The 40,800-nt window shown below is 71.7% G+C and carries 32 protein-coding genes and 2 pseudogenes (1 of these 34 running past the window's edge); 18 read left to right on the top strand and 16 right to left on the bottom strand.

The window, feature by feature from the left end; all coding sequences use genetic code 11:
- A pseudogene (locus ACFYRY_RS28625) lies at window positions 1-478 on the bottom strand (RNA-guided endonuclease TnpB family protein); the annotation flags it as partial.
- Window positions 479-658: 180 nt separating this feature from the next.
- Here ACFYRY_RS28625 and ACFYRY_RS28620 point away from each other — a divergent pair.
- Window positions 659-973 (top strand): annotated as a pseudogene (locus ACFYRY_RS28620) (allantoin permease); the annotation flags it as partial.
- Between the two features lie 48 nt (window positions 974-1,021).
- Here ACFYRY_RS28620 and ACFYRY_RS28615 read toward each other — a convergent pair.
- Window positions 1,022-1,612: an HAD-IIIA family hydrolase gene (locus ACFYRY_RS28615; protein WP_389151623.1), complete on the bottom strand. Its 591-nt coding sequence runs from the start codon at window positions 1,610-1,612 to the stop codon at window positions 1,022-1,024.
- Window positions 1,613-1,811: 199 nt separating this feature from the next.
- On the opposite strand from ACFYRY_RS28615, the gene ACFYRY_RS28610 reads away from it, so the two are divergent.
- On the top strand, window positions 1,812-2,252 hold the full coding sequence (locus tag ACFYRY_RS28610; RefSeq protein WP_389151620.1) for an SRPBCC family protein: 441 nt from the start codon (window positions 1,812-1,814) through the stop codon (window positions 2,250-2,252).
- Window positions 2,253-2,294: 42 nt separating this feature from the next.
- On the opposite strand, the gene ACFYRY_RS28605 is transcribed toward ACFYRY_RS28610, so the two are convergent.
- Genes ACFYRY_RS28605 through ACFYRY_RS28590 form a run of 4 tightly spaced genes read right to left on the bottom strand, consistent with a single transcriptional unit; the run spans window position 2,295 to window position 7,370 of the window.
- Window positions 2,295-3,446, bottom strand: coding sequence for an XdhC family protein (locus tag ACFYRY_RS28605; protein WP_389151618.1), 1,152 nt, complete (start codon window positions 3,444-3,446; stop codon window positions 2,295-2,297).
- 39 nt (window positions 3,447-3,485) lie between these two features.
- Complete coding sequence (locus ACFYRY_RS28600) at window positions 3,486-5,882, bottom strand: xanthine dehydrogenase family protein molybdopterin-binding subunit (protein ID WP_389151615.1); 2,397 nt, start codon at window positions 5,880-5,882, stop codon at window positions 3,486-3,488.
- 1 nt (window position 5,883) lies between these two features.
- Window positions 5,884-6,483, bottom strand: a complete 600-nt coding sequence (locus ACFYRY_RS28595) for a (2Fe-2S)-binding protein (protein ID WP_389151612.1) — start codon at window positions 6,481-6,483, stop codon at window positions 5,884-5,886.
- Entirely contained in the window at window positions 6,483-7,370 is an 888-nt protein-coding gene (locus ACFYRY_RS28590) for an FAD binding domain-containing protein (protein WP_389151609.1), read from the bottom strand. Before ACFYRY_RS28590 ends, ACFYRY_RS28595 begins: the two co-directional genes overlap by 1 nt.
- 387 nt (window positions 7,371-7,757) lie before the next feature.
- Between ACFYRY_RS28590 and ACFYRY_RS28585 the strand changes: the two genes are divergently transcribed.
- A complete protein-coding gene (locus ACFYRY_RS28585) occupies window positions 7,758-9,479 on the top strand; it encodes a PucR family transcriptional regulator (protein ID WP_389151606.1) in 1,722 nt (573 codons plus the stop codon).
- 307 nt (window positions 9,480-9,786) lie between these two features.
- A complete protein-coding gene (locus ACFYRY_RS28580; protein ID WP_389151604.1) occupies window positions 9,787-10,569 on the top strand; it encodes a hypothetical protein in 783 nt (260 codons plus the stop codon).
- Window positions 10,570-11,005: 436 nt separating this feature from the next.
- Here the strand turns inward: ACFYRY_RS28580 and ACFYRY_RS28575 are convergent, their stop codons facing one another.
- Window positions 11,006-11,806, bottom strand: coding sequence for a GntR family transcriptional regulator (locus tag ACFYRY_RS28575; protein ID WP_389151601.1), 801 nt, complete (start codon window positions 11,804-11,806; stop codon window positions 11,006-11,008).
- Between the two features lie 168 nt (window positions 11,807-11,974).
- Between ACFYRY_RS28575 and ACFYRY_RS28570 the strand changes: the two genes are divergently transcribed.
- Entirely contained in the window at window positions 11,975-12,820 is an 846-nt protein-coding gene (locus ACFYRY_RS28570) for a (2Fe-2S)-binding protein (protein WP_389151598.1), read from the top strand.
- A 303-nt stretch (window positions 12,821-13,123) separates the two neighbouring features.
- Window positions 13,124-14,170 carry a DUF2637 domain-containing protein gene (locus ACFYRY_RS28565; RefSeq protein ID WP_389151595.1) on the top strand — a complete coding sequence of 349 codons (1,047 nt, stop codon included), beginning with the start codon at window positions 13,124-13,126 and terminating at the stop codon, window positions 14,168-14,170.
- 137 nt (window positions 14,171-14,307) lie between these two features.
- Here the strand turns inward: ACFYRY_RS28565 and ACFYRY_RS28560 are convergent, their stop codons facing one another.
- The 3 genes from ACFYRY_RS28560 to ACFYRY_RS28550 form a co-directional block, all read right to left on the bottom strand.
- Window positions 14,308-14,730 carry an ATP-binding protein gene (locus tag ACFYRY_RS28560; RefSeq protein WP_389151592.1) on the bottom strand — a complete coding sequence of 141 codons (423 nt, stop codon included), beginning with the start codon at window positions 14,728-14,730 and terminating at the stop codon, window positions 14,308-14,310.
- 704 nt (window positions 14,731-15,434) lie between these two features.
- A complete protein-coding gene (locus ACFYRY_RS28555; protein ID WP_389151590.1) occupies window positions 15,435-15,914 on the bottom strand; it encodes a hypothetical protein in 480 nt (159 codons plus the stop codon).
- A gap of 182 nt (window positions 15,915-16,096) precedes the next feature.
- On the bottom strand, window positions 16,097-16,714 hold the full coding sequence (locus ACFYRY_RS28550) for a hypothetical protein (RefSeq protein WP_389151587.1): 618 nt from the start codon (window positions 16,712-16,714) through the stop codon (window positions 16,097-16,099).
- A gap of 221 nt (window positions 16,715-16,935) precedes the next feature.
- Here ACFYRY_RS28550 and ACFYRY_RS28545 point away from each other — a divergent pair, with 221 nt between their 5' ends.
- Window positions 16,936-18,348: a helix-turn-helix domain-containing protein gene (locus ACFYRY_RS28545; protein WP_389151585.1), complete on the top strand. Its 1,413-nt coding sequence runs from the start codon at window positions 16,936-16,938 to the stop codon at window positions 18,346-18,348.
- A 9-nt stretch (window positions 18,349-18,357) separates the two neighbouring features.
- Here ACFYRY_RS28545 and ACFYRY_RS28540 read toward each other — a convergent pair whose 3' ends face one another.
- On the bottom strand, window positions 18,358-20,436 hold the full coding sequence (locus ACFYRY_RS28540; protein WP_389151583.1) for a protein phosphatase 2C domain-containing protein: 2,079 nt from the start codon (window positions 20,434-20,436) through the stop codon (window positions 18,358-18,360).
- Between the two features lie 132 nt (window positions 20,437-20,568).
- Here ACFYRY_RS28540 and ACFYRY_RS28535 point away from each other — a divergent pair, with 132 nt between their 5' ends.
- Window positions 20,569-21,051 (top strand): DUF456 domain-containing protein, encoded by a 483-nt coding sequence (locus ACFYRY_RS28535; RefSeq protein ID WP_389151580.1) that lies wholly within the window; start codon window positions 20,569-20,571, stop codon window positions 21,049-21,051.
- A gap of 12 nt (window positions 21,052-21,063) precedes the next feature.
- On the opposite strand, the gene ACFYRY_RS28530 is transcribed toward ACFYRY_RS28535, so the two are convergent.
- The 3 genes from ACFYRY_RS28530 to rsgA form a co-directional block, all read right to left on the bottom strand.
- Complete coding sequence (locus ACFYRY_RS28530; protein WP_389151577.1) at window positions 21,064-21,552, bottom strand: methylated-DNA--[protein]-cysteine S-methyltransferase; 489 nt, start codon at window positions 21,550-21,552, stop codon at window positions 21,064-21,066.
- A complete protein-coding gene (locus tag ACFYRY_RS28525) occupies window positions 21,549-22,955 on the bottom strand; it encodes a DNA-3-methyladenine glycosylase 2 family protein (RefSeq protein WP_389151668.1) in 1,407 nt (468 codons plus the stop codon). Before ACFYRY_RS28525 ends, ACFYRY_RS28530 begins: the two co-directional genes overlap by 4 nt.
- A gap of 147 nt (window positions 22,956-23,102) precedes the next feature.
- On the bottom strand, window positions 23,103-24,212 hold the full coding sequence (rsgA, locus tag ACFYRY_RS28520; protein WP_389151575.1) for a ribosome small subunit-dependent GTPase A: 1,110 nt from the start codon (window positions 24,210-24,212) through the stop codon (window positions 23,103-23,105).
- A 495-nt stretch (window positions 24,213-24,707) separates the two neighbouring features.
- Here rsgA and ACFYRY_RS28515 point away from each other — a divergent pair, with 495 nt between their 5' ends.
- Window positions 24,708-26,045: a radical SAM protein gene (locus ACFYRY_RS28515; protein ID WP_389151572.1), complete on the top strand. Its 1,338-nt coding sequence runs from the start codon at window positions 24,708-24,710 to the stop codon at window positions 26,043-26,045.
- Window positions 26,042-27,058 (top strand): aminotransferase class I/II-fold pyridoxal phosphate-dependent enzyme, encoded by a 1,017-nt coding sequence (locus ACFYRY_RS28510; RefSeq protein ID WP_389151569.1) that lies wholly within the window; start codon window positions 26,042-26,044, stop codon window positions 27,056-27,058. The genes ACFYRY_RS28515 and ACFYRY_RS28510 overlap by 4 nt, the downstream gene beginning before the upstream one ends.
- A gap of 108 nt (window positions 27,059-27,166) precedes the next feature.
- Here the strand turns inward: ACFYRY_RS28510 and ACFYRY_RS28505 are convergent, their stop codons facing one another.
- Window positions 27,167-28,648, bottom strand: a complete 1,482-nt coding sequence (locus ACFYRY_RS28505) for a cellulose binding domain-containing protein (RefSeq protein WP_389151566.1) — start codon at window positions 28,646-28,648, stop codon at window positions 27,167-27,169.
- Between the two features lie 233 nt (window positions 28,649-28,881).
- Window positions 28,882-30,201 (bottom strand): radical SAM protein, encoded by a 1,320-nt coding sequence (locus tag ACFYRY_RS28500; RefSeq protein WP_389151563.1) that lies wholly within the window; start codon window positions 30,199-30,201, stop codon window positions 28,882-28,884.
- Window positions 30,202-30,425: 224 nt separating this feature from the next.
- On the opposite strand from ACFYRY_RS28500, the gene ACFYRY_RS28495 reads away from it, so the two are divergent.
- The 8 genes from ACFYRY_RS28495 to ACFYRY_RS28460 form a co-directional block, all read left to right on the top strand.
- Window positions 30,426-31,670 carry an FAD-binding protein gene (locus tag ACFYRY_RS28495; protein ID WP_389151560.1) on the top strand — a complete coding sequence of 415 codons (1,245 nt, stop codon included), beginning with the start codon at window positions 30,426-30,428 and terminating at the stop codon, window positions 31,668-31,670.
- Between the two features lie 101 nt (window positions 31,671-31,771).
- Window positions 31,772-33,031 (top strand): ROK family transcriptional regulator, encoded by a 1,260-nt coding sequence (locus ACFYRY_RS28490; protein ID WP_389151557.1) that lies wholly within the window; start codon window positions 31,772-31,774, stop codon window positions 33,029-33,031.
- A 193-nt stretch (window positions 33,032-33,224) separates the two neighbouring features.
- Window positions 33,225-34,490, top strand: coding sequence for an ABC transporter substrate-binding protein (locus ACFYRY_RS28485; protein ID WP_389151554.1), 1,266 nt, complete (start codon window positions 33,225-33,227; stop codon window positions 34,488-34,490).
- Window positions 34,491-34,511: 21 nt separating this feature from the next.
- The gene (locus ACFYRY_RS28480) at window positions 34,512-35,477 is read left to right on the top strand and encodes a carbohydrate ABC transporter permease (RefSeq protein WP_389151551.1); all 966 of its coding nucleotides are present in this window, start codon (window positions 34,512-34,514) and stop codon (window positions 35,475-35,477) included.
- On the top strand, window positions 35,474-36,370 hold the full coding sequence (locus ACFYRY_RS28475; RefSeq protein WP_389151547.1) for a carbohydrate ABC transporter permease: 897 nt from the start codon (window positions 35,474-35,476) through the stop codon (window positions 36,368-36,370). The genes ACFYRY_RS28480 and ACFYRY_RS28475 overlap by 4 nt, the downstream gene beginning before the upstream one ends.
- 12 nt (window positions 36,371-36,382) lie before the next feature.
- A complete protein-coding gene (locus ACFYRY_RS28470; RefSeq protein ID WP_389151544.1) occupies window positions 36,383-39,253 on the top strand; it encodes a glycoside hydrolase family 2 TIM barrel-domain containing protein in 2,871 nt (956 codons plus the stop codon).
- A 162-nt stretch (window positions 39,254-39,415) separates the two neighbouring features.
- Complete coding sequence (locus ACFYRY_RS28465) at window positions 39,416-40,411, top strand: ATP-binding cassette domain-containing protein (RefSeq protein ID WP_389151541.1); 996 nt, start codon at window positions 39,416-39,418, stop codon at window positions 40,409-40,411.
- A protein-coding gene (locus tag ACFYRY_RS28460; RefSeq protein WP_389151538.1) for an ABC transporter permease crosses the window boundary here: on the top strand, window positions 40,411-40,800 show its beginning. It continues 414 nt past the right edge of the window; only the first 390 of its 804 coding nucleotides appear in the window; the start codon lies at window positions 40,411-40,413; the stop codon falls past the right edge of the window. The genes ACFYRY_RS28465 and ACFYRY_RS28460 overlap by 1 nt, the downstream gene beginning before the upstream one ends.

The following is a 40,800-nucleotide window of genomic DNA, read 5'->3' as shown; positions in this document are numbered from 1 at the left end:
CCCTGCGGTACAGGGCCAGGGTGGCCATCTGCTCCGGTGAGGCAGTGAACGCCACGTCCTTGACCCGCCCGGCAGTCGTCCAGATCGACACCCGCTGCTGGTCGATCTGCCAGGACAGCATGCGGTCGTCGTAGGGCTGCGCGCCCTCAGGGCGGAAGGCGACCGGCTTCTCCACCGCCCTGCGGTAGCGCTTCGAGCCCGGCCTGCCCAGGTTCCCAGCCTTCAGGTTGGCCTTCAGCGCGGCGTACGCGTCGCAGGTCTTCTTGATCACATGCTGGGCGGCCTGCGCCCCCAGCCCCCAGCGGGCCTTGATCTGCTGGTAGGTGTGCTCGCGCAGCGCGAAGTTGGTCTTCACACCCTTCTCGAAAGCCACGCCGCCGACCCAGGTCGCCGCTTCGTTGCAGGCGCGCAGGGTCGCCTCCAGCGCCGCCGCCTGCACGGGCGTCGGCAGCAGCCTGACCTGCACCACCAGCTTCACGATCCCGAAACCTACACGCGCGTACGACCGCCCACCGTACGTTCCCCACGCATCACACGACCGAGTGAACCCGCCACCGAGTAGACGCAGCACCAGCTCCGCCGGACACGACACCCGGCCGCTTCACGGCCAGCACGCGCGAGCGATACCGCGGCCTCCGCGCCGCGACCACAAGGACGCGCCCTCGGCGACACCCTGCAGCCCTACTCCCCCGTCGCCGCGGCCGTCCTCGCCTTCGTCCTCACCCCGTTGATGGGCGATCGTCACCCGGGGCAGGTACTACCTGCGCCGCACCGACGACGGCATCGACGAGCCGATGCTCGACCCGGAAGGCAACCCGAGCGGGACGACGTACGACTGCCATGTGTGCCACAGGCGTACGAGCGGCCCGACCTGACGGCCTGCCAGACCCACGACTCGGTGGTGTGCTCACTGTGCCTGAGCACCGACGACGTCGGCGACCACGTACTGCCCGCGCAGCCGTCGGCCGCCTGAGCCGCGCCGCACGCGGGGACCACCGGCGTGCGTCGGCGCCGGGAGCGGTCACCCGGGCCGCTCTGAGGTGTCGTACGCGGCTTCGATGGGCCGCTCGTCGGCCAGCACCCGGCCCTGCGGCGGACCGGTGAGGATCGCGCGTACGGCGGTCAGGACGTCCGGCGCCACATGGTCGGCGTGTGCCGTCTCCTCCGGACGGGTCCGTTCGGACGGGACGAGGATGCTGTCGGCGCCCACCCGCCGCGCGGCCTCGACGTGCGCGCCGCGGTCGCCGACGACGACACAGTCCGACGGGGCCGTGCACACCCGTCCGACCGCCCACAGGAGCAGTCCCGGTTCGGGCACGCGACAGTGACAGCCGTCGTCCGGGGCGTGCGGGCACACGCCCCACACGTCGAACGGGCCGAGGAGGTCGTCGACCCGCCGGTCGACCCGGCGGACGTCGGCGTCGGTGAGCAGACCGCGCGCCACACCGGGCTGCTCGGTGAGGAACCCGGTGCTGATGCCGTGCAGACGCAGCAGACCGACCGCCTCGCGGGCTCCGGCCACGGGACGGACCCGATCGGGGTCGGCGTTGTCCGGGACGTCCTCGATGAGAGTCCGGTCCCGTTCGAACAGCACAGCCCTGACGCGGCTCACGACGCCACCTCCTCGCTCGCGGTCACTGGCGTCGGTCCGGGTAACCCCTCAGCGGTCCCGTATGCGTCGGTCGGCGTCGGCCCATGACGAGCGGCGCGTTCGCCAGGAGCAGGCGCCCGCGTCCACGCCCCATGGGGCCACCTGTGTGATCCGTCCACGAACACGCCGCTGAGCAGGCCGGATTGCCTACGATCATCCCGTGGTCACCTTCCTGCTCGAACGCACGGCACCCCTTCCCCTCGACGAGGCATGGCGCCGCCTCACCGAGTGGCCCCGCCACGCCATGGTGGTCCCGCTGACCCGCGTCAGCGTGGTCACGCCGCCGCCGACGCGGGCGGGCACGGTCTTCGTGGCCCGTTCGGGGATCGGTCCGCTCGCTGTCGACGACCGGATGGAGGTGACGCTGTGGCGTCCGCCCACCGAGACCCTGCCGGGCCTGTGCCGCCTGGAGAAGCGCGGCCGGATCGTCCGCGGCTGGGCCGAGATCGAGGTGCTCCCCGGTCCGGGCGGCCGTACCCGGGTGCTGTGGCGCGAGGAGCTCCGGGTGCGTCCGCTGCCCGCGCTCCTGGATCCCGTACTGGGGGCGGCGGCCCGGTCGGTCTTCGGACGGGCGGTCAACCAGCTCCTCAGACACCCCTGACGGTCGCGGTCGGGCGGAGAGCCGGCTGAGGAGTCGTCCGGTTCAGGCCACCCGCCCGGGCCGCCCCGCCGTCCCTGACGTCAGGTCATGGTGGATCGGTGTGTGCGCGCCGGTCAGGGAGGCGCCGCTGCCGCCGCGCCGGTCGGCGACGATCTCCGCGGCGATCGACAGGGCCGTCTCCTCGGGCGTCCGGGCGCCGAGGTCCAGCCCGATCGGGGAGCGCAGCCGCGTCAGCTCCAGCTCGCTCACCCCAGCCTCGCGCAGGCGGGCGGCGCGGTCCAGGTGGGTGCGGCGGGAGCCCATCGCGCCGACGTACGCCACCGGGAGCCGCAGGGCGAGCTTCAGCAGCGGTACGTCGAACTTGACGTCGTGGGTCAGGACGCACAGGACCGTGCGGGCGTCGACCCGCGTGCGCTCCAGGTAGGTGTGGGGCCACTCGACGACGATCTCGTCGGCCTCGGGGAAGCGGGCCCGGGTGGCGAACACCGGGCGCGCGTCGCACACCGTCACGCGGTACCCCAGAAACCTGCCGACCTTGACCAGCGCCGACGCGAAGTCGATCGCGCCGAAGACGATCATCCGGGGCGGGGGGACGGACGACTCGACGAGCACTGTGAGCGGGGAGCCGCAGCGGGATCCCTGTGCGCCGGTCCGCAGGGTGCCGGTGCGGCCCGCGTCCAGGAAGGCGCCGGCCTCCGCGGCGATCGTGCGGTCCAGTTCGGGGTGGGCGCCGAAGCCGCCGTCGTGTCCGCCTCCGGGGTGGACCAGCATCGCGCGGCCCACCAGATCCGCGGGACCGGACACGATCCGGGCCAGCGCCGCCGCGCGTCGGCCCGCCGCGGCGGCGAGCGCGGCCGTGACCACCGGGCGGACGGGGTCGCCCGAACGCACCGGGGTGACGAGGATGTCGATGACACCGCCGCAGGTCAGGCCGACGGCGAAGGCGTCCGCGTCGCTGTAGCCGAACCGTTCCAGGACCGGCTCCCCGTCCGCCAGGGCCTGTTGGCACAGGTCGTAGACCGCGCCCTCCACACAGCCGCCGGAGACCGAGCCGATCGCCGTGCCGTCGGCGTCCACCGCGAGGGCGGCGCCGGGCGGGCGGGGCGCGCTGCCGGACACGGTCACCACGGTGGCCACGGCGAAGTCGCGTCCCTGCTCGACCCACCGGTTCAGTTCTTCGGCGATGTCCAGCATCTGTCTCGCTCTCCTTGGCTCCCCCTACGGCGGGGGACGTCAGGCGGTTCCCGTCAGGTGTTCGGGACGTACCGGCGTCCTGTTCAGCTCCAGACCGGTGGCGTCGCGGATCGCCGCGAGCACGGCCGGAGTCGACGACAGGGTGGGTGCCTCACCGACACCGCGGAGCCCGTACGGGGCGTGGTCGTCGGCGAGTTCGAGCACGTCGACCGGGATGGTCGGCGTGTCGAGGATGGTGGGGATCAGGTAGTCCGTGAAGGAGGGGTTCTTCACCTTCGCGGTCTTCGGGTCGATGATGATCTCCTCCATGACCGCCACGCCAAGGCCCTGGGTCGTGCCGCCCTGGATCTGGCCGACGACGGACAGCGGGTTGAGTGCCTTGCCGACGTCCTGGGCGCAGGCCAGCTCGATGACCTTGACCAGGCCGAGTTCGGTGTCGACCTCGACGACGGCGCGGTGGGCGGCGAAGGAGTACTGGACGTGTCCGAAGCCCTGGCCGGTGCGCAGGTCGAAGGGCTCGGTGGGGCGGTGCCGCCACTCGGCCTCGACCTCGACGGCCTCGTCCTCCAGCACGTCCACCAGGTCGGCGAGGACCTCACCGCCGTCGGTCACCACCTTGCCGCCCTCCAGCAGCAGTTCGGCGGTGGCCCAGGCGGGATGGTACGAGCCGAACCTGCGGCGCCCGATCTCCAGGACCTTCTCCCGGACGAGCTCGCAGGAGTTCCTGACGGCGCCTCCGGTGACGTACGTCTGGCGGGACGCGGACGTCGAACCGGCACTGCCCACCTGTGTGTCCGCCGGGTGGATGGTCACCTGGGCGACACCGAGCTCGGTGCGGGCGATCTGCGCGTGGACGGTGACGCCGCCCTGGCCGACCTCGGCCATCGCGGTGTGCACGGTGGCGACCGGCTCTCCGCCGATGACCTCCATCCGCACCTTGGCGGTCGAGTAGTCGTCGAAGCCCTCGGAGAAACCGACGTTCTTGATGCCGACCGCGTAGCCGACCCCGCGGACGACGCCTTCGCCGTGCGTGGTGTTGGACAGGCCGCCCGGCAGCTGCCGTACGTCGGCGCCCTCGCTGCTCTCCCACTGGCGCTCCGGCGGCATCGGCATCGCCTTGACGCGGCGCAGGAGTTCGGCGACGGGGGCCGGGGAGTCGACGGGCTGGCCCGTCGGCATGACGGTCCCCTGCTCCATCGCGTTGAGCTGCCGGAACTCCACCGGGTCCATGCCGAGTTCCTTGGCGACCTTGTCCATCTGTGCCTCGTAGGCGAAGCACGCCTGGACCGCGCCGAAGCCGCGCATGGCGCCGCAGGGCGGGTTGTTGGTGTAGAGCCCGAGGGCCTCGATGTCGACGTCGTCGACGGCGTACGGGCCGATGGACAGCGAGGCCGCGTTGCCGACGACCGCGGCGGAGGTGGAGGCGTAGGCGCCGCCGTCAAGGACGATACGGCACTTGACGTGCGTCAGCCTGCCGTCCCTGGTGGCCCCGTGCTCGTAAGTCAGCTTGGCCGGGTGGCGGTGGACGTGCCCGAAGAAGGACTCGAACCGGTTGTAGACGATCTTCACGGGCTTGCCGGTGCGCAGCGCCAGCAGGCAGGCGTGGATCTGCATGGACAGGTCCTCGCGGCCGCCGAACGCGCCGCCGACGCCGGACAGCGTCATCCGTACCTTGCGCTCGGGCAGACCGAGCACGGGGGCGATCTGGCGCAGGTCGGCGTGCAGCCACTGGGTGGCGATGTAGAGGTGGACGCCGCCGTCCTCGTCCGGCACCGCGAGACCGGACTCGGGGCCGAGGAAGGCCTGGTCCTGCATGCCGAAGGTGTACTCGCCCCGGACGACGACGTCGGCGCGTGCGGCGGCCGCGGCGGCGTCGCCGCGGATGATCGGCTGGCGGTGTACGACGTTCGGGTGCGGGACGTGCCCGAAGTGGCCGTCCTCGCGGTTCTCGTGGATCAGGATCGCCTCCGGCGCGGTCGCGGAGGCCTCGTCGGTGATGACCGGGAGTTCGCGGTACTCGACCTTGATCCTGGCGGCGGCGCGGCGCGCGGTCTCCGGGTGGTCGGCCGCGACGATGGCGACCGGCTCGCCGTGGTGGCGGACCTTGCCGTGCGCGAGGACCGGGGTGTCCCGGATCTCCAGGCCGTAGTGCCGCACCTCGGTCGGCAGGTCCTCGTACGTCATGACGGCGTACACGCCCGGCAGGGCGACGGCCTCGCTGGTGTCGATGGAGACGATCTCGGCGTGGGCGACCGTGGAGCGCAGGATCTGGCCCCAGAGCATGTCCTCGTGCCACATGTCGGACGAGTACGCGAACTCGCCGGTGACCTTGAGGGTGCCGTCCGGGCGGAGCGTGGACTCGCCGATGCCGCCCCGGGCCGGGGAACCCTGGGTGATCTTGGTGGGTGTGCCGAGGGGAACGCCGTCGCTGGACAAGTCAGACCGCCTCTTGCTGCCGGGCGGCCGCCAGGCGGACCGCGTCCATGATCTTCTCGTAGCCGGTGCAGCGGCACAGGTTGCCCGAGAGGGCCTCGCGGATGTCCGCGTCGCTCGGGTTGGGGTTGCGCTCCAGCATCTCGTCGGCGGCGACGAGGAGACCCGGGGTGCAGAAACCGCACTGGACGGCTCCGGCGTCGATGAACGCCTGCTGGATCGGGGCGAGTCCGGTGCCCTCGCCGGTGTGGGAGTCGTGGCCGTCGGCGGCCCACCCCCTGGCCTCGTCGAGCGAGGTGCCGCCGCCACCTGAGGCACAGTCACCCGAGGTGCGGCCGCCCTGCTCGGCGCGCTGCTTGGCGTGGTCCGCGAGCCCTTCGACGGTGACGACCTCCCGGCCCTCCGCCTGGCCCGCGGCGACCAGGCAGGAACACACCGGTACGCCGTCCAGCCTGACCGTGCACGACCCGCACTCGCCCTGCTCGCAGGCGTTCTTCGAACCCGGCAGCCCGAGCCGCTCGCGCAGCACGTACAGCAGGGACTCGCCCTCCCACACGTCGTCGGCTTCCTGCGGACGCCCGTTGACCGTGAAACTGACGCGCATTACGCGACTCCCTCCGTGGTGGCGGTACCGCGGTACGACTCCCAGGTCCAGGTCAGGGTGCGGCGGGCCATGACGCCGACCGCGTGGCGGCGGTAGCTCGCCGTGCCCCGGACGTCGTCGATCGGGTTGCAGGCGCCCGCGCACAGGTCCGCGAACTGCTTGGCGACCGACGGCGTGATGATCTTCCCGTTGTCCCAGAAGCCGCCCTCTTCGAGCGCCGCGTTCAGGAACTCCTCCGCGGTCTTCGCCCGGACGGGGGTCGGGGCGGCCGAGCCGATGCCGGTCCGGACCGTCCGCGACGACGGGTGCAGCGCGATCCCGAAGGCGCACACCGCGATGACCATGGCGTTGCGCGTGCCGACCTTGGAGAACTGCTGCGGGCCGTCCGCCTTCTTGATGTGGACGGCCCGGATCAGCTCGTCGGCGGCGAGCGCGTTGCGCTTCACCCCGGTGTAGAACGCGTCGATCGGGATCAGCCGCGATCCCCTTACGGACTCCACCTCGACCTCGGCGCCCGCCGCCAGCAGCGCGGGATGGGCGTCACCCGCCGGGGAGGCGGTGCCGAGGTTGCCGCCGACGCCCCCGCGGTTGCGGATCTGCGGGGAGGCGACCGTGTGCGAGGCGAGCGCCAGGCCCGGCAGCTCGGCGCGCAGCCGGTCCATGATCGTCGAGTACGGGACGGACGCGCCGAGCCGCACACTGTCCTCGCCGACCTCCCACTCGTAGAGGTCGCCGACCCGGTTCAGGTCGAGCAGGTACTCGGGCCGGCGGTGGTCGAAGTTGATCTCGACCATCACATCGGTGCCGCCCGCGATCGGCACAGCGGTGGGGTGCTCGGCCTTCGCGGCGAGCGCCTCCTCCCAGCTGGCGGGGCGAAGGAAGTCCATGACCGGCTCTCTTCTTCGTCTTGGGAGTCGTGCGGATCGAGCCGATCCGGGTGCGGCGGGCCCGGCTCGTTTCATGTCCTGTTCACGCGGGGTGATACCAGTACACAGCGCCGTCCGCCGACTGGGTCAGTCACCGAAACCATGAAGGAGTTGGCTGGCCAGGGCGGTCATCTTGTAGATTCGTATGAACGAATGGCATCAGTAACCTCCTCGTTTTCCTGCGGAAACGCGCGACACAACACCGCGTGACCTGGAACACAGCCGCGGAGACGGAGAGCGGCGCTCGCCACCCCGCGGGGCCGCCACCCGCGCCACGGGAGCGTCACCCGCATCATGGACACCTCAGATTCATCGTAGTTTTCGAGACAAAGAACGGCGGCGACGAGAATGCGGCTGCGCGCACTGCTGGACACCGACGCGCTGGGCCTGCGGCTGCTCGGCGGCGAGGACGAGCTGGATCGCACCGTGCGGGGTGTGATGACCACCGACCTGCGGGACCCCAGCCGCTACCTCTCGGGCGGGGAACTGGTGCTCACGGGCCTGGCCTGGCGCCGGGACGCGGCGGACTCCGAGCCGTTCGTACGGATCCTGGCGCAGGCCGGGGTGACCGCGGTGGCCGCCGGCGAGGCCGAGCTGGGGGACGTCCCGGACGACCTGGTCGTGGCGTGCGCCCGGCACCGGCTCCCGCTTTTCGCCGTACACGAGTCAGTGGCGTTCGCGACGATCACCGAGCACGTCGTACGGCAGGTCTCCGGCGAGCGTGCCGGGGACATCGCGGCGGTGGTCGACCGGCACCGCCGGTTGATGACCTCGGGCCCGGCGGGCGGCGGACCGGACGCGGTACTGGACCTGCTCGGCTCGGACCTGGATCTGCGGGCCTGGGTGCTGTCCCCGGCCGGGCGTCTGATCGCCGGGTCCAGGGCGGGCGGTCCCACGGCGGCCGGCGGTTCCAAGATCGGCGGTTCCGAGGCGGGCGGCCCCGGTCTGCCCGCCGACGTGTGCGCGCGGCTCGCGGCCGAGCACCTGGCGGCCTCCCGTACGGACCGGCGCGGCCCGCACCGCGTCACCCTCGGATCCGCCACCTACTCCCTCTTCCCGGTCCGCAGCAGCGGGCGCTCCCCGCGAGGTTCCCGGGACGTCCGCGAGACGGTGCTTTCGGAGTGGCTGCTGGCCGTGGAGGCGGACGCCGGGGACTGGCCGGAGGAACGCCTGGACCTGCTGCACGGCGTCACCCAGCTGATCGCGGTGGAACGGGACCGCCGGGACGCGGCCCGCACGGTCCGCCGCCGACTGGCCCAGGAGGTGCTGGAGTTGGTGCAGACGGGCGCGGCGCCCGCCGAGATCGCGGCCCGGCTGCGGGTGGCCGCCCCCGTGCTGCTGCCGGGCCTGGGCACCGCCCCGCACTGGCAGGTGGTCGTGGCGTGCGTCGAATGGCAGGGCGGCGACCTGGAAGGGGGGCCGGTGGCCCAGTCCCTGCTGGAGGAGATCCTGGTCGACCCGCGCGCCACCGGTCCGGAGCCCTCCGACCGTGTGGCCGTCGCCCACACGGGTGCGGAGGCGATCGCCCTGGTTCCCCTTCCGGCGGTCTCCTCGGAGCACGACGGCGCGGAGACCGGCATCCTCGCCGACGCCCTGCTGGAGTCCGTACGCGACCCGCTGTCGGCCGGCCTCGGCGACGACGGCCGCGTCACCCTCGGCGTCAGCGCGTCCGTCCACTCCGCGGAGGGCCTGCGCGGCGCCCTGGAGGAGGCCCGGCACGCCCGCCGGGTGGCGGCCGCCCGCTCGGGGCGGGTCTGCGCGGCCGGCCATCAGGAGCTCGCCTCCCACGTCCTGCTGCTGCCGTTCGTCCCCGACGACGTCCGGCGCGCCTTCACCGCCCGGCTCCTCGACCCGCTGCGCGACTACGACCGACGCCACCGCGCCGAGCTGATCCCCACCCTGGAGGCCTTCCTCGACTGCGACGGCTCCTGGACCCGCTGCGCGACCCGTCTGCACCTGCACGTCAACACGCTGCGCTACCGGGTCGGGCGGATCGAGCAGTTGACGAGCCGCGACCTCTCCCGCCTCGAGGACAAGCTCGACTTCTTCCTGGCACTGCGGATGAGCTGAAACCCGAGGCCCGCGGAGTCCCACGACTTTGTGAAATCCTTCACCCGCCCCCTTGGCCCGGCCCCTCAATCCGTGTTGAGATGCGGCCACCACTCAAAGCTCGATGGCGCGCTGGGCCTGCCCTTCGGATCAGGTCGATGTGGAGAGGCTGTGCTTGGCGACGCCGGTGAGCGGGGCTTGGTGCGTGCGGCCGCGAGGCGGGAGACGGAGTCGGGGCGGAGCTTCGGCGCCCGACGACGCTGCGGACGCGCGTGCCGTGCGCCGCGAAACGGGCTGATCCGAAGGACGGGACCTTGCGGAGGGCAACGTGGCGCATACCGCCATGTCTGGTTACGGAACGACCGCCGGTGACGATCCACTCCAGACCGCGGTATGGCGGCTGCGTTCACGCGCCTGCTGGGGCGACGCGGCGGCACTGCTCCAGCCGGTCACCGCACCGGCCGCGCTCCAACGGGCGTCGTTGCTGGTGGAGCGGTGCCTGTACACCGAGCTGGGCTGGGAGGAGGCCGAGGACGCGCTGCGTACGGCCGAGGCGCTGGCCCATGGGGACGACGAGCGGGGGGCGGCGGCCTGTGAACGCGGGCAACTCGCGTACGCCGCCACGCTGCACGGCGTGCGCGACCGGGCCGACGAGGCGCGGGCCGCGCTGGGGCGGGCGGCGGCGCTGATCCCTCCGGGGGCTCCGCGGCGGGCGCTGCTCGACTTCCGCCGGGGCCTGTTGGCGGAGAACCTCACGCGCTCCCCGCAGGCGGCGCGTGCCGCGTACCGCCGGGCCCATGCGGGCGCCACCGCCCACTCCGACGCGCTGCTGCTCTCCTTCACCTGGCGCCACCTCGCCGGACTCGCCCTGCGCGAGGGAGAGTTGGCCGAGGCACGGCACGGCTTCGGTGAATCCCTCAGGATCCGCGAGGAGTTGGGCTATCTGGTGGGCACGGCCCCCGCGTTGGCGTCCCTGGCGGACGCCGAGGCGGAGCCGGAGGCCTCCCGACTCCGCGAGGAGGCCCGCCGGTTGTACCGCCTACTCGGCGGCGTACCCACCTGGCTGTCCCAACAACTGACCCCACCTGCGGCGGGGGCGGCTACGGCTTAGGCCTCGGCAGGCCGGCCGGGCGAAGGGGCGGGGGCGGGGGTGGTTGGCCGCAGAGGCCCGGGGCCTGGGGCCCGGGGGACGGGGCCGGGAACGGGGCCGAGTCGCGGTGGGCCGACGGCACAGCGCGGGACGAGGCGCGGGGGGTTGGCGGTGCGGGGGGGCCGAAGCGCGGCGGCCTGGCGGCACGGCGGGGCTGAAGCACGGGGGCCATGACACGGCTGCCTGGCGACACAGCGGAGCAGAAGCGCGGTGGCCCGCCGACAGCACCGGGCCGAGTACAGCGGGCGCGCGGCGCAGCGCGGCTGTGGCGCCGGGCGGCTGGCGGCTGGCGGCTGGCGGCTGGCGGCTGGCGGCTGGCGGCTGGCGGCTGGCGACGCAGTGAGCCAGTGGCCGATGAGCCGATGAGTGGGCGGGGCGAGTCCGCCGGGGGCCGGGGTCATGTCGCGCCGATGAAGTGCTCCCCCACCAGTGTCCGCACCGCGTCCAGGTCGCCCGCGGCCAGCGCCTCCAGGAGTGTCACGTGTTCCGCCGCGTCCGCGACCAGTTCGGCCCGGCCTCGTGCGCCGGGTCCGCCGACCAGCGGCCACTGCGCGCGACGGTGCAGGTCCTCGGCGATCTGCAGCAGCTGCTCGTTGCCCGCGAGCGCCAGCAGGGCCCGGTGGAAGGCCCGGTCGGACTCGGCGTACGTCGCCCGGCAGCCGGAGGACGCCGCCCGGACCGTGGCCTCGGCGAGCGGCCGCAGGTGGCTCCAGCGCTCGGCCGGCACCGTGCGGGCCAGCCGCAGCATCACCGGCACCTCGATCAGGGCCCGCACCTCCGCCAGTTCCGCCAGCTCCCGCGCCCCGCGCACCACCACCCGGAACCCGCGGTTCGGCACGACCTCGACCGCGCCCTCGAGCGCGAGCTGCTGCATCGCCTCCCGCACGGGCGTGGCCGAGACCCCGAACCGTTCCCCGAGCGCGGGCGCCGAGTACACCTCGCCGGGCCGCAGGTCGCCCGCCACCAGAGCCGTGCGCAACGCGTCGAGGATCTGCCCGCGCACCGAGGACCGCTGGACGGCCGGCCGGGGCCGGGGAACCGGCGGCTCGTTGTGGGTGTGCTCACCGCGCGCGGCCCCGGGGGCGGCACCCCCGTCCCGGTCCACGTCCGCGGCCCTGAGCTGCGGCGGCACCCGCACCGCGCCGACAGGGCGTTCCGGAACCCCCGTCTCGGCGGAGCCCTGCGCGCCCTGCTCCACGGGTCCTCCTGGGGACGTGTCGGTACTTCGGGTCATTACGGCGGGTTGTTACTCGCCCGTCAAGCACCTTAGGCGCAGAAGCCACCAGTTCAAATCTCATCGACTTTAGGTAAGGTAAGGCTACCTTTAGGTGCTCTTGTCAGCCCGTCATGGATCGGTGGTCCCGGCATGCCTGTGACACCCTCGGCCCTCACGGACGCGTACTCCCGTCTGACCGAGGTCCTCCCGGCGCTGACCGTCACCGAGCTGGACCCCGCGGACCGGCTCCCCGACCGCCACGGCTGGATCCCCGCCGCCTCCCTCGCCGCGGGCGGCGCGGGCCTGGACGCCTTCCTGGCCTGGGACGACGCCCAGGTGCGGCGGGACCACGGCCGCCCCGCCCGCCCGGACGTGACCGCCGGCTTCGGCCTGCACCGCTACGCCTGGCCCGCCTGCCTGCTGATCACCGCCCCCTGGTTCCTGCACCGCCGGGTCCCCCGCTACCCGGTGACCCACGTCTCGTACGACCGCACCGCGGGACCCATGTCCTTCGCCGTACGCCCCGGACGGTTCGCCTGCCTCCCCGGTGACCCAGCGGCGCGCCACCCCGACGCCCGCGTGGTCCCGGACGAGGAGGCGCTGCGCGCCGAGGTCCGGGACGCGATCGCCGACCACATGGAACCCCTCCTGACCGCCTTCGGCCCCCGGATGCGCCGCCGCGGGCGGGCCCTGTGGGGCATGGTGACCGACGAGATCGTGGAGAGCCTGTGGTACGTCGCCGAACTGCTCGGCGAGCACGAGCAGCGGCGGGCCGAACGTGAGCTGGAGCTGCTGCTACCGGGAGCGACCAAGCCCTACGTCGGCTCGGCCGCCTTCCGTCGGCTGACCGGACCGGCCGGCCGGCCGCTGCCGACCCGGGACCGGGTGAGCTGCTGCATGTACTACACGCTGGACCCCGAGGACACCTGCGTCACGTGTCCACGCACCTGTGACGCCGACCGGATCACCAAGCTCACGGCGGCCGCCGCCAGTTGACGGGACCCTCGGGCGAGGGGCCGGACGGCGTCCCGTATGATCGCCCTCGATCGAGCCACCCGTACGGTTACAGCCAATTCACCATTTCCTCACGGGTCACGGGAACTTTCCGTGGAACCACTCGTACGAGTAGTCTTATTCGAACTCAACTCCCGCCCCTCAAGCGGCAGTTCGAGCAGAACGCTGCCCTGGGCGATCCCTTTCACTTCCTTGGCGGCCTCTTGCCCCGAAAGCCCCTGAGGGCCGATCGGATTGGGCCACTATGGCGGGCGTTACGCCCTATCCCAATGCAAGGGACCCCAGATGAGACTGACCGACATATCGCTGAACTGGCTGCTTCCGGGCGCCGTGCTGCTCCTGGGCATGCTGGCGGCGGTAGCGGTACTCGCGCGCGGCAAGCGCTCCTCGGGGGCGAAAGCGAGCGCGGACGACTCGTGGGAGCGCAGCGAGGAACGCCGCAGGCGCAAGGAAGCCATATACGGCACCGCCTCCTACGTTTTGCTGTTCTGCTGCGCGGCGGTGGCCGCCGCCCTCTCCTTCCACGGCCTGGTCGGCTTCGGCCAGCAGAACCTCAACCTGTCCGGCGGCTGGGAGTACCTGGTCCCGTTCGGCCTGGACGGCGCGGCGATGTTCTGTTCGGTCCTCGCGGTGCGCGAGGCCAGCCACGGTGACGCCGCCCTCGGCTCCCGGATACTCGTATGGACGTTCGCGGGCGCCGCGGCCTGGTTCAACTGGGTGCACGCTCCCCGGGGTCTCGGCCACGACGGGGCACCGCAGTTCTTCTCCGGCATGTCCCTGTCGGCGGCCGTCCTGTTCGACCGCGCGCTGAAGCAGACCCGCCGGGCGGCCCTGCGTGAGCAGGGTCTGGTGCCGCGTCCGCTGCCGCAGATCCGCGTCGTCCGCTGGCTGCGGGCCCCCCGCGAGACGTACAGCGCGTGGTCGCTGATGCTCCTGGAAGGCGTGCGCAGCCTCGACGAGGCCGTCGACGAGGTCCGCGAGGACAAGCGCCAGAAGGAGGCGGCCCGACTGCGCCGCCGCGACAAGGAGCGGGTCGACCGGGCGCAGCTCAAGGCGATCAGCCGGGGCCACCGCGGCTTCGTCGGCCGCGGCCGGCAACTGGAGGCGCAGGCCACCCTGGAGCGGGCCTCGGAGCGGGCCACCGCGGAGCCTGCCATATCGACGCCGGAGCAACTGCCCGTGCGCTCACGTCCGTCCCTGGAGCCGGTCCGCAGCGGATCTGACTCCACCACCTCCTCCGTCGACCTCACCGCGGAGGACGACACCATGGCGCTGCCGCGCCTCGACTCCCTGGAGCGCAAGCTCAAGGACCTGGAGCAGCAGTTCGGTTAGAGACGCCGGACGAGACACACGGCACGACACGGGACGGGGCGCGGCTCATGCGAGCCGCGCCCCGTCCCGTGTCGTGTGGTGCGCTGCCGTGTCAGGCGGTGTCGTGCGGTGCGCTGTGGCGGGGGTGCGATGCCGGTTCAGGCGATGCCCGCGTCCAGCTCGAACCACACCGCCTTTCCCACCCCGTGCGCCCGCACGCCCCACGCGTCGGCGAGGGACTGCACCAGGACGAGGCCCCGGCCGTGCGTGCCGTCGTCGGCTTTCGGCGCGCACAGCCGGGGCCTGAGGGCCGCGAAGTCCCGTACCTCCACCCTGAGACCACGGCGACCGACGGTCGCCTTCAGGATCGCGTCGTGGTCGGTGTGGACGAGTGCGTTGGTGACGAGCTCACTGGTCAGCAGCTCCGCGACCTCCGCGCGTCCGGGCCTGCCCCAGTGCCGTAACAACTCGCGCAGCGCCCTGCGCGCCTCGGGCACCTCCCCCAGGTCCGCCCGTCCGAGTACGCGGTTGAGCTGCGGTGCCTGCGCCCCGTCCTGGGCGCTGTCGGTTTCTTCCTCCACTGTCTCCGCCGAGAAGGCCCCTGTCGCGATGGGACCGCCTCCTCGTGCCTGCCTCTTCATGACCCCCGCCCGCGTGCCGATGTCGGTTCCCCTCCTGCTCGAACACGTTCACCGGGATCCTTGCCCATCGGCCCACGGGCCAGTCATGTCGAATCCTCAACGGCCGGGTGTTCGGCCACTGTTGTGTCGCTGCTCGCGAGGCGCCTGACATCTCGGACGGCACCGTCCGCGCCGCCGGAAAGTCACGCGGCGGGCCGCCGGTTCGAGGCCGTGATCGACCCGGGGCCCGCGTCCGATCCGGTCCCGGACTCCGGGCCGAGATCCTGCGGTACGAGGCCGCCGGAACGCCACTGACGCCTCCGCCTACGCAGCCGTCACCTGCCGATCGTCACTCCGGCGATCGGAGACCGGACCGTGCGGCCGGTACCGAGGGCGCCGGTCGCGCCGGCCGTCCCGACCCCACGCGCCCGAGGGACGGTGACCGCGGACGGTGGGCCCATCCACCGACTCCCTTCTGTCGACCTCGCCGTAGCCGCCGAAGGGGTATGGCCATGGGTCCCGGACGCCGGGGTGCGCGGAGATACGCCTGCCCGCGGCTTGCGAAAACTGGCCGGAATGCACGGGTCGCTCGCCGGCGAACTGCGGGGGCTCACCAGGGTGGTGCGGTGCCACGGCCGCGGTGGGCTCGGGAACCGCGGCCCGGCCTACTTGCCGGCGACTCCCTTCGTACCGATGTGGAAGATCTTGTGGCCGCCGTCCATGTCGACGACGAGCCTGGTCGTCTCGCCGCCGCCCCAGGTGAGGGTGACGACGGCTTCGGTGTAGTCCGCGGTGCCGTTGTCGGTCACCTTCCACGCGAGCGGGACGTTCTGGGCACGCAGGACGCCGTTGGCGTGCTCCTTCGCCTCCCAGGCCGCCAACTCCTTCTGGAAGCCGGCGCTGAGGTAGTGCCCACGCAGCGCGTTCGCCAGCCTGCCGCCGTCGTCCGCGTCCGTCACCGCGTCGATGTAGGCGCCGTAGAAGTCGGCGATGCGGGTGACGTTGTCGGACGGCTTGCCGCTGACGGAACGCGGTGCGCCGGCGGAGGCCTGGGCCGTGACACCGAGGCCGAGGGCCAGGGCGAGGGCCGCGGCCACGGCCGTGCGGCGGGTGGTGGTGCGGCGGGTGGTCGTGTTGCGGTTCATGTGTGTTCCCCGTTTTCGTGCGTGGTCTCGTACGTGCTGTGGTCGATGTCGGTGCGGGCGTGCGGTCATGCGGTGGTCGAGGTGCGGTGGTCGAGGTGCGGGCCGCCCTCCCGACCCCCGTGACGAGAGGGCGGCCCTGGTCTTCTTCGGTGGTCGCGCGACGGTCGGTGGTCGCGCGACGGTCAGCGGAGCTTGGTGACGGCGGCCGTCGTCGTCTTCTTGAAGGCCTTGACCGGCGCGTCGTCGAAGCCGCCCATCTGGCCCCAGTCCACGACCGTCACGGTCCGGCCGTCCCGGCCCACGGAGAGGAGGCTGATGTCGGTCGCGCCCCAGGAGGTCTCGGTGTGCAGGCCGTGGACGTGGGCGCCCTCCTCCACGGGCAGCGTGCCGTAGTCCCTGCCGGTGGCCTCGATCTCGGGGTCGGCCGCCTCGATCCGCGCCGGGCAGGACGTGATGTCCTTGTTCAGCGCGGAGACCAGGGACTTCGCCGAACCGCTGTCCGGCAGGACGACGGTGATCTGCCGGGCGTTCGTCTCGAGGTCGGTCCGGAAGTCGCGGTACCACACGTTCTCGTGGCCGGGCAGTGCCCGCAGACAGGTGTCCCCCTCAAGGTCCTCCGGCTCACCGCGGGTGACCTTGCCGGCCGTCCAGGACGAGGTGGGGTGGGGCGGCAGGTCCGCGGCCGAGAGGAAGCCGGGCCTGCTCGTGGCGGCGGCCGCCGGTTCGGCGAGCGCGGCGCCCAACGTGAGGCCCGTGATGGCGAGTACGGTGAGCGCTCCTGCTCGGGTGCGCTGTGACATGGGTGTCCCCCGTGAATGAGTACGTGGTGTGGGATGGCGCCCCGGCGGCGGATGGTCGGTCCGGCCCTGGTCGGTGCGACACCAAGAGCATCAGCCGTCTCCGGGGCCGGCCGCAACCGTCCCCGCCCGATCGGCCACGGTGGAACCATCCCAGGCCATCTGACGTGCAGGTATAGGGAGTGCCTGGGATACCTTCCCGGCCCGACGAACACGGGGGAACGGTGTCTGGCGGGGACGACGTAGCAGAGTTCGCGGCACGGCTGAGAGAACTGAAGGACCGCACGGACCGCAGTTACGGCTCGCTGGCGCGGCGCCTGAACATGAACACCTCGACGCTGCACCGCTACTGCTCGGGCGACGCCGTGCCCCTGGACTTCGCTCCCGTGGAGCGGTTAGCCGCGTTCTGCCAGGCGACACCCGGGGAACGGCTCGAACTGCACCGCCAGTGGCTGCTCGCCGTGGCGTCCCGCCAGCGCCCACGAACCGCCGACGGCGCCACGGGCAGCGCGGCGACCGACCCCACCGATCCGGCGCACAGCGGCGCGCCGCACGAGGGGACGCCGAAGACGGAGGAGCGGACACCGGACCCGAGTGAGGACGTGTCGGGCGCGGGTGAGGACGTGCCGGGTGCGGGTGAGGACGTGTCAGGCCCCGGTGAGGACGTGTCAGGCACGTCGGCCCGTCGGCCCTGGTACCGCCGTCGGCAGACCCTGCTCGGTGCGGCCGTCGCGACCGTGCTCCTGGCGACGCTGGGCACCCTGTCGGCCCTGTCGGCGGACCGTCCTCCGGCCGACACCGTGAGCACCGCCCCCGACCGGACCCCTACGACGACGGCCACGGACGGGTCCAGCCACCCCGCGCCCATCCCCCGCAGCCCCTCCCCCAGCGCCTCGCCCAGCCGCTCCTCGACCTCGTCGCCGCCGGCCTCGCCGTCAGCCGAGGCGCGGGTTTCCCCGACTCCCGGGAAGAAGGGCGGCCCGTCGGCGGCCGCGCGGGGCGACGCCCCCGCGTCCGACGCCCAGCCTCTCGCCTGGACGGCCGACTCCCAGGTCTGGAACATGGGTTGCGGCCACGACTACGTGATCGACAAGACGCCGCAGCAGGTCCCGCCGCCCCCGGTCCAGCAGGACGCCGGCACGTGGGCGGCGACCCAGGACGCGGTGCACGGCCACGAGACGATCGTGCGGATCTCGGTGCAGGGGCGGTCGTCCACGGCCGTGGTCCTGGACGCGCTGCGGGTCCGCGTCGTCGGCCGTGCCGCGCCCGCGTCCGGCAACGCCTTCGCCATGGACCAGGGCTGCGGCGGCGAGCTCACGCCGAGGTCCTTCGCCGTGAACCTCGACGCCGACCGACCCGTCGTGCGCTCGCTCCCCGGCGCCGACAGCGAACACACCATCCCCGCCGTGCACTTCCCCTACCGGGTCTCCGCCGAGGACCCCGAGGTGCTGCTGGTCAACGCGCAGACCGACACCTGCGACTGCCAGTGGTACCTGGAACTCGACTGGTCCTCCCAGGGCCGCTCCGGCACGATCCGCGTCGACGACCACGGCCGCCCGTTCCGCACCAGCGGCATCAAGGGCCTGCCCCGCTACATGTACGACACCTCCGGTCGGCGTTGGACGCCGTACGCGTAGAACCCCCGCTCACGCCTCCCAGACAGCGGCAGCCGTACGGTCGTCCGCGTACCCCTTGACCCTGACCTGGGCGTCGGCGAGGAACGCGGCGAGGCCGGGCGGGGTGGGGTCGGACCATCGGCCGGTGAGGTACTCGCCGAGCTCCGGCTCACCGCGCAACGGCTCGGCCAGGCCTGAGGTGCACATCAGGAGCGTGTCACCGGGGCGGGCGATGGAGGCGCGGAAGCGGAAAGGTTCACGTGGGGGTTCCGGGGCCGGTTCGTAGGGGCTCGGAGGAGTCGGGATGCCCAGGTCCATGGTCAGGCGGTCACCCTCGGGGGTCTCGGCGGGCGGTGAGCCGAAGCCGACGACCGGCTCTCCGGTGACGTCGAGGACCGGCGGCTCGATGTCCTGCCAGACGCCGTCACGCAGCCGGAACAGTCCACCGTCTCCGATGCCGAAGAAGACGCGGGTGCGGCAGTCGGGGTCGGCGGGCAGCAGGAGGCAGCGCAGAGTGGCGGCGTATTCCTCGGGGGCGATGCCCTGTTCCGCGGCGCTGGCGCGGAGTTTGCCGAGGCTGCGGTCGGTGAGCCGGTGCAGGCCGGACTTCAGGTCGCCGCGCCGGCCCGCCCTGATGTCCTCGGCGAGCCGGGCGTGGCTGCGGCCCACCGCCCTGCCGATCCAGTGGCAGGCCTCGGCGGCCGCGCGGTGGGCGCCGGGGGTGGCGCGGGCACCGGTCGCCATGGCGACCAGGACCAGGGCGCGCTCGCCCGTTCCGAAGCGGGCGGTGAGGAGTGAGTCGCGTCGGGGCTCGCCACGGAACCGCGCGGAGTCACCGCGCACGGACGCCGCACGCAGTGTGCAGGCCCCGTACCGGGCACCGTCAAGGACGGTGTCCGCGACCAGCTCGTCGAGACCGTCCGGGTCGGCCGGGGGCAGCGCGGTGGGCTCGGCCTCGTAGGTGGGCGGCCCGGAGCCGACATGACCGACGGGCTCGGGAGGAACGAGGGGGATGTCGACACGGGTTCCCCGCGCGGCGCGAGCAGTGTCCGGGCCGGGAACCTGACCGGGCTGCTCCCGGCCGAGCCCTGGAGAATCGTCCCGCAGCGAACCGGCTCCGGTGTTCGTCGCGGCGGACGGGGGGTTGTCGGCGGCGAGGGGCGAGCCTCCGACGGCGGGCGACGCCTTCGCGGCGTCTCGCCCCGGGCCGGCAGGGGTGGCGGGTCGGGCGTCGGTGGGGGCAGGGGTCGGGGGGCGCGGCGGGCCCCACGGGGCGCCGAGGGGTGGGGTGCCGAGAGGTGGGGGGTCGGCGGTCGGCGACACCTCCGCGGCGTCTCGCTCCGGACCGACCGAGGTGGCGGACCGCGCGTCGACGGGAGCGGGGCCGGGGCCCGGAGCGGGGACGCCCGGCGGTCCCCACGGGAGGCCGTGAGACGGGGGGTAGGCAGGGGGTGGGGCGTCACCGGCGTGGGTGGCGCCCGGCGATTCCCAGGGCCGAGGCTGCGGCGCCCGTCCGGGGAGGGGTGGAGCGTCCGGGATGTCGGTCGCGGGTACGTCCCGGTCCGGTCCGGCGTCGGGGATGGTGTCGGGGCCAGTACCAGTACCGGTGCCGATGTCCGGGTCGCTCCCGATGTCGGTGTCGGTGTCGCTCGCTTCGGCCGGAGCAGGTCCGGCGGCCCCCCGGGTGGGCGGGTCCGTCGGGAGCGGGGGCGCGAAGGGGGGCGGAGGCGGCGGGGGTGCCGTGGGGAGCGGGGGCGTGCCCGGCGGGACGGTCGCGGCACCCGGGGGCGGGTCGGGCGGCGGCTCCCCGGGGGCGCTCGGCGACTCGGGCGGTTCGGCGCTCGGGGCCGGCACCGCACGCGCGGCGGGCCCGGTCCCCGGCCCGCCGCGTTCCAGGAGCCCGCCCGGACCGGACCGCGGCGCCGGGATCGCGTCCTGGGGCTCCCCGCGGGCTCCGGACCGTCCGTCCACCGCGTCCGCCGCTGAGGCGAAGCGGTCGTCGAGGGAGTCCGGTGTGGGCGTGGGGCGCGTGTCGTCGGTGGAGTCGTCGTACAGCTGGCCCCACCAGTCGTCCTCGTGACCGGTGGGCTTTCCCCCCTGCTGGCTCATGCCGCCAATTGTCCACCGCACGGGCCGTATGAAAACGGGGCATCCGGAAAAACCGGTACGGCGCACCACCGCGAACGGCGGATCGAGCCCCGGTGGTCTGCGCCTTCGCCGGTACTCCGGCACCCTGGACAGATGGGAGTGGTGGACCTCCTGCTGGTCGGTCTGGTCATCCTCCTCGGCGTGGGCGGCGTGCTGGTGCCGGGGGTGCCGGGGTCGTGGCTGGTGTGGGCCGCGATCATGTGGTGGGCCCTGAAGGATCCGCAGCCCCTCGCCTGGGCCGTCCTCGTCGGCGCCACGGTCGTCCTGTTCCTCTCCCAGGTCGTGCGCTGGTCCCTGCCGCCACGACAGCTGCGCGCGAGCGGTGCCACCCCGCGCATGGCCGTCTACGCCGGCGTCGGGGCGTTCCTCGGCTTCTTCCTGGTCCCCGTGCTCGGCGCGATCCCGGGCTTCATGGGCGGCATCTACCTCGAGGAACGACTCCGGCTTGGCCGGCACCGCGAGGCGAGGGCCGCCCTGCGCACGGCGATGCACTCGGGCGGCTCCAGCGTCCTGGCGGAGCTGTTCACCTGTCTGTTGATCATGGGGGCGTGGCTCGGAGCGGTGTTCTGGGGCTGAGCGGCCGCCCCGTCAGAGGACTCCCTCAAGGGTGAGCAGGCTCGTCTTGCGCTCCAACCCGCCCGCGTACCCCGTGAGGGAACCGCCGGCCCCGATCACCCGATGGCAGGGCCGCAGGATCAGCAGCGGATTGGCGCCGATCGCACCGCCGACGGCCCGTACGGCGGCCCGGGGCGCACCGATCCGCGCCGCGATCTCGCCGTACGTGGTGGTGGCCCCGTACGGCACGGTGTCGACGGCGGCCCAGACCCGCTCCCGGAACTCGCTGCCCGGCGAACTCAACTCCAGTTGGAACTCCTTGAGTTCCCCGGCGAAGTAGGCGGCGAGCTGTTCCTCGGCGGCCCGGAAGTGACCGGGGTCGTGCCGCCAACCCTCCTGGACCGTACGGCCGTTCTTCTGTCCGGGCACGGACAGCGAGGACAGCGCTCCGGTGGGACCGGCGGTCAGCAGGAGCGGCCCGACCGGGCTGTCCAGGGTGGTGTATCGGGTATCGATGGTCATGGGTACTCCAACTCCCCTGCTGCGCGCAGGTGTTGCAGGGCGTATGAGCGCCAGGGGCGCCAGCTGTCGGGGACGTCGGACCCTGGCGGTGCGACGTCGGGATCGCCGAGGGCGCGGGTGCGGATCGCGGCGACGGCGGGGGCGCCCAGACCGGGCAGGGCGAGCAGTGCGGCCTGTGCGTCGTCCCGGTCGGCGCCGGGGTCCAGTCGTACGGCTCCGTCGGCGAGCGCCGCGGCCAGCGCGCCCGCCGGTCCGGTCGGCTCGGCCTCGGCGAGGACGGCCGGCTCGGGAAACACATGGGTGAGCGGGCCGCAGGGGGCGTCCAGCGCCTTCCCGTACCGCCGGACCAGCTCCGCGGCCTGCACCCGCCCGACCAGGGTCCGCATCGCGAACTCCTCCGGATCCGCGGTTCCCGGCGACCGCAGTCCCGGTCGGGCGGCGACCAGCGGGGCGAGCCGTTCGTCGGCGCCGAGCCGCTCGTCCACGGCGTACGGATCGGCGTCGAGGTCGAACAGTCGTCGTAGCCGCTGGACGGCGGTGGTCAGATCACGGTGGTCGGTGAGGTGCAGACGGGCGTCCAGCCAGCCGCCCGGGTGGGCGCCGGACGCGGACCGTGCCGCACCCGTCCGCTCGTCGACGGCGACGATGCCGGTGCCGTGCGGGAGCCGCAGCGTACGCCGGTACGTCCGCCGTCCGCGCGTCCCGCTCACGGTCTCGACGCCCGCCACGGCCTCCGCCTCCAGCAGGTCGAACACGGCCCCGGCCTGGTAGGGGCCCCGGTGGGCGAGCCGCAACGGTATCCCGGCGGTCGGCGTGGCCGTACGCCGGACCGTGCGGTCCGCTCTGGGCGCGGTGGTGGTCCGCAGCTCGCTGGGAGTGGCCGCGTACACCTCCCGCATGGTGTCGTTGAACTGCCGCACGCTGGCGAAACCGGACGCGAACGCGATCTGGGTGATCGGCAGGTCGGTGGTCTGCACCAGCACGCGGGCGGTGTGCGCCCGCTGGGCGCGGGCGAGGGCGACCGGTCCGGCGCCGAGCTCGGTGGTGAGCTGCCGTTGCACCTGCCGCGCGCTGTAGCCCAGCCGCGCGGCGAGTCCGGCGACGCCCTCCCGGTCGACGACGCCGTCGCCGATCAGCCGCATGGCCCGGCCCACCACGTCCGCCCGTACGTTCCAGTCGGCGGAGCCGGGCACCGCGTCCGGACGGCACCGCCGGCAGGCCCGGAATCCCGAGCCCTGCGCGCCGGCGGCCGTCGTGAAGAACCGGACGTTGTGCCGCTTCGGCGTCACCGCCGGGCAGCTGGGGCGGCAGTAGATCCCGGTCGTCACGACGGCGAAGAAGAACTCCCCGTCGAACCGCCCGTCCCTGCTGCGCACCGCTTCGTACCTGGTGTCCTCGTCCATCACGCCCTCCAGTGTCGACGACGCGATGGGACCCCGGCTAGCGGAAATCGGACGTGGACTTGTCGGGCGTGAGGGCCCCGCATCCGATGTCCGATCTGCTCCGTAAGCCGTCAGACGTCAGCCGTCAGCCGACCGACCCCGGGCTCCCTACCCCCAGCGCCCCCTCTTCGCCTCCATCGCCGCCTTGCCCTCGGCTCCCTTCCGCTTCCAGTCCTTCCTGATCTCGGCCCGGAGCCTCGCGTCGGTCTTGGCCACGATCCGCTGGTTCTCCCGGATGAGCTTCCGGTAGCTGTCCAGTCGCCGCTCGCCCAGCTCGCCGGAGGCGATCGCGGCGAGTACGGCGCACCCCGGCTCGCTCTCGTGCGCGCAGTCATGGAACCGGCACCGTGCGGCCAGCTCCTCGATCTCGGAGAACACCTGTCCGACGCCGGTCTCAGCGTCCCACAGTCCGACGCCCCGCAGTCCCGGGGTGTCGATCAGGACACCCCCGGTGGGCAGGGCGAGCAGGTTGCGGGTGGTCGTGGTGTGGCGGCCCTTGCCGTCCGCGTCCCGGGTGGCCCGGACGTCCATCACGTCCTCGCCGAGCAGGGCGTTCGCGAGCGTTGACTTGCCCGCGCCGGACTGCCCGAGCAGCACGGACGTACCGCCGCCGACGACGGCGACCAGGACGTCGAGTCCGTCCCCGCCCATGGCGCTGACCGCCAGCACGGGCACACCGGGCGCGGTCGTCTCCACGTCCTGGACGAGGTGGGCGAGGGTCGCCGCTTCCGGTACGAGGTCGGCCTTGGTCAGCACGACCACCGGCTGCGCCCCGGATTCCCAGGCCAGCGCGAGGAACCGCTCGATACGGCCGAGGTCGACCTCGACGGCGAGCGACACGGCGACGATCGCGTGGTCGACGTTGGCCGCGAGGATCTGCCCCTCGGACCGCTTGGAGGAGGTGGAGCGTACGAAGGCGGTACGGCGCGGCAGATACGTCCGTACATAGCGCGGGTTTCCTCCGGGCTCGACGGCGACCCAGTCGCCGGTGCACACGACCCGCATGGGGTCGTGCGGGGTGACGAACGCGGTGTCCGCCCTGACGATCCCGTCGGCGGTGATCACGTCGCACTGCCCACGGTCGACCCGGACCACCCGGCCGGGCAGCAGCCCTTCGGACAGGTAGGGGGCGAACTCGTCCGCCCATGCCTCGTTCCAGCCGTAGGGGGCGAGCGCGGAGAAAGCAGAGAAAGCAGAGAAAGCTGATGTGGAAGACAAGGGGAACCCTTCACAGGGGGCGGCCCCGGCACGCGCGTGGAGACGCGCGGAGGTGAGGAACGGTCAGCCGGAAGCCACGGAGGTGGAGTGGATGAACTTCTGGTTGCGGGCAGCGCCCATCACAGAGACAGCCATCGGTCACACCTCCCGTTCCTCACTCAGTCGACGCCAGCGGCGGACAGCCACGGCGTGAAGTGGACCTCACATTAGAGGCGCGCGCATTCGAGCGCCACCGATTTTCTGGCGGTGTCACAGGTTGTCGGTCGTGTGCATGCGTTGCGGCCGCGGCCCGCCAGGCAGCATCGCAGAGCAGGTGGCTTCGCGGCAGGCTGTCCGTCCGCAGACTGCCTACGGCGCCGTCCTCCGTGCGGGCCCGTTGTAGCGGGCGGACGTCCCGAACTCCTCGTTCTGTCGGACGGTGCGGATCGCTGAGCGTGGCGTTCCGCCTGCAGTTGGGCCCATGTCGTCCGGGGCCCGTTCATGCATGATGACGGGATGAATAGCGGTCAGCGCTTCCACGTCATCGTGCTGTCAAACTTCGCGAAAGGCTTCGACAAGTACGCGTTCGCTTATGGCAAGGCGGGGATTCCGGAGAGCACCTATCCCGACCGGTTCCACCTGCTGACCCGTGCGGAGTTGCGCATCGGCATCGGCAAGGCGGGACGCCTGCTCGACCGTCTGGCCATTCCGGGCGACCGGCTGCTGGTGCTGGAAACCATGGTGGACCCCGACACGTTGGTGCCCAACGTGTCGACCGGCCTCGGCATGGAACTCCACGAGGCTCGCATCCGGTTGTCAGCAGTCCACGAACTCGACAAAGCAGGCGACGAGTTCACTCTGCGCCCGACAACCGTCGAGGATGCGATGGCGGCCTCCCTGCATCTGCACGAATCGGCACAGCGTCGCTACGCCGACACGCGACCGCGCTCGGTTTCGCTTCTGCCGGTCGCCTCCGCCTGCCAAGCCCGGTGTTCGTTCTGCTTCTCCTCGGCTTCGATCTCCAGCGACCAAGCGCCGGCACGGGTCCCGTGGGACGCGGTCGCCCACTGGCTGGAGCGCGCCCGCGCGGCGGGTGCCGAGCGTGCGGTGATCACCGGCGGCGGGGAGCCCACGCTCATACCGTTCGAACAGCAGCTGCGACTGGTGTCCGCTTGCTCGGCGGCCTTCCCGAAGGTCGTCCTGATCACCAACGCGCACACCTTGGCGAAAGGCCGGCACGCTGACCGGGCCGGCCGCCTCGCAGCCCTGAGCGCCGCGGGCCTGAGCGTGCTGGCGGTCTCCCGGCACCATCAGGACGACGCCGTCAGCGAGCGGCTGATGATGCTGCGCACGCCGGTGAGCTCTGTGATCGACACCTGGCGCGTGGCACGTGACCGCTGGCCGGGCCTGCGGATGAGGCTGATCTGCGTGCTCCAGCACGGCGGTGTCGCCGACGCGGCAGGCGTCGCCGACTACCTTTCGTGGGCCGCGGCTCTCGGTGTCGAGGAAGTCTGCTTCAAAGAGCTCTACGTATCCACCAGCACTGAGTCGCTCTACTTCGACCGCGCCGCCAACGTCTGGAGCCGAGAGCACCAGGTCTCGCTGTCCATGGTCACCCGATTCGCCGGGCAGCACGGCTTCGAACTGGCGAGCCGCCTGCCCTGGGGCGCGCCGGTCTACCACGGCAGCTGGGACGGACGGCCGATGCGGATCGCCGCCTACACCGAGCCCAGCCTGCTCTGGGAACGCACCAGCGGGATCGCACGCAGCTGGAACGTCATGGCCGACGGACGCTGCTACGCCTCCCTGGAAGACCGGGCCAGCGAGATCGTGCCGGAAGGCGCGACGGCATGAGGTTCGACGAGTTCCAGGAATTCCGGCAGCGGCAACTCAGTGCTTCCTCGTCGCTTCTGGACGCCGCCGAGACCAACGTGTACCGGGCGCTTGCTCCGATCCGACCGGAACCGCCGACCGACATGAGTACGGTGCACCGGTGCGATCTCGCCCGTGCCTGGCTGCGGCGCTTCGAGCTGCCGGAAGAGTGGTCCGGCCACGCCATGGTCTGTCGAGGGGTCCGGCACGGGCTCGGTATGGTGTTCCACCGGCTGCGCGCCGTGGAAGCGCGGTTGTGGCTGCCCAGCGACGTGTACCCGGTCTACTTCGAGCTGGCCCGCGCCGCGGGACTGGCGCCCGCGTCCTATCCGACGTTGCCGGCGCCGGCCCTGCCGGGGTCACCGGCGGACCACCGGCCCGAATACCTGCTGCTCGCCAACCCCAGCAAGCCGCTCGGCCGGTACCTGTCCGATGCCGAGTGCGCCGCGGTGATGTCGTGGTTGCGGGAATCACCACGCCGCCGCCTGCTGATCGACAGCGTCTACGATCTGGGAACCCCGTTCGCTGCCGGCACACGGCGATTGCTGGACACCGGTTGTGCGGTCCTGCTGCATTCGGCCACAAAGGGATGGCTGTGGCCACGCACGTTCGGCGTGGTCCTGCTGGGTCCGGCGCAGGCCGAATTGACCGAAGCGTTCCGGGCGGATCCGCCGACGTCGACACAGCTGAGGCTCGCCGACCGTCTGCTGACCGAACACAGCGACGTGCCCCGGCAGGTCGTCGACGAACTGGCCGCACGGGCTGAGCGGCTGTTCGCACGGTTGCCGGACGAAGTGCTCGGGGCGATTCCCACGGCGAGCCGGACTTGTCCCGGCAACTACTTCTTCCCGGTCGAAGCCCCGGCGGAGACGCTCCGGCGCGAGTGCGGCGTGCTCGCCATGCCGGTCAGTGTGTTCGGGGAGAGCAACTGGCCCGGCTCCATCCTGACCAGCCTTGCCGACGCTTTCGGCCCGACGCCGGCGGTGGCACGATGAAGCCGCTGGAGGACCTGGCCGTACACGACGATGCGGCTACGACCAGTCGGGACCCTGGTTCGGCGTTTTCGTCGGCCGCGAAGGACCGACTCCACCACTCCCCGGGCGCTACTTCTTCGTGCAGCCGTGCCCGTTCAGGGTGAAGTCGTACCCCGGGGAGTTCTTGCCCTGCCAGGAGGCGAGGAAGCCGAAGGAGAGGGAGCCGTTGGCGGGGACCGACTTGTTGTAGTCGGCGGCGGTGGCGGTGACCCGGGAGTCGTTCTGGGAGAAGCTCGCGTCCCACATCTGGCCGACCTTCTGGCCGTCGTGGAAGGACCAGCCCACCTGCCAGGAGTCGAGGGCCTGTTCGGAGGTGACGGTGATGGTGGCCTGGAAGCCGTCGGGCCACTGGTTGACCAGGTCGTACCGGACGTCACAGGCCACGGCTTCGCTCGGGCCGGGTTCGGGGTCGCCGGTGGGGGCGGCGGACGAGGCCGTGCCCTGGGCCGTGGCGCCGGGGTTCTTCGCCTGGGACTTCTTGGGTGTGGGCGTCGTCGCGGGGGCCGACGACCTCGGTGAGCTGGTGGAGCGCGCCTCGGTGGACGGGACGGACGGGCCGGGGTCGGCCACCGGCTGACGGTCGGTGTCGCCGGAGGGTGCGGCGCCGTTGTCGGTGCCGCCCGGCATCATCGACACGGCGAGTGCCAGCAGGGACACCAGGACGGCCGCGACGAGGAGGCCGTTGCGCGCGACGCGGGCCTTGTGGGCGCCGGGGTTCGGCGGCGCGCCGTCACTGTCGGCGGGGCCCGGGCGACCGGCGCCGAGCCGCACCTCGGCGGCCCGTCGGCGACGTTCGAGGTAGGCGAGGCCGCCCCAGCCGATCACCCCGCCGGCCAGCGCTCCGGGCAGTCCGCCGCCGTGCAGCCGCAGACAGGCGGCGGCCTCCGCGCAGTCCACGCACCGGGCGAGGTGCCGGGAGAGGTCCTTCGGGGTGTCGGCGGCGGGCGACCGGGTCACCGCGTCGAGCAGCCGGGCGTAGCTGCGGCACTGCGGGTCCATCGGGGTGTCGAGGTGGGCGCGGTGGCAGCGGTCCCGGAACAGGCCTCGTACCTGGGCGAGTTCCTCGTCGGCGAGAGCCGGGTCCAGGCCGAGCCGACGGGCCACCACGGGCAGCGGCAACGCCTCCACCTCGGCCAGCCACAACAGGGCGGCGTCCGGTTCCTGGAGGTCACGCAGGCCGCGCAGGGCGAGCGGGCGGCTCAGCGGGGGGCCGGTGTAGCGCGCGGCCTTCTCGGAGTTGAGCCACAGCCGCAGTTCGGGGTCCAGCATGTGGCCCTGTCCCTGGATCTCCCAAGCGGCCGCCGTGTTGCGTACGGCGGTCAGCAGCAGCGGGATCCTGGGCAGGCGGGCCGGGCGGCGGCCGGTGCCGCGGGCGGGAGCGGACTGCGCCTCGCGTGCCTCGCGCATGCCCAGGGAGAAGGCCTCGGTGGCCAGCTGGGTGGCCGCGGTGGAGCCGGACGTACACAGGTCGGCGTAGGAGAGCACGGCATCCCAGCACTCTGAGAACAGCGCGGCCTCGGCGGCGTCCTGGGGAGTCGGCAGGTCGGACATGGGTCTCCTGCGTTCACAAGCGAGGTCAACTCGCCTTACCGGCAAAGGAGTTGGGGGAGCCTCACGGCAGGAGAAGAGCTTTTCACGTCTGCTACACAACTGACAAGCTGGCTATTCAAATTCCCGCGGACCAGCGCTCCCTCGAGATATACGCACGGCAGGACGAGAAGTATCAATGCCGGGGCCGACGGATTCCGCGGCCCCGGCAAGTGAACTACCGCTCTTCGACTTCCCTACACCTCGACCGGCTCGTCCGCCGAGAGGCTGTCCATGAAGGAGCTCACGGAGAAGACCGCGCGGCCGGGCCCGGGCGGGCCGTAGCCGGGGGGCGAGGCCAGGCCGAAGTCGTCCATGGTGGCGCGGTAGGCCTCCAACAGCCGGATGTGGTACTCCAGCGGCGCGCCCTGCGGGTTGGCCTTGCCCAGCGGGGTCGTCGGCTCGGGGCACCAGGTGGTGAAACGGGGCGTGATGCCGTGCGACATGAAGAAGCGCAGGCCCTCGGTGGTGGACGCGATGGCCTCGTCCACGCTGGTGAAGCCGGAGGGCTCGGCCATCTCCACGCCGGCCACGAAGTTGGGGATCACATTGCGGGCGCCGAAGACGTCGGCGGAGTCGAGGATGCGCTTGTGCCACTCGTCGCGGCCGACGTAGCGCTCCTTGCCCGGGCAGTACAGCTCGAACAGCCGGCGGTCCCACACCTCGAAGTTGGGGTGGTAGATCTGCACGCCGTAGTCCTTGAACCGCTGCACGTCGTCCTTGGGCAGCGCCTGCGCGACGACCTTGCCGATCCAGCGTCCGGGGAAGCGCTCCTCGATGGCCTTGGCGTAGTGGCCGTAGAAGTCGGCCTCGTCACGCCCGGCGACCGTCTTGGTGATCGCGCCGCCGGTGAGCGTGTAGGCGGTGGACGCCTTCGCGGTGTCGTACCGGTCGATGATCTCCAGTGCTTCGAGGACCTCCTCGACGTCCTTCACACCGGTGTACGGCCGCCCCGCCGCCTTGTGCTGGCGCCAGTTGTGGTTAATGTCGCAGTACTGGCACTCCTCCTTGGCGCCGAAGTACTGGCAGACCCGGAAGACGGTGAGGTAGATCAGGTAGCCCCACTGGATGGTCGGGGCGACCTCCATCACCGACTTCCCGTTCGCGAGGGTGTGCCGGTAGTACTCCGGCATCGGCGGCACCCCGACGTCGGAGATGCGCTTCCCGTCCAGGTAGAGCCCGAGCACGCCGTCCTCGTCGGCCGCGACCCGGTAGGGCGATGCCGGGTTCACGCGCACCGAGACGACGGTCCGCCGAAGGTCGTACGGCCCGCCGGTCAGGATGATCTCCTCCGGGGGCCGGCGCAGCGCTGCCTCGCCGAGCTCGGGCAGGGTGCCGTGGTCGAAGGAGAAGATGAAGTACGACTTCGGTTTGACCTCGCCGCCCTCGTTGTCACTGAGGGCCGAGGCATCGAAGGCCACTCCGCCGCGGAGCAGATCCTCCTTGAAGACGGCTTCCCGTGGTACGTGCGGGAACCTCTCCATCAGATCCTCGACCAGCGCGGTGCGGCTGCCCATCCTGTGTCTCCTCCCGGATCGGACGTACGACTCCTCACGGTATGCCCTCGCTGGGGCATCGCCGGTGCCGGGGCCCCTCGCGCCGGACATCGCCCCCGCGAGAACGCCCCCGAACGTGGCGGGGGGCCACCCGGGAGGGCGCCGGCCCTGCGCCCGAGGTACCTTCCACCTGTGCGTGGCCTGCTTCTCGTCAGGCCGGATTCTCGACAGGGAGGGGCCGCGGGATGACCGAGACGGTGACCAACTGGGCCGGCAACATCACCTACACGGCCAAGGAACTGCACCGGCCGCACTCGCTCACCGCGCTGGCCGCCCTGGTGGCCGACAGCGCGAAGGTGCGGGTGCTGGGCAGTGGGCACTCCTTCAACGCGATCGCCGAGCCGGGCGCCGACGGGGTCCTGCTGTCGCTGGCCGCGCTGCCGGCCGAGGTCGACGTCGACTCGGCGGCCCGCACGGTACGCGTCGGCGGCGGCGTCCGGTACGCGGAACTGGCTCGGCGGGTGGACGGGGCCGGGTTCGCGCTGCCGAACATGGCGTCCCTGCCGCACATCTCGGTGGCCGGTTCGGTGGCGACCGGTACCCACGGCTCGGGCGTCGGCAACGGTTCGCTCGCCGCGGCCGTGCGTGAGGTGGAGATCGTCACGGCGGACGGGTCCACCGCGGTCATCGGGCGGCAGGACGAGCGCTTCGCCGGTGCCGTCACGTCCCTGGGCGCCCTCGGTGTCGTCACGGCGCTCACCCTCGACCTGGAACCCGCCTTCGAGGTCGAGCAGTACGTGTTCACCGAACTGCCCCTCGCGGGGCTGGACTTCGAGACGGTGGCGGCCGCGGCGTACAGCGTGAGCCTGTTCACCGACTGGCGGGCGCCGGGTTTTAGGCAGGTGTGGCTCAAGCGGCGCACGGACCAGCCGGCGCCCGACTTCCCGTGGGCGGCGCCGGCCGTCGAGAAGCTGCATCCGGTGCCGGGGATGCCGGCCGTCAACTGCACCGAGCAGTTCGGGGTGGCCGGGCCGTGGCACGAGCGGCTGCCGCACTTCCGGGCCGAGTTCACGCCGAGCAGCGGTGCCGAGTTGCAGTCGGAGTACCTGCTGCCGCGCCGCCACGCCGTCGGCGCGCTGGACGCGGTGGACGGTGTCCGGGACGTGGTCGCCCCGGTGCTGCAGACCTGCGAGGTGCGGACCGTTGCCGCCGACGCACAGTGGCTGAGCCCCGCGTACGGACGGGACACCGTGGCGCTGCACTTCACCTGGGTCGAGGACACCGCCGCGGTGCTGCCGGTGGTGCGGCGGCTGGAGGAGGCGCTGGACGCGTTCGACGCGCGGCCGCACTGGGGGAAGGTCTTCACCGTCCCGGCTCATGTGCTGCGCTCGCGGTATCCGCGACTGGGCGACTTCCGGGAACTGGCGGGGGCGCTCGACCCGGAGGGTAAATTCGCCAACGCCTTCGTCCGGGACATTCTCGCCGGGTGACTTTATAAAGCCCCTTTCCTAACCCCTTGTCGAAAAGTCCCGGCAGCCCATAGCCTTGCGCCGCGCCGGTGCAGATGCCGTCCCGGCCTGGTCTGGAAGGGATGGGGGCGACACCGGTGAAGCGCACATCACGTGACATCCGCACCGCGAACCGCTACGAGGTGCTGCGCCAGATCATCGCCGCGTCGCCCACCTCCCGGCAGGAGCTGGCCGCCGCCACCGGCCTGAGTCTCGCCACGGTGGCCACCCTCGTCGGCGAGCTGCTGGACCTCCGGATGATCACCGAGGTCGGGTTCGAGGACTCGGCGGGCGGCCGGCCCCGCGGCCTCGTCGCCGTCAACGCCTCGGGCGGCGCGCTGATCGGTGTCGACATCGCGGAGACGTACGTCCATGTCGAGCTGTTCGACCTCGGGCTGAACGTCCTGGCCCGCGCCGACGAGGACGTACGCCCCGGCGAGAGCCGCCCCGAGCAGGTGGTCGGCCACGTGGTCGCCGCCGTCGGCTCGGTGGTCGCACAGGCCGGGATCGAGGGCGCCCGGGTGCTCGGCGTCGGGGTGAGCGTGCCGGGACAGGTGGACCGGGCCACCGGCATCTCGGAGTACGCGCCCAACTGGGACTGGCACGACGTACCCCTGCTCGACCTGCTCACCGAGTACATCGCCTACCCCCTCTACCTGGACAACCCGCTGCGTGCCTGCGCGGTGGCCGAGCTGTGGTTCGGGGCGGCGCGCGGACACGGGAACGCCGTGGTGGTGAACCTCGGGACCGGGGTCGGCGCCGGACTGGTGCTGGGCGGCGGGCTGCACCGGGGCGTGAGCAACAGCGCCGGCGAGTGGGGCCACACCACGATCGTCCTGGACGGACGACCGTGCCGGTGCGGCAACCACGGCTGCGTGGAGACGTACGTCGGCGCGCCCGGCATCATGCTGAACCTGCGGGAGCGCGCCCCGGACAGCGCGCTGCTGCACCCGGAGGACCAGACGGCCACCATTGACGCGCTGGCCCGGGGGATGGTCGAGCGCGACCCGGTGGCGATCGAGGTGGTCCGCGACACCGCCCGTTACCTCGGCGCCGGCATCGCCGACCTGGTGAACGTGTTCAACCCGGAGGTGGTCGTGCTCAGCAGCTGGGTCGCGGCCACTCTCGGCGAACCCCTGGTCGCCGAGGTGCGCGCGGCGGTGGCCCGGCACGCGCTGCCGCGGCCGATGGCCGCCACCGAGATCGTCCTGTCCCCCATCCCCTCCGACCCGGCATGCCTGGGCGCCGCGACCTTCGCGCTCGAAGGGGCTCTCCAGTCGGTGGGCCAGCGTTCCGCGAAACGCGCCCCGGCCGCGAGGGGCCGCACCGCACGGCCCGCTTGACCTGACGCCTCACGGCGGCTCGCCACCCCGTGACGTTCGGCATTCCGAACATTACGCAACGCTTCGAACAGGCTTCGTCCAACCCCTTGCCGAAGCCTTAGCCGAAGGCTAGCGTCCCGCCACCGCACCACTTTTTGAGCCATTTCACGCTGAACGACAGAGCCGCAGCCGTACTCGAGACAAGGACGTCACCATGTCGGCATTGAGCAACAGCAGCTGGGACCGCCGGACCGTTCTGCGGGCCGCCCTGGGCCTGACCGCCGCGGGCGGGCTGGCCGCGTGCGGCGGCAACAACGGCCGCGGTGGCGGATCCGGGTCGGGCGTCAATCTGACGCAGTTCTTCCACGCGTACGGCGAGGCGGGCACCGAGCAGGCCATCAAGAAGTACGCCAAGGCCTACGACAAGGCCAACGTGACCACGCAGTGGATCACCAGCGCCGACTTCGAGAGCAAGCTCTTCGCGACGCTGCTCACCAAGAACGCGCCCGACCTCTTCGAGTTCCACCCGCAGATACAGATGATCAAGAGTGGTCAGGTGGCGGACCTGACCGGCATCATCGACCCGGTCAAGAGCGACTTCAACCCGGCCGACATCAAGTCGCACACGGTCGACGGGAAGATATACGGCGTCCGGATGATCGACGACCCGCAGTTCTTCTTCTACCGCAAATCGATGCTGGAGAAGGCCAAGGTCGACGTGCCGACCACGCTCGACGAGCTGATGGAGGCCGCCGCCAAGCTCACCACCGGCAAGGTCAAGGGCCTCTACATGGGCAACGACCTCCACAGCGTCATCAGCCCGATGATCTGGTCGGCCGGCGCCGACACCCTCAACGAGAAGAACGAGATCGCCTACCACACCCCCGGCGTCATCGAGGGCATCAAGAAGATGCGCAAGCTGTTCACCAGCGGCAACCTTCTCCTCGGCGCTCCGACCGAATCCTGGGACCCGTCCTCGTTCACCCAGGGCCTGTGTGCCATCCAGTTCTGCGGCATGTGGGCGATGCCGACGATCCAGGACGCGCTCGGCGACGACTGGGGCGTCTTCCCCTTCCCGAAGACCGTCGACTCCGGCAAGCAGTCGGTCTACAACGGCGGCTGGTCGATGTTCGTCAACGCCAAGGGCAAGAACGTCGACGCCGCCAAGGAGTACGTCAAGTGGCTGTGGATCGACCAGAAGAAGTACCAGGAGGAGTGGGCCACCTCCTTCGGCTTCCACATCCCCCCGCGCACCTCGATCGCGCAGACCGCCACCAAGCTCAAGTCCGGCAACGCCGCTGAGGGGGTCAAGCTCTTCAACGAGTTCGGGCACTTCGACAACATCGGCTGGACCCAGGCCATGATCACGTCCCTCGAGGACGTCTTCGCCAACTCCGTCCGCAAGGACATGGACCCGGAAAAGGCCCTCGACAAGGCTGACGCGGCTGTCAACCGCGAGCTCAAGAAGCTCTTCGGATAGACCGCGGGACGGACCACCGACATGTCGACGACCAAGACGCGCGACCTCGCGCGCCCCGCCCCGGCGAAGGCCCCATCGGCCAAGCCGCGGCGGGGTCTGCGGGGCAGCCCCACGTTCAACTTCTGGCTCTTCTGCGGGCCGTTCCTCATCGGTCTGGCGATCTTCGTCTACGCACCGATCCTCTGGAGCCTCTGGCTCAGCTTCTTCGAGGCCCGCTTCACCGTCACACCCGACAAGTTCGTCGGCTTCGAGAACTACACGTACATGCTGACGAACGACGACTTCGTCGGCTCGCTCGGCACCTTCACCGCCTTCGCCGCGTTCATCGTGCCCACCACCTGGGCACTCTCGCTGGGCCTGGCCCTGCTGGTGAACCGGCTGCGCTTCATGCGGGCGTTCTTCCGGTCGGTCTTCTTCCTGCCGACCGCGTGCAGTTATGTGGCCGCCTCGCTGATCTGGAAGATGTCCATCTTCAGCGGTGTCCGCTTCGGCCTGATGAACACGGTCCTGAGCTGGTTCGGGATCGAGAACATCGCCTGGCTGGCCGACCCCAACCCGCCCTGGTACTGGCTGGTCATCGTCACCGCGCGGCTGTGGCTGCAGTCCGGCTTCTACATGATCCTGTTCATCGCGGCGCTGCAGAACATCCCGGACGAGCTGTACGAGGCCGCCGCCATCGACGGCGCCAAGCCGGGCTGGCAGACCTTCCGGTACATCACCCTGCCCCAGCTGCGCGCCACCTCCACCGCGGTGATCCTCCTGCTGCTCATCGCCGCCTACCAGGCCTTCGACGAGTTCTTCAACCTCCTGTCGAAGACCACCTGGGGCCGTCCGCCCCTCGTCGAGCTGTACTACAAGGCCCTCGGCGAGAGCCAGGACTACGGTTCCGGCAGCGCGGGCGCGGTCATCCTGACCGTGTTGATCTGTGCCGTGACCCTGCTCCAGGGCAAGCTCATGGGCTTCGGAAGGGGGGATGAGTCCAAGTGACCACCACGATGCCCGAGGTGCGGGAACCCGCACCGCCGTCGGACAAGCCCCGCCGCGACAAGCGCGGTGGCGGCGTGATGAGCTCCACCGGCCTCTACATCGCCACCGGGATCGCCACCTTCTTCTTCCTGATCCCGTTCTACCTGCTGATCCGCAACGCCCTCTCCACCGACGCCGAGATCACCGGAGAGAACTGGAAGTTCTTCCCCACGAACATCCAGTGGGGCAACATCAGCGAACTGTTCACCGACGAGACGGTGCCGTTCGCCCAGTCCCTGTGGAACTCGGCGGTCGTGGCCACCCTGCACACCCTCGGCGTCCTGCTGGTGTGCTCCCTCGCGGGCTACGCTCTCGCCCGCATCCCGTACAAACACGCCAACAAGGTCTTCTACGCGGTCCTGGGTACCCTGATGGTGCCGACGGCGGTCACCTTCGTCCCCAGCTTCGTCCTGGTGTCGTCGCTCGGCTGGGTGGACACCTACCGGGGTCTCATCATTCCGGGGCTGTTCAGTGGTTTCACCTGCTTCCTGTTCCGGCAGTACTTCCTGGGGTTCCCCAAGGAGCTGGAGGAGGCGGCGCGGGTGGACGGGCTGGGCTACTGGGGTGCGTACTGGCGCATCGTGGTTCCCAACTCGCTGAACTTCTTCGCGGCGATGGCGACCATCACGTTCATCAACGGCTGGAACTCCTTCCTGTGGCCGTTGGTCATCGGCCAGGACCCGGGTTCGTGGACCGTCCAGGTCGCTCTCTCCAACTACATGACCAACCAGACCGTCGTCTTCCATCTGATCTTCATGGCCACAGCCTTTTCCATCCTGCCCCTGGTGTTCGTCTTCCTCTTCCTCCAGCGCTGGCTGGTGCAGGGGATCGCACAGACCGGCATCAAGGGCTGAGCAAGGAGTCCGATGTCTTTGCGCACCACCCCCGCTGTCGACTACGTCGAGGACGTCTCGCCGGGCAGCGGGGCGCTCCCGCCCCGTGCCTGGTACGCGTCCTCGGATGCCGCGTCGCTGTCGCTGAACGGCAGCTGGCGCCTGCGGCTGTCGGCCACGGCCGACGCCGAGGACGACTCGTTCGCCGAGGAAGGGTACGACGCCGGGGGCTGGGCGGAGGTCACCGTCCCCGGTCACTGGGTCCTGCAGGGCGACGGTGCCTTCGGGGCGCCGATCTACACCAACGTCCTCTATCCCTTCCCGGTGGACCCGCCGCACGTCCCGACCGAGAACCCGACCGGTGATCATCTGCGGGTCTTCGAGCTGCCGTCCGACTGGCCGGCCGACGGCGGGGTGGTGCTCCGTTTCGACGGCGTGGAGTCCTGCGCCAGGGTCTGGCTGAACGGCACGGACATCGGCGAGTTCAAGGGCTCGCGGCTGGCGCACGAGTTCGCGGTCGGCCATCTCCTCAAGCCGGGCCCGAACGTGCTCGCGGTCCGTGTCCACCAGTGGTCGGCGGGCTCGTACCTGGAGGACCAGGACCAGTGGTGGCTGCCGGGCATCTTCCGTGACGTGACGCTGCTGCACCGCCCGGCGGGCGGTGTGCTCGACCACTTCGTGCACGCCTCCTACGACCACACCAGCGGCGAGGGCACCCTGCGTGTCGACTCCGACGTCGACGGCCGGGTGCTGGTGCCGGCCCTGGACATCGATGTCGCGACCGGTGAGGAGGTCACCGTCGGGGTGCTGCCGTGGACCGCGGAGACCCCGAAGCTGTACGACGGCGAGCTGGTGACCGAGGGCGAGCGGGTGCCCCTGCGCATAGGTTTCCGGACCGTCGTGCTCGAGGACGGTCTGATCAAGGTCAACGGCACGCCCGTGCTCTTCAAGGGCGTCAACCGGCACGAGTGGCACCCGGAGCGGGGCCGCGCGCTCGACCTGGAGACCATGCGCGAGGACGTGCTGCTGATGAAGCGGCACAACATCAACGCCGTCCGCACCTCGCACTACCCGCCGCACCCGGCCTTCCTCGACCTGTGCGACGAGTACGGCCTGTGGGTCATCGACGAGTGCGATCTGGAGACCCACGGGTTCGTCGAGCAGGACTGGCGCGACAACCCCGTCGACGACGACCGCTGGACCCCGGCCCTGCTGGACCGCGCGGCCCGCATGGTCGAGCGGGACAAGAACCACCCGTCCATCGTCCTGTGGTCCCTGGGCAACGAGGCCGGCACCGGCCGCGGCCTGACCGCGATGGCCGAGTGGATCCACGGCCGGGACTCCTCGCGGCTCGTGCACTACGAGGGCGACTGGAGCTGCCGCGACACCGACGTGTACTCGCGGATGTACGCCTTCCACGACGAGGTCGAGAAGATCGGCCGGCGCACGGACGGCGGCACCAAGAAGCGACGCGACCTTCCCTTCATCCAGTGCGAGTACGGCCACGCCATGGGCAACGGCCCCGGCGGGCTCCTGGACTACCAGCGGCTGTTCGAGAAGTACGACCGGCTGCAGGGCGGCTTCATCTGGGAGTGGATCGACCACGGCATCAAGCATCCCGAGCTGGGCTATGCCTACGGCGGTGACTTCGGCGAGGAGCTGCACGACGGCAACTTCGTCTGCGACGGACTGCTCTTCCCGGACCGGCGGCCCTCCCCCGGCCTGGTCGAGTTCAAGAAGGTCGTCGAGCCGGTCCGCATCGACGGCGGCGGCGACGGCACCGTCCGCGTGACCAACCGGCACGACTTCGCCGACCTGTCCGCGCTGGTCTTCGAGTGGTCGTACCAGGTGGACGGCGAGGCGATCGAGGCCGGGACGCTGAACGTGCCCGCGCTGGCACCGGGCGAGTCGGCCGACGTGAAGCTGCCGGAGCCGCCCGCCCAGACCCCCGGCGGGGAGTCCGGGTGGACGGTGCGGGCGCTGCTGGCGGCCGACACCGCGTGGGCGGCGAAGGGCCATGTGGTCGCCTGGGGTCAGGTCCCGGCGGGCGCCCGCCCGGTGCCGTCCGTCACGCCCACCGACCGGCCGGTGCCCGGCGAGCGGCTGATCACGCTCGGTCCGGCCACCTTCGACGCCCGGACCGGTGCGCCGCGCACCATCGGCGGGGTCACGGTCGAGGGCCTCGAGCTGGACGTGTGGCGGGCGACCACCGACAACGACGACGGCACGGAGTGGCGGACCGGCACCCACTACAGCGCGCTGTGGCGGAAGCTGGGCCTGCACCGCATGCGGCACCGGCTGAAGTCCGTGGAGCCGGGCGAGGACGCCCTGACGGTACGGACCCGGGTGGCGCCCGCCGCCGCCGAGGTCGGTCTGAGCACCGTCTACCGCTGGACCTCGGACGGCGAGCGGCTGCGGCTGACCGTGTCCGTGACCCCGGAGGGCGAGTGGACGCTGCCCCTGCCCCGGCTGGGCGTCCGCCTCGGGCTGCCGGGTTCGACGGACCGGGTGCGCTGGTTCGGTGGCGGCCCCGGCGAGGCCTACCCGGACACCAGGTCGGCCTCGATGACGGGCCGCTGGGAGTCCTCGGTCGACGAGTTGCAGACGCCGTACGTGCGTCCGCAGGAGAACGGGGCCCGTGCCGACGTCCGCTGGGTGGAGCTCGGCGGCCTCAGGGTCGAGGGTGACCCGGAGTTCTGGTTCAGCGCCCGGCGGTGGACCACCGAGCAGTTGGACGCGGCCGCGCACCGCACCGACCTCGAGGCCGGGGACACGGTGTGGGTGAACCTCGACCACGCTCTGCACGGGGTGGGTTCGCAGTCCTGCGGGCCCGGCCCGCTGCCGCAGTACCTGCTGCACGCCGAGCCGGCCGAGTTCTCGTTCGTGTTCTCGGTGGTCGACTAGGCGGACACCCCTAGGGCCCGGACAGGGTTTTGTCCAACTCGTAGATCCATAAATCCATTGACCGATTGATCGACATTCTGCAACGGTCTTGCTGTGTCCCGCGGCCGGTCGGCCCTCCAAGCCGACCGGCCGCATCTCATGCGCAGCAAGGGAGTCCACAGCGTGAGCGGAAGCATCGAGGTCCGTGGCCTGTCCCGCGTCTTCCACACCAGCGTCCGCCGCCCCGGCCTCACGGGCACGCTGCGGTCCCTGGTCAACCCGGAGCGGGTCGCCAAGCACGCCGTCTCCGACATCACCTTCGACGTCGCCCCCGGCGAACTCCTGGCCCTGCTCGGCCCGAACGGCGCCGGCAAGTCCACCACCATCAAGATGCTCACCGGCATCCTCACGCCGAGCTCCGGCGAGGCGAGGGTGGCGGGCCTGGTGCCGTACCGGGAGCGCGAGCGCAACGCCCGCAACATCGGGGCGGTGTTCGGGCAGCGCACGCAGCTGTGGTGGGACCTGCCGGTGCGTGAGTCGTTCGCGATCCTCAGGGACATCTACGAGGTGCCGAAGGCCGAACACGCGGCCCGTCTCAAGGAGTTCGACGACCTGCTCGACCTGTCGTCGTTCTGGGAGACCCGGGTGCGTCACCTCTCCCTCGGCCAGCGCGTCCGCAGCGACCTCGCCGCCGCCCTGCTGCACGACCCGCAGGTCGTCTTCCTCGACGAACCCACCATCGGCATGGACGTGGTCGTCAAGGAGCAGGTACGGGAGTTCCTGCGCCACCAGGTCGAGGAACGCGGCCGTACCGTCCTGTTGACCACGCACGACATGACCGAGGTCGAGCGGCTCGCCGAACGGGTCATCCTGATCAACCACGGCCGGCTCGTCCTGGACGGCGGCCTCGACGAGATCCGCCGCACGTTCGGCTCGACCTGGCAGGTCCGGGCGACCCTCGCCGAGGCGCACACCGAGGTCAAGGCGCTGCCCGGGATAGCGGTGCTGCGACACGAGGGCCCGCAGGTCGTGTTCGGTCCGGACGGGCCCGACGCGCCGTCCGTGCACCAGGCGCTGAAGGCGGTCATCGAGCGGTACGAGGTGACCGGCGTTGCCATCGACGAGGCGGACCTCGAGGACGTGATGCGGACCGCCTACGCCCAGGCGGGGGCGGTGTGATGGCCGTACTCCACGCCTGGCGCACCGCCCGGGTCACCCCGCTCGGTGAGCTGCACACCCCGCCCCGGATGACCGCCGTGCTGCTCCGGCTGACCGTGCAGGTGGTGCTGGTGGCCTCCCTGTGGCACGGCCTGTACGAGCACACCGGCACCACCGCCGGCCTCGACCGGGACCAGGCGGTCACCTACGCCGTGCTGGCCGTACTCGCCTCCCGGCTGCGGGAGTTGGACCAGTTCTCGGGCCGGGACACCGTCATCCAGCACATGCACTACGGAACCATCGTGTACTGGTACCTGCGCCCGCTGCCGCCCCGTCGCTACTACGCCCTGCGCGCCCTCGGGGAGCAGCTGTACGGGTTCGCGTGGGCGCTGGGCGGATACGCGGTCTGC

Source organism: Streptomyces sp. NPDC005263, assembly GCF_042872365.1.
In the GTDB taxonomy this organism is placed as follows: domain Bacteria; phylum Actinomycetota; class Actinomycetes; order Streptomycetales; family Streptomycetaceae; genus Streptomyces.
The sequence above is the reverse complement of the archived record's forward strand: the minus strand, read 5'-3'. Positions and strand labels throughout refer to the sequence as shown.

Coding starts and splice junctions, on each gene's coding strand:
- ACFYRY_RS28605 (WP_389151618.1), bottom strand. CDS start 3,446: ATGCTGGACATCGCCGAAGAACTGAACCGGTGGGTCGAGCAGGGACGC.
- ACFYRY_RS28595 (WP_389151612.1), bottom strand. CDS start 6,483: ATGCGCGTCAGTTTCACGGTCAACGGGCGTCCGCAGGAAGCCGACGAC.
- ACFYRY_RS28590 (WP_389151609.1), bottom strand. CDS start 7,370: ATGGACTTCCTTCGCCCCGCCAGCTGGGAGGAGGCGCTCGCCGCGAAG.
- ACFYRY_RS28585 (WP_389151606.1), top strand. CDS start 7,758: ATGCGGCTGCGCGCACTGCTGGACACCGACGCGCTGGGCCTGCGGCTG.
- ACFYRY_RS28570 (WP_389151598.1), top strand. CDS start 11,975: ATGCCTGTGACACCCTCGGCCCTCACGGACGCGTACTCCCGTCTGACC.
- ACFYRY_RS28565 (WP_389151595.1), top strand. CDS start 13,124: ATGAGACTGACCGACATATCGCTGAACTGGCTGCTTCCGGGCGCCGTG.
- ACFYRY_RS28555 (WP_389151590.1), bottom strand. CDS start 15,914: ATGAACCGCAACACGACCACCCGCCGCACCACCACCCGCCGCACGGCC.
- ACFYRY_RS28550 (WP_389151587.1), bottom strand. CDS start 16,714: ATGTCACAGCGCACCCGAGCAGGAGCGCTCACCGTACTCGCCATCACG.
- ACFYRY_RS28540 (WP_389151583.1), bottom strand. CDS start 20,436: ATGAGCCAGCAGGGGGGAAAGCCCACCGGTCACGAGGACGACTGGTGG.
- ACFYRY_RS28535 (WP_389151580.1), top strand. CDS start 20,569: ATGGGAGTGGTGGACCTCCTGCTGGTCGGTCTGGTCATCCTCCTCGGC.
- ACFYRY_RS28530 (WP_389151577.1), bottom strand. CDS start 21,552: ATGACCATCGATACCCGATACACCACCCTGGACAGCCCGGTCGGGCCG.
- ACFYRY_RS28525 (WP_389151668.1), bottom strand. CDS start 22,955: ATGGACGAGGACACCAGGTACGAAGCGGTGCGCAGCAGGGACGGGCGG.
- ACFYRY_RS28515 (WP_389151572.1), top strand. CDS start 24,708: ATGAATAGCGGTCAGCGCTTCCACGTCATCGTGCTGTCAAACTTCGCG.
- ACFYRY_RS28510 (WP_389151569.1), top strand. CDS start 26,042: ATGAGGTTCGACGAGTTCCAGGAATTCCGGCAGCGGCAACTCAGTGCT.
- ACFYRY_RS28505 (WP_389151566.1), bottom strand. CDS start 28,648: ATGTCCGACCTGCCGACTCCCCAGGACGCCGCCGAGGCCGCGCTGTTC.
- ACFYRY_RS28500 (WP_389151563.1), bottom strand. CDS start 30,201: ATGGGCAGCCGCACCGCGCTGGTCGAGGATCTGATGGAGAGGTTCCCG.
- ACFYRY_RS28495 (WP_389151560.1), top strand. CDS start 30,426: ATGACCGAGACGGTGACCAACTGGGCCGGCAACATCACCTACACGGCC.
- ACFYRY_RS28490 (WP_389151557.1), top strand. CDS start 31,772: ATGGGGGCGACACCGGTGAAGCGCACATCACGTGACATCCGCACCGCG.
- ACFYRY_RS28485 (WP_389151554.1), top strand. CDS start 33,225: ATGTCGGCATTGAGCAACAGCAGCTGGGACCGCCGGACCGTTCTGCGG.
- ACFYRY_RS28480 (WP_389151551.1), top strand. CDS start 34,512: ATGTCGACGACCAAGACGCGCGACCTCGCGCGCCCCGCCCCGGCGAAG.
- ACFYRY_RS28470 (WP_389151544.1), top strand. CDS start 36,383: ATGTCTTTGCGCACCACCCCCGCTGTCGACTACGTCGAGGACGTCTCG.